This window comes from Winogradskyella sp. 4-2091 (genome assembly GCF_045765065.1).
Classification (GTDB): Bacteria; Bacteroidota; Bacteroidia; order Flavobacteriales; family Flavobacteriaceae; genus Winogradskyella.
Map to the genome: position 1 here is coordinate 1 of NZ_JBJKOD010000019.1, position 41852 is coordinate 41852.

General features: G+C 32.1%; 25 protein-coding genes. 17 read left to right on the top strand and 8 right to left on the bottom strand.

Annotated features, from left to right (window positions below; translation table 11 throughout):
- Window positions 1-144: 144 nt before the first annotated feature.
- The 4 genes from ACJBCC_RS16230 to ACJBCC_RS16245 all read left to right on the top strand — a co-directional run bounded on the left by ACJBCC_RS16230 (window position 145) and on the right by ACJBCC_RS16245 (window position 8068).
- Complete coding sequence (locus tag ACJBCC_RS16230; RefSeq protein ID WP_407557794.1) at window positions 145-1065, top strand: glutaminase; 921 nt, start codon at window positions 145-147, stop codon at window positions 1063-1065.
- A gap of 166 nt (window positions 1066-1231) precedes the next feature.
- Entirely contained in the window at window positions 1232-4564 is a 3333-nt protein-coding gene (locus ACJBCC_RS16235; protein WP_299099923.1) for a DUF2126 domain-containing protein, read from the top strand.
- Window positions 4565-4584: 20 nt separating this feature from the next.
- Entirely contained in the window at window positions 4585-7140 is a 2556-nt protein-coding gene (locus tag ACJBCC_RS16240) for a circularly permuted type 2 ATP-grasp protein (protein ID WP_407557795.1), read from the top strand.
- Between the two features lies 1 nt (window position 7141).
- Complete coding sequence (locus tag ACJBCC_RS16245; RefSeq protein WP_407557796.1) at window positions 7142-8068, top strand: transglutaminase N-terminal domain-containing protein; 927 nt, start codon at window positions 7142-7144, stop codon at window positions 8066-8068.
- Between the two features lie 16 nt (window positions 8069-8084).
- Here ACJBCC_RS16245 and ACJBCC_RS16250 read toward each other — a convergent pair whose 3' ends face one another.
- From ACJBCC_RS16250 to ACJBCC_RS16260, 3 genes are all read right to left on the bottom strand, one after another.
- Complete coding sequence (locus ACJBCC_RS16250) at window positions 8085-9134, bottom strand: putative zinc-binding metallopeptidase (protein WP_407557797.1); 1050 nt, start codon at window positions 9132-9134, stop codon at window positions 8085-8087.
- A gap of 114 nt (window positions 9135-9248) precedes the next feature.
- Window positions 9249-10205, bottom strand: a complete 957-nt coding sequence (locus ACJBCC_RS16255) for an alpha-E domain-containing protein (protein WP_407557798.1) — start codon at window positions 10203-10205, stop codon at window positions 9249-9251.
- Window positions 10206-10215: 10 nt separating this feature from the next.
- A complete protein-coding gene (locus ACJBCC_RS16260) occupies window positions 10216-11652 on the bottom strand; it encodes a circularly permuted type 2 ATP-grasp protein (protein WP_407557799.1) in 1437 nt (478 codons plus the stop codon).
- 459 nt (window positions 11653-12111) lie between these two features.
- Here ACJBCC_RS16260 and ACJBCC_RS16265 point away from each other — a divergent pair, with 459 nt between their 5' ends.
- Entirely contained in the window at window positions 12112-12693 is a 582-nt protein-coding gene (locus tag ACJBCC_RS16265; RefSeq protein WP_299099911.1) for a hypothetical protein, read from the top strand.
- A gap of 20 nt (window positions 12694-12713) precedes the next feature.
- Here ACJBCC_RS16265 and ACJBCC_RS16270 read toward each other — a convergent pair whose 3' ends face one another.
- Complete coding sequence (locus tag ACJBCC_RS16270) at window positions 12714-14870, bottom strand: T9SS type B sorting domain-containing protein (RefSeq protein ID WP_407557800.1); 2157 nt, start codon at window positions 14868-14870, stop codon at window positions 12714-12716.
- A gap of 277 nt (window positions 14871-15147) precedes the next feature.
- Between ACJBCC_RS16270 and ACJBCC_RS16275 the strand changes: the two genes are divergently transcribed.
- From ACJBCC_RS16275 to ACJBCC_RS16290, 4 genes are all read left to right on the top strand, one after another.
- Entirely contained in the window at window positions 15148-16047 is a 900-nt protein-coding gene (locus tag ACJBCC_RS16275) for a DMT family transporter (RefSeq protein ID WP_299099907.1), read from the top strand.
- A gap of 191 nt (window positions 16048-16238) precedes the next feature.
- On the top strand, window positions 16239-16550 hold the full coding sequence (locus ACJBCC_RS16280; protein WP_299099905.1) for an HPF/RaiA family ribosome-associated protein: 312 nt from the start codon (window positions 16239-16241) through the stop codon (window positions 16548-16550).
- 10 nt (window positions 16551-16560) lie between these two features.
- Window positions 16561-16938 (top strand): hypothetical protein, encoded by a 378-nt coding sequence (locus tag ACJBCC_RS16285; protein WP_299099903.1) that lies wholly within the window; start codon window positions 16561-16563, stop codon window positions 16936-16938.
- A 178-nt stretch (window positions 16939-17116) separates the two neighbouring features.
- Complete coding sequence (locus ACJBCC_RS16290) at window positions 17117-18454, top strand: exonuclease domain-containing protein (protein WP_299099901.1); 1338 nt, start codon at window positions 17117-17119, stop codon at window positions 18452-18454.
- Window positions 18455-18504: 50 nt separating this feature from the next.
- Here the strand turns inward: ACJBCC_RS16290 and ACJBCC_RS16295 are convergent, their stop codons facing one another.
- On the bottom strand, window positions 18505-18747 hold the full coding sequence (locus ACJBCC_RS16295) for a cold-shock protein (protein WP_299099899.1): 243 nt from the start codon (window positions 18745-18747) through the stop codon (window positions 18505-18507).
- A gap of 204 nt (window positions 18748-18951) precedes the next feature.
- Here ACJBCC_RS16295 and pta point away from each other — a divergent pair, with 204 nt between their 5' ends.
- Together pta and ACJBCC_RS16305 are read left to right on the top strand one after the other, a co-directional pair.
- Window positions 18952-21060, top strand: coding sequence for a phosphate acetyltransferase (pta, locus tag ACJBCC_RS16300; protein WP_299099896.1), 2109 nt, complete (start codon window positions 18952-18954; stop codon window positions 21058-21060).
- 10 nt (window positions 21061-21070) lie between these two features.
- A complete protein-coding gene (locus ACJBCC_RS16305; RefSeq protein WP_299099894.1) occupies window positions 21071-22261 on the top strand; it encodes an acetate/propionate family kinase in 1191 nt (396 codons plus the stop codon).
- 226 nt (window positions 22262-22487) lie between these two features.
- On the opposite strand, the gene ACJBCC_RS16310 is transcribed toward ACJBCC_RS16305, so the two are convergent.
- Both ACJBCC_RS16310 and ACJBCC_RS16315 read right to left on the bottom strand, forming a co-directional pair.
- Complete coding sequence (locus tag ACJBCC_RS16310) at window positions 22488-24191, bottom strand: patatin-like phospholipase family protein (RefSeq protein ID WP_299099892.1); 1704 nt, start codon at window positions 24189-24191, stop codon at window positions 22488-22490.
- A 162-nt stretch (window positions 24192-24353) separates the two neighbouring features.
- Entirely contained in the window at window positions 24354-24944 is a 591-nt protein-coding gene (locus tag ACJBCC_RS16315) for a hypothetical protein (RefSeq protein ID WP_299099890.1), read from the bottom strand.
- Window positions 24945-25532: 588 nt separating this feature from the next.
- Between ACJBCC_RS16315 and ACJBCC_RS16320 the strand changes: the two genes are divergently transcribed.
- From ACJBCC_RS16320 to ACJBCC_RS16345, 6 genes are all read left to right on the top strand, one after another.
- Window positions 25533-25985, top strand: a complete 453-nt coding sequence (locus ACJBCC_RS16320; protein ID WP_299099888.1) for a hypothetical protein — start codon at window positions 25533-25535, stop codon at window positions 25983-25985.
- Between the two features lie 262 nt (window positions 25986-26247).
- Window positions 26248-27555, top strand: coding sequence for a hypothetical protein (locus ACJBCC_RS16325; protein ID WP_299099886.1), 1308 nt, complete (start codon window positions 26248-26250; stop codon window positions 27553-27555).
- Between the two features lie 58 nt (window positions 27556-27613).
- Window positions 27614-29080, top strand: a complete 1467-nt coding sequence (locus ACJBCC_RS16330; RefSeq protein WP_407557801.1) for a gliding motility-associated C-terminal domain-containing protein — start codon at window positions 27614-27616, stop codon at window positions 29078-29080.
- Window positions 29081-29083: 3 nt separating this feature from the next.
- Window positions 29084-31543: a PorP/SprF family type IX secretion system membrane protein gene (locus ACJBCC_RS16335; protein ID WP_407557802.1), complete on the top strand. Its 2460-nt coding sequence runs from the start codon at window positions 29084-29086 to the stop codon at window positions 31541-31543.
- Window positions 31544-31612: 69 nt separating this feature from the next.
- Window positions 31613-39826, top strand: coding sequence for a T9SS type B sorting domain-containing protein (locus tag ACJBCC_RS16340; RefSeq protein WP_407557803.1), 8214 nt, complete (start codon window positions 31613-31615; stop codon window positions 39824-39826).
- Between the two features lie 27 nt (window positions 39827-39853).
- A complete protein-coding gene (locus tag ACJBCC_RS16345) occupies window positions 39854-40837 on the top strand; it encodes a type IX secretion system membrane protein PorP/SprF (protein WP_299099877.1) in 984 nt (327 codons plus the stop codon).
- 4 nt (window positions 40838-40841) lie between these two features.
- Here ACJBCC_RS16345 and ACJBCC_RS16350 read toward each other — a convergent pair whose 3' ends face one another.
- Entirely contained in the window at window positions 40842-41711 is an 870-nt protein-coding gene (locus ACJBCC_RS16350; protein WP_299099875.1) for a winged helix-turn-helix domain-containing protein, read from the bottom strand.
- Between the last annotated feature and the right edge of the window lie 141 nt (window positions 41712-41852).

Sequence of the window (41852 nt, forward strand, 5' to 3'; positions counted from 1 at the left end):
ATTTTTGGCTGATTACAAACACTAAATTATGTGGATAATAGTAAAATTAAAAAATTGCGTTTTTCAATATGATTTAATTATAACTTGCAATTAAAACAAGTATTTTTGATACTACATTTAATAATTTTTTAAAACAAAAAAGTAATGGATTCCAATTACAATGAAATCATAGAAAACGCTTATAACTTTACTAAACCAATTAAGGATAAAGGTAAATTAGCCACCTATATTCCAGAATTAGCAAATGTAAATCCTTCAAATTTTGGAGTTCATATGACTAAAGTTGATGGTACTAGTTTTGGTATTGGAGATCACTTAGAAAAGTTTTCAATTCAAAGTATTTCTAAAGTGCTTTCCCTTGCATTGGCTGTTAAGTTTTTAGGCGAAGATATTTGGACACGTATCGATGTAGAGCCATCTGGCACTAAATTCGACTCCTTACTTTTATTAGAAACCTATAACGGGATTCCACGAAATCCTTTTGTTAATTCTGGTGCCATTGTTATTTGTGATATTCTAATTTCTCATTTAGAAAATGCTCGCCAAGAGTTCCTAGAGTTTGTTAGAGACTTGAGTGGTATTCCAGACCTAAACTACTCAGATAAAATAGCCGATTCTGAAAAGGCAACTGGATTTAGAAATGTTGCACTATGCAATTTTATTAAATCCTTGGGTAACATAAAAAACGATCCTGCCGTTGTTTTAGATTTTTATTTTGATATGTGTTCTTTAGAAATGAACTGTCAACAATTATCACATACCTTTTCATTTTTAGCCAATGGTGGTTGTAAATTAAAAGATGGTAAAGAAATTATTACCAGTAGTCAAGCAAAACGAATAAATGCATTAATGCTTACTTGTGGATTTTATGATGAATCTGGAGAGTTTGCCTTTAAAGTAGGCTTACCAGGAAAAAGTGGTGTTGGTGGTGGCATTGTGGCATTATATCCAAATAATTTTACTGTTGCGGTATGGAGTCCTAAATTAAATGCTAACGGAAATTCTTATAAAGGCATGAAACTTTTGGAAACGGTTACTACACATTCTGAAATGAGTATTTTCTAACCATTATTTTACGATTCTAAAAACCTTTTTTGTTTTTTTTGAGATAAACCTAAAAAACAAAACAAAGTCTGGTCATCAATTCATTTTTTAGGTTAAATAGCTTATTTTGCATAGGAAGCAGGTGTTTCTTTATTCTAGCACTTAACTATAATCCTAATCTAAATTTATGGCATTAAAAATTGTAATTTCTCACAAGACTACTTATAAATACGATCGAAAAGTTTCATTGTCGCCTCATGTTTTTAGATTAAGACCTGCGCCACATTCTAGAACACCTATTGAGTCTTATTCCATTAAGATCACTCCAGAGAATCAATTTTTTAATTGGCAACAAGATCCATTTGGTAATTATGTCGCACGATTAGTTTTTCCAGACAAAACTGATGAGCTTTCTATCGATGTAGAAATAATTGCAGATTTAAAAACCATAAATCCTTTCGATTTTTTTATTGAAGAATATGCCGAAGAATTTCCGTTTGAATACACTGAAACGGTAAAAAAAGAATTACAGCCTTATCTAGAAATTACAGATAAAGGTCCATTATTAATGGAGTTTTTAGAAACTTTAGATTATTCACCTAGAAAAACCATTTATTTTCTGATTCATGTCAATCAAAAAATTTATGAATTCCTCAATTACAATATCAGAATGAATCCTGGTGTGCAATCTTGTGAAGAAACACTGAGCCTTAAAAAAGGGTCTTGTAGAGATTATGCATGGTTATTTGTGCAAACCTTACGTCATTTAGGTTTTGGAACACGTTTTGTGTCTGGCTATATCGTTCAATTAAAATCAGATGAAAAATCGTTAGATGGTCCTTCTGGTCCTGAAGAGGATTTTACGGATTTACATGCTTGGGCAGAAGTATACTTACCAGGTGCTGGTTGGATTGGTTTTGATGCAACATCTGGTTTACTTGCTGGCGAAGGTCATATTCCTTTAGCTTGTACGCCTTCTTTTGAAAGTGCCGCTCCAGTTTCTGGTATGACCGATAAATGTGAAACAGAATTCTTTTTTGAAAACTCAGTAACACGCATTTTTGAATCTCCACGAGTTACAAAACCCTACACAGAAGACCAATGGAAAGCCATTGATAAACTCGGTAATAAAGTTGAAAAACAGCTCCAAAAAAACGATGTTCGATTAACAATGGGAGGCGAACCAACGTTTATTTCTATTGACGATTTAGAATCTCCTGAATGGAATACGGCTGCTGATGGACCACACAAACGTGAATTAGCTAAAGACTTATCTAAGCGCTTACATAAAGAATTTGGAAAAGGTGGTGTACTGCATCATGCACAGGGTAAATGGTATCCTGGCGAACCTTTACCAAGATGGCAAATTGAAATTTGTTGGCGTAAAGATGGAAGACCAATTTGGTACAATAAAAAATTCTTAGCCACGTACTCAGATAATTTTACAGTACCACCAAATACAGATAAATTGTTTCTAGAAACGTTAACAAGGTATCTAGCCGTATCAACAAATCATATTATTCCTGGTTTTGAGGATGCTTTCTATTTTTTATGGGAACATGGCAATTTACCAATTGATGTTGATCCAACAAAGGATAGAGATAATGCATTAGTAAAGAACAAGCTAAAAGATATTCTAGAAAATGGGACATCTACTCCTGTTGGCTATTTATTACCTTTAAATACTACACGAGGGAAATGGTTTACAAGCGAATGGGCTTTTAGAAGACAACATCTTTTCTTAACTCCAGGAAACTCTCCTATGGGATTAAGACTGCCTTTAAATTCATTGATGGAAAAACCTGGTCATGAAGTATTTCCTTCCTATGAACCCGATTTATTTTCCAAAAAGAAGCGATTACCAAGTTATAGAGATATTGTAAAAAAACGACACAAAGCATTTTTAGAAAATGGAGTGGATACAAATACACCAAATTATTTTGTTAGAACCGCTATTTGTTCAGAAATAAGAGATGGGAAATTGTACCTGTTTTTACCACCTTTAGATTCGGCCGAAAGCTTTTTAGATTTAATTGCGGCTATTGAGTTTACTGCCAAAGAACTAAAAGTACCTGTTATAATGGAAGGTTATGATCCTCCAAAAGATAACAGACTAGATTCTCTTAAAATAACACCAGATCCAGGTGTTATAGAAGTTAATGTTCATCCGGTAACCAACTGGAAAGACTTAGTGCACAACACTATGACGTTCTATGAACAAGCAAAATTATCGAGATTAAGTACCGAAAAGTTTATGTTAGATGGTAAACATACCGGAACTGGTGGTGGAAATCATGTGACCTTAGGAGGCACAAGTCCTGCTGATAGTCCATTATTAAGAAAACCAAGTCTATTAAGAAGTTTACTTACGTTTTGGCAACATCATCCTGGTTTAAGTTATCTATTTTCGGGTTCTTTTGTTGGACCTACAAGTCAAGCGCCAAGAATAGACGAGGCACGCACAGATAGTTTATATGAATTAGAAATTGCTTTTAGTCAAATTCCTAAAGATGGCGAAGTTCCGTTTTGGTTAACCGATCGCTTATTCAGGCATTTATTAACTGATTTAACAGGAAATACGCATAGAGCAGAATTTTGTATCGATAAACTATATTCGCCAGATTCATCAACAGGACGTTTAGGGATTTTAGAATTAAGAGGTTTTGATATGCCGCCTCATCCAAAAATGAGTTTAGTGCAAATGTTGTTAGTAAGAACATTAGTCGCTTGGTTTTGGAAGAAACCTTACGAATATAACTTAGTACGTTGGGGAACTGAATTGCACGATAAGTTTTTAATAGAACACTATGTAAGAGAAGATATTAAAGATATTGTTGCACAATTAAATAAAGCTGGTTATCAGTTTGAAGAGGATTGGTTTAATCCATTCTTCGAGTTTAGATTTCCATTACATGGTATGCTAGAGATTAATAATATTCATTTAGAATTACGTGCTGGTATTGAACCTTGGAATGTATTAGGCGAAGAAATGACAGGTGGTGGAACGGCTCGTTACGTAGATTCTTCATTAGAAAGACTACAAGTGAAAGTTAATAATTTCATTGATGAACGTTATGTACTGACCTGTAATGGTGTTAAAGTTCAACTAAAAAGTACAGGTGTAAAAGGCGAATATGTTGCTGGTGTAAGATATAAAGCTTGGAATCCTTACTCAGCATTACACCCTACAATTCCTGCAGATACTCCACTAGTGTTTGATATAGTAGATACTTGGAATAAGCGTTCTATTGGTGGCTGTACATATTATGTCGCACATCCTGGTGGACGCTCTTATGATGTGCATCCTGTGAATAGTTTTGAAGCAGAATCTAGAAGAATTAATCGCTTTTGGGAGTTTGGACATACCCAAGGCGAGATTAATCCAGTGGAAAACATTAATTTAGACACAGAACCTATTAGCAGAAACGTCGCTAAGAAAAATAGCTCTAAACGTTTTTCATATAAAGAATTACCAGTTAATTTTGAATTTCCTTACACCTTAGATTTACGTAAGAAATAAAACATGTTCCTGTTTACAAAATGAAGACACTAACAAAGACCATATTTAAGAATTATTTTTCGGCATCATCTAAGTATGATGAATTACTCACGGCTAAAATGGGTATTAAAGACAACTGGAAAATATTGTCTCAAAATTTGCTAAAAATAGGTACAGAAAACCTGTCTTCAAAACAAACTGAACTTAATTGGCTTTTAGCAGAAAATGGTGTTACCTACAATGTTTATAATGATCCCAAAGGTCTTAACCGTCCATGGGAATTAAATGTTGTGCCGTACTTAATTCATCAAAATGAATGGAAAGGTGTAGAAAAAGGGATTCAACAACGAGCAGAATTATTAAATCTAATTCTAAAAGATTTATATGGTAAACGTGACCTACTAAAGAACGGTATAATTCCGCCAGAAGCTATCTATGCACATAGTGGATTTTTGCGTGCATGTGATCAAATTCAATATAAAAATTCAAAACAACTCTCTATTTACGCGGCGGATTTAGCAAGAGGTCCAGATGGTAGAATGTGGGTTGTAAATGATAGAACTCAGGCACCATCGGGAATGGGTTATGCTTTAGAAAATAGGTTTTCCACAAGTAAAATCATTCCAGAGTTATTTACAAATATCAATGTAACTCAACCTTCTAATTTCTTTAACGACTTTAATCAGTTATTAGTGAATTCTGCAACAACAAATGTAGAAAGCCCTATGGTTGTTATTTTAACACCAGGACCACATAATGAAACCTATTTTGAACATTCTTATCTATCCTCATTTTTAGGATATCCTTTGGTAAAAGGAAACGACTTAGTGGTAAGACATGGTAAAGTTTGGCTAAAATCTTTAAAAGGTCTTAAGCAAGTAGATGTTATTTTAAGACGCATTGATGATACCTTCATGGATCCTTTAGAATTACGAGAAGATTCTTATTTAGGTGTTGCGGGTTTACTAGAAGCTGTACGATTGCAAAACGTTGCTATTATTAATCCTATAGGAAGTGGAGTTTTAGAAAATCCGGCTTTGAATCCTTTCATGAAAAATATATGCAAGTATTTTTTAAATGAAGATTTAATATTGCCACAAATAGCATCTTGGTGGTGTGGACAAGAAAAGGAACGAAAACACGTATTGGCAGATCTACCTTCTTTTGTTTTAAAAAGAATTGATAGATCTAACAGAGAGCATATTTATTTTTGTGAATTTTTAGATAAAGCTGCTCTTGACGCTTTAAAAAAAGAAATTTTAGAATTCCCTTTTAATTTTATAGCACAAGAAAAAATTGCGTTCTCAACGGCTCCTAATTTTATAGAAAACCAATTAGAACCTCGTAAAATATTATGTAGAACGTTCGCCATAGCTAAGGAAAATAGTTATAGTGTAATGCCTGGCGGTTTAGTACGAGTTGCTCCTGAACGCGAAGAATTATTTGTTTCTAATCAACGCGGTGGAACGAGTAAGGATTTTTGGATTGTGACAGATACACCACAGCCCAATCTTCAAAATTATTCATGGAATAAAACAAACTCTAGTCCATCAACAGCAATTAATGATGTACCAAGTCATACCGCAGAAAACCTATTTTGGTCTGGTCGATATATTGGAAGAGCTTTAGTTACAGCGAGATATTTAAGAATGGTGTTAAACCAAATGACACATGCACAGTATAACGATCGTAAATCGGAATCTGAAAGTCTTAAAACACTGTTTCAATCTATCACAAAAATTACGTCTACTTTCCCTGGATTTATTGGAGAAAATGAAGATGACGCTTTACAAAATCCACTAAAAGAAATCAGTGATATTATTGTAGACGAACATAAAATTGGAAGCTTTGCTCAATCTATGCAAAGTTTTAGTAATTCTTATTACGCCCTAAGAAATCTGTGGTCTAGAGATATGTGGCGCGTTTTTGACGGCATTCAAAAACATGTAAAAAACTTAAAAGCTGATGATGATTATTCCGTTTTTAAGCTTACTAATTTCTTCGATAAAATAATCACTAGACTGATTGCATTTATGGCATTAACTGAAGAGAGTATATTAGTAAGGCAAGGGCTTCTACTCTACTTTATTGGTTTACAATTAGAAATTAGTGCAATGAACATTGAAAAATTTAGAGCTTTATTAATTGTAAATTATGATGAAGAACTTGAATATGAAATATTAGAATCCTTACTCAATAGTCACGAAAGTTTAAATATTTACAGATATAGTTACAATTCCTATCTAAGTCTAGAAAATGTACTTAACTTAATCATTTTAGATAAAGAATATTCCAGATCTTTAACTTACCAAATGCATAGATTAAAAAAAGATATTGACAAACTGCCATCGACAAATGAGCGAAAAAATTTGACCATCTGCCAAGAAAACATGAATCTTGTTATTTCTAAAATGGAAAGTTTAAACCTAAAGGACATGTTGGTTGTAAACTCAGAATCTAATATGCGCGAAAATCTCGATAATATATTATCAGAATTAAGCGATTTATTACATATTACATCGTTATCAATCTCTGACACCTATTTTAATCATTCTCAACCTCAAAAACAATTGGTTAATAGAACCATCACTAGTTAGTATGATTTTTGATCTTTGGCATAAAACAAAATATAAATACGAGCATGGTGCTTCGTTCTGTCATAATATTACAACCATAAAACCTAAAAGTTTTCCTGGGCAAACCTTAATAGATTATTCCTTAGAAATTACACCTACTCCAACTGATATTTCGCAACGTCTAGATTTTTTTGGAAATTCTGTTACGCGATTTTCAATACAGCAGCATCACAAAGATTTGGTGGTAATTGCTAGAAGCAAAGTAGAAAGAGATTATACCAAACAAGTTAATGAAACTGAACTTTCAAAAGCAAAGGATGTAACTATTGAAGAGACTAAAGCATACTTAAAAGGTACAGATTCAGAAATTATAGACGTAAGGCAATTTGTAATGCCATCGCCTTTAATTTCTAATAACAGTGAAGAAATAGCGGCTTATGCAGCACTTTCATTTAAACCAGAACGCTCTTTTTTTGATGCTACATTTGAATTAATGCAGCGTATATATACGGATTTTGATTTTGTACCTGGTTTTACAAATATTGCGACACCATTAAAGGATGTCATGTTAGCCAAAAAAGGCGTTTGTCAAGATTTTGCTCAGATTGCAATTGCCTGTATTCGTTCTATGGGTTTACCTGCTAAATATGTTAGTGGTTATATTGAAACGATTCCACCAGCTGGTAAAGAAAAATTAATTGGTACTGATGCTTCACATGCTTGGTTCTCTGTTTATTTGCCAACCTATGGTTGGGTAGATTTTGACCCTACAAATAATCAAATTCCAAAAAACCAACATATTGTTGTTGCACATGGTAGAGATTACTATGATGTACCTCCTCTAAAAGGTGTTATATATAGCATGGGAAATAATTCTATGGAAGTATCAGTAGACTTAAGACCTTCAAAAGACTATTTAACACAAATGCAAAGTCAATCTCAGCAGTAGAAAACAAATCATATCACTAGCGTTTCGGCAATAAAAGACGATGAACAAATTTTAGTTTCTCTATGATGTTAGGTGAAATAACAAAAGGATAAACGTCTGGTATTCCCATGGCTCTATTTATACTATTTACAGCTAGTGATAACGGTACACATTTTCTAACAATGACATCAAAATCTGTTTTGGTGTAAGGATCAAATGATACTTTAGTTTTTAAAGCTTTTGTTTTAAAGTTTGGTTTCACGTTTACTCTAAAAAAATAGGCTGTTTCTACCATATCCATAATATGCAAATAATGCGCCCACGTTTCTGCCCAATCTTCCCATGGATGTGAGGTGGCATATTTGCTAATGAATGAATTTTGCCAATCTTTCGGAGCTCCATTTTTATAGTAAATATCTAAAGATTCAGAGTAATCTAGTGTTTCGTTGCCAAAAAGAGTTCTGAATTCTGCTAGTATTTTTGGATGCTCACTTACCAATTTAATCCAGAAATAATGACCAACTTCATGTCTTAAATGCCCTACTAAAGTTCTGTATGGTTCTCGTAGATCTTTCCTTGCTTGTTCTCGTAATACAGAATTTCCTTCCTTAATTAATATGGTAACCACACCATTAGCATGACCTGTCATCAATTTTTTATTATCACGTCTTTCAACAAAATCAAAACATAAACCATCTTCTTGTTTTAATTTGCTAGGCAAGGATAAATTAAACTTTTGGAGTTGATAGATTAAACGATGCTTAGCAACTTCAACATTTTTCCAGTTATCGAGATTATCTGATGCAGGATTAGAAAGGTTTGGGATGGTTCTATTTAATTGACATGCGCTGCAATAATCTTCAGGATTATCTTTTTCAATAATCCAATTACAAGCATGGTACGCTTTATTTTTACAGTATTTATACTCAAGATGTTCTCTATCTGAAATAAGGGCATCAACGTTAGGATCAAAAGAAAGCATCATACGATCTTCTGCTCTGTAACCAGTTAAATGTCCGCAGTTATCACATGTGTAATTTTCAAAATACACAGAATAATTACAATTTCCACATTGAAATATTTTCATATATAAAAGGGTAAAATAAAACGCGGCAAATGTACTCTAATTACTGATATTTCATCCAATGAAATTTCAAGAAATAAAACGAACTATTAAATGCTAGTAATAATCTGACTGAAACTAGTTAATATGTTGCTCTACAGAGAAAAATGAATCATAAATAGCTGTAGAAATATCATTGAGTTTAAGTTGAATATTATCTAAATACTCATGTAACCCTTTCTCAATAATATCATTAATGTCTGTATACTCTAATTGCGATTTTAATGCTCCTAATTTTTTCTGTGCTGAATTACTATAACCAAATGAACTACCTGATAACCTTATAATACATTGTTCTGCACGTAATAAACAATTAAGAATAGATCTAGGAAATTCAGTATCTAAAATTAAGAACTCTGCAATACTCGCCGATTTTAATTTGCCATATTTTTTTCTATACATATCGTAAGCACTAACAGATTTTAAAAGTGCTGCCCATTGAATTAAATCTAAGGAAGAACCTACTTGTTTTACAGAACCTAAGAGTAGATGATATTTTACATCTAAAACTCTAGATGTTTTATCTGCTCGCTCTACAAGTTGCCCTAGTTTTCCAAAATTCCAACCGTCATTTCTAGAAATAGTAGCGTCGTACATACCGTACAATAACTGACAACCGTTTTTAATATTATTAAAAAACTGTCTTAAATCTTTATCATCGTGTCGTTTCTTGGCGCAATCTGCTTTAACTAAATAATATAGTGAGTTAATTTGTTCCCAAACTTCTTTTGTGATATCTGGTCTAATAGCACGTGCATTTTCTCTAGCATTAACTATGCAATTGTATATAGAATTTGGATTTTGCGCTTCAAAAGCCATAAAATAAATCACTTCATCTTTCTCTACGTCTTCATGCAGCTCTTCATATAATGGCCAATCACCTGTTATTGCAACAAGTGGTTTCCATTGTTGTGCTTTATTTGTAGGTAATTCTAAAAATAAATTAAAATTTACATCCATAAAACGTGCATAATTTTCAGCACGTTCTAAATATCTATTCATCCAATAAATGGTGTTTGCAACTCTACCTAACATACATTTAATTTTAACTGTTTAATACCCAAGTATCTTTACTTCCTCCGCCTTGTGACGAGTTTACAACTATAGATCCTTTCTCTAATGCAACACGCGTTAATGCGCCTGGAATAATTTTTATGTCATCACCAAATAAAGCATATGGTCGTAGATCTACATGACGACCTTCAATAGTATCATCCGTTAAGGTCGGTACTCTTGATAAATTTATCATAGGTTGAGCAATATAATTTCTTGGATTAGCCTTAATCTTAGCTATAAATACTTCTTGTTCCTTTTTAGTTGATTTAGGACCAATTAACATACCATATCCTCCAGAAGCATCTGTTTGTTTAACCACTAAATTATGGATGTTTTCTATCACATATTTGCAATCTGGTTCTTCATCACAGATATAAGTTTTTACATTAGGCAAAATCATATCTTCACCTAAATAATACTTTATAATTCTAGGTATATAAGCATAAACCGCCTTATCATCTACCACTCCTGTTCCCGGTGCATTAACTAACACAACATTTCCTTTCAAATAAGCTCTAAATAAACCAGGAGTTCCTAAAAGTGAATTTTTATTAAATACTTCTGGATCGATAAAATCATCATCTACACGTCTATAAATAACATCTACACGATGTAAACCATTGGTAGTTATCATATAAACGATATCATCCTTTACAATAAGATCGCGACCCTCTACCAACTCTGCTCCCATTTGTTGTGCCAAATACGAATGCTCAAAATAAGCCGAATTATATGTGCCAGGCGTTAACACGACAACGGTTGGTTGATCTTTATCCGTTAAGGATTCTAAAGTATCTCTCAAAATGTGCGTATAATTATAAACGGGTTTTACATCGAGTTTTTCAAATAGCTCAGGAAACGTTCGCTTTAAAATCTCTCTGTTTTCTAACATATATGAAACACCAGAAGGACATCTTAAATTATCTTCTAAAACGTAATATTGACCATCGCCTCCTCGTATTAAATCTGATCCCGTAATATGACACCATACATCTTTTGGCGGTTTAAAGCCTTCCAATTCCTTAAGGTATGATACACTAGAAAAAATCATTTCTTTCGGAATAATTTTATCCTTCAACACCTTTTGATCGTTATAAATGTCTTGAATAAATAAGTTTAATGCCTTAATGCGTTGCTGTAATCCTTTTTCTAAATTTTGCCATTCTTTATTTTTAATTATCCTTGGAATGATATCTAAATGTAGAATTCTTTCTACACCTTGATTATCATTATAAACATTAAAAGTCATCCCTAAAGAAAGCTGTGCACGATCTGTAGAATGTTGAAGTGCGTTTAGTTTCTTAACACTCATTTTTTGTAAACGATCTAAAAACAATTTGTAATTAGGTCTTACATTATTATTATCATCAAACATTTCATCGTAAAAACCTTTAGTGTCGTAAGCGGATAAATTGAGTTTTGGCATAAGCGTATAAAGTCAGTTTTGGTTTAAAGAGCGATCCTTTCTCACTTTTTTAAAATTATTAATTTTCAAATTAAAATGGATTCGAAATAAAAAAATGATAATCGATTAATAGCTGTTGTATTCTAACAAAGTACAAAAAAATAAAGGCATATACTAATGCCTCTGTAGAGTTTACGATTCTAATAATTAAAGAGTTTATTAATTTACCATTTAAAAATTTTGTAATCCCTTTATTACGAAATCTATATTCTAATTCAGAATATTTGTGAACGAATAACATTTCAATTGAAATTTTTCTAACAATGATGTTAATGTCTTAATAATAAGCAAACGTTTAATGTAATAAGTATCAATAACAAGAAATGCTGCTTAATATTCTAAATTTTACACTCATTTTACACTTTTTTGACACAATTTGCTATCCTCTACCGTAGTTTTACTTAAAACAAATCAAAACCAATGTTAAAACTATTATCAAAATCTGTAATTGTAATTCTATTATTAAGTCTATCATTTGTAGCACATTCTCAAGACAGCATACAAAAATCTATTGTAAAAGCTGATAGTACATGGAGTGCCGAAATTATTCCATTTCCAATAGAATGGTTACCAGAACTAACGTTTATAGGATTTGAAGAATTACGCTTTGCCCCTAATTGGAATAAACTAGAACATCAAGAATTTTGGACGCTAGCTATGGCTTGGCAAGTAGAAGCAACATCTGTAATTTCATTAGAAACTATTACCTTTAACTTCAATCACTATTTTACAGAACTGATGCATCCTAATCATTGGGCTCAAGAATTTCCTGATCCGAAACTTGTTCTAAACGATTTAGATATTTCTAAAAGTGGACATCAGTTTAAAGGACAAATGACTTTCTTTGATGGTTTTCATACAGGAAAAATAATAACCGTAAATATTCTAGGAAACCAAGTGTTTTCTGAAGAGACAAACACGTCTGCTATTTTGTTTAAACTGTCACCAAAAGAGTTTGATGAGCCTATTTGGGATGAATTGAATTCAATTATAATAGATTAAAAAGTAATGCATTTTAATACTTACCGCTTTAAAGTAAAATGACCATTTAATTCTTTACCATTCTTTAATTCAATTTTATACCAATAATCATTTGTAGGCATTAAATTATTTTTAAAATTCCCATTCCAGCCCAATGGTAAACTTTGAGCATATAATGTTTTAATTAATTTTCCGTAACGGTTAAAAATAGTAACTCTTTCAATTTCATTGAACGGATCTTCAACAATCCAAAAATTATTATGTTGATCATCATTTGGTGTAAAAAACTTAGGAATAACTAGCGATACTAACTCTGTTTTAAAACTTTCAGTTTCGCAATCCATGCTTTGACCATAACTATTATATGGAATTATAGTTACAAATATTTCTGTGTCAGATGGTAATGTTTCTAAAAAGTTATAACTTGTTACATTACCTACATCTAAGTTATTAATGATCTCTGTTCCTTCTTCTGTTAAACCAATATTTAATATATAACCAGTTGCTGAGTTAGATGTACTCCACGAAATACCTGTTGTAACTTCAACATTGTCTGCTCCATTAACAGGATTCAATAAATTTGAGCAATCTATGCGTGCCATTTGGGTTGTAAAACTTTCTTCAATACAGTTGGCACTATTTCCACCAGAACTGTAAGGTGTAATTGTTACATAAAGTACTTCGTTAATTGGGAAATCTACATCAGAGCTATAAGTTGTGGTATTACCTACATTATAATTATTGATTAGATCTGTACCACCAGATGAAGTACCAACAGAAACTAAATAACCTGTTGCATATTCTACTGAATTCCAGCTTATATCTGCAGTAACTGACACATTTTCTTCTCCGTTTATTGGACTTGATAAGGTTGTACATTCAGGAATAACAATTTCTGTAATGAAACTTTCCTCAACACAACATTTAGATTCTATAACGCCATTAAACGCTTTGATTTTTACAAATATTTCTGTGTTTTCAGGTAAATCATTAGGAAGATTGTAGGTTGTAATATTACCAACATCCAAATTATCAATAATTTGAGTGCCTTGCGATGATGTGCCAATTGTAACAATATAACTTGTAGCGTTATCAATAGGATTCCAAGAAATATCGGTGTCAATCGCCACATTTACTTGCTCAAACAATGGCATACTTAACATAGTACAACTTAAACCTTGAAATGCTTCACAATCTGTCGTATCAATTACTGACTCTGAATCACATCCTGTGGCATTAGCACTTATATTGGTGAGACCAATTATACCGTCTGAAGATAAAATATTACATAAGGAATCACAATCAGATAATTGTGAATTATTAAAGATTTGAAATACCACAGTGTTCTCGTAGCCTGTTGAAGACACTGTAGATAAATTTTGTAATCCGTTTAATGAAGCCAATGACGCATTATTTCTAATTGTAAAAAACTGACCTACACTTGATAAACTAGACAAGCCATAAATGTTTTCTAGGACAGGGTTATCTTGTATTAAAAAATCGAATGTAATGGTATCTAAACAATTAAAACCTGATACAGATATTAAATTCTGATTATTAGAGACTATAAATCCTGACGCAGCATCTACTCCACCAATTGCCGTTAAATTATCAAAATCTGCAATATCAGTTAAGCCTACATTATTAAACTGTATTCCCCAACTTACGTAGTTTAAATTATTAAAACTTGGAATACTGCTTAGCATTGGGCAATTGGTTATTCCAAAAAAACCATAGGCTGTTGTAAGGATATCAAACCCTGAAATTGTCTCTAATAATGGATTATAATTAATCCAAAAATCGCCAAATACGGCCGTTGCTTCGTTAAAACCTATTAACGCTTCAAGACTTGCATTGTTTTCAACTATAAATAAAGCGCCTAAATCTATTAGCCCATTAAATCCATCGATTTCAGTAATGAAATCATTATTAGTGATTTCTATACTATATAAAACATAAGCTAAATTGTTAAAATCTTCAACTGAAGTGAGTTGGGTATTATTAATTACAAATTTTCCATCAATACTTGTAATATTATCTAAACCACTTATATCAGTAACATTACCAGTAATTATTAAGTCTCCAGATATGGTGTCACAATTTGGATAATTAGTAATAAAATCAGTTACAGCGGCTTGAGAATTTAATGTAACATCGCTCGAAGGACATTGACCGTAAGCAAACGTTCCTAAAAACAAAAAACATATTAGCAGTATCGATTTCAACTAAATAAGAGATATTAATTACTAAAGATATGCATTTTAAACAGAAAAGTCTGATGATCTCATTGATTTAGGCTGATTTCCTAGTTAATTTATGATTTACAAAGCGTAATCCTAACACTCAAATCTCGCTGTAAAAACTCTTTTAAAATCGATATTATAAACCTGGTATAGATATGATTAAATCAATTCATGAAATTTACAAAATCAGGAATGAATTTTTATCAAATAAACCAATATCTTCGCGCGCATTATGTGGATGTATCTCGGACTTTTAGCGGCTTTATTTTTAGGTTTACACAACTTATGCAAAAAACATGCAGTACAAGGCAACGAAGTGTTCCCTGTACTATTTGGTACTATTTCTTCTGGTTTTCTCTTCTTATTACCACTTTATTTTGGTTCAGTATTCTATGAGGAATCACTTATAGAAATGGGTCTTTATATTTCTAAAATAGATTGGGAAACTCACGGTTTTATCGCTATCAAATCTGCGATTATGGCTAGTTCGTGGGTTTTAGCTTATCAAGCTTTAAAACATTTACCCATAACTATTGTAACACCTATTCGTTCTGCTGGACCATTTTTTACTTTTATTGGCGCCATTTTAATCTACCAAGAACAACCAAATTTTTTACAATGGATTGGCTTCTTTCTAATTATCTTTTCTGTGATATTATATTCTAGAATTGGTAAAAAAGAAGGTATTAATTTTAAGCGTAACAAATGGATTTTTGCCATTATTGCTGCCACATTTTTAGGTGCTTCTAGTGGATTATATGATAAGTTTTTAATTCAGAATTTAGAGCTAAACCCACAAACATTGCAATTTTGGTTTTGTTTCTATACTGTGTTAATCCTACTAATAATATTGTCTATCACTTGGTTTCCGTTTAAGGAAAAACGAAAAGCTTTCAAGTTTCGTTGGACCATAGTTGCCGTAGGTGTTTTATTGGTCGCAGCAGATTATTTCTATTTTAAAGCTTTACAAGATCCTGATGCGCTTATCATGCTATTATCAGCCATAAAACGTAGCCAAATTATAATTTCTGTTGTTGTTGGTGGTCTAATCTTTAAAGAACAAAACAAACGTAAGAAATTAGTGCCTTTAGTTGGCATAATGATTGGTGTTGGGCTTATCTTGTATTCGTAAAGATTTCAAATTTGCTCTTTAATTTTATTCACTTTTAGTTTATTTAGCCTTCTAAAAACACTCCAATTAGTGCATTTTTATCCCGGCAATTTAAATCAAGTCTTCATTATATAAGCGAACATTTCTAGTAAATCAGTTAAGGTATTCATAAGTATAGTCTTAGTTTTGAGTATAACTTAAAATATAACACTATGAATAATGATAAAATAATTTACGAATATCACGATGTCAACGCAAGTGATACATTAGAGAGTTTCACAAACGAAAAGTTGGATACCATTTTTACTTATTATGATTTTGTGCATCGTGCCGATGTTTTTTTTAAGACCGAAAACACATCGTCAGACGAAACAGGTAAAATGTGTGGTATTAGACTAAGTGCTCCTGGTCCTCGTCTATTTTCGGAATCATCACACAATACATTTCAAGATGCCGTTCAAGAGACCGTAAACGAACTTAAAAGGCAACTGAAGAAACGAAAAGAACAAATGAAAACATATTAAAATGGGAATTATGAGCGAGAATGAAAGAGAAATTACCTGCATATACAATGGTAATGACAATGAAGATAAGCAAACCTTAGGATACTTGAGTGCTACTGATAAAAAGGTTTTGAGTATTGATATTTCTAAACAAAAATTAACAGGTACGCAGTGGATAGATTTAGGCAAACGACTTAACCTAAATTTGAATCAATTAATTGACCCTAAAAAAATTGAAGGTAATATTGACAGTTTCAGTAACCATGATTGTACTAAGATTCTAAGGGAAAATCCAGATGCTTTAAATGGTGCCATTGTTTTTACAAAGGGGAAAGCGAAGCAGATTAAAAATCCTTCTAAAGTATTAACATTTATAGATAGTGATAGTGAAGGTATTCAAAAAACATAATGACTCTCTTTTAAGTCACTAGAATTAATGGCAACGTTTAGCACGTTGCTTTTTTTTATGAATATCTAAATGGACGTAGAATCGAAATCTAATAAATAGTAAAATTTCAAAAACTAACTAAAACTGATTATCTTTATTCTTTTAAAATAATTCTCAATCTAAATCTCAGATTCTATACATGATTTACACCATCATTGATGTTGAAACCACAGGAAAAACCAATCGTATGACCGAAATCTCGGTTTTTAGATATAATGGAGAAACCGTAGTAGATGAGTTCACATCATTAGTAAATCCAAATAGTTTTATTCCTCAGCACATTACTGCACTTACTGGTATTGATAATGCAATGGTGGCAGATTCACCATCGTTTGAAGATGTTGCACAAAATATACTAGATATTACGGAAGGTGCCATTTTTGTCGCCCATAACGTAAACTTTGATTACAACGTTATTCAAGGAGAGTTTAAACGTATTGGCAGAGAATTTACTAGAAAAAAACTATGCACAGTACGCTTATCGCGTCGTTTAATTCCTGGTCATCGCTCGTATAGTCTAGGAAAGATATGTAAAGCTTTAGACATTAATTTGGTAGACAGACACAGAGCGAGAGGCGATGCAGAAGCTACGGTTATTCTGTTTGAATTATTATTACAACAACCCAATGCCGCTGAAGTCTTTAAAGAATTTCTAAATAAGAATTCTAGAGAAGCGACCTTACCTCCTAACCTTCCTAAAGAAAAGTTTGAGGCCTTACCAAGTACACCAGGTATTTATTACTTTAAGGATAAAAAAGGAACTGTTATTTATGTCGGAAAAGCTAAAAACATAAAAAAACGTGTTTTAAGTCATTTCTATAGTAAAACAAAAAAATCATTAGAAATGGTTAGGGAAACCAGAGATCTTGATTTTGAAATTTCTGGTAGCGAGTTAATTGCCCTACTTATGGAAGATGCAGCGATAAAGCATCATTTTCCTATTTATAATAAAGTGGCAAAACGTACTATACAAACCTTCGCCATATTCTCTTACGAAGACCGAAAAGGTGTTCTACATTTAGCGAGTAATAAAGGACGTTTAGTTCCTAATCCTATACTTACGTTTTTTAATATTAGAGATCTTCGCTCTTATATGGAAAAGATATGTGCTAAATTTAACTTGTGCCCAAAATATTGTCATTTACAAGAATCCGTTTCAGAATGTTCACACTACAGCATTAAAAACTGTAACGGCATATGTAAAAATGAAGAATCTGTTGAAGACTATAATAATAGAGTCCTAGAAGCCATCCACGATATGTCTCATCAAAAAAATGATCTTATTTTTAAAGAGAAAGGTAGACACGGTAATGAAGAAGCCTTTGTAATGATTAAAGAAGGCCAATACTTAGGCTACGGATTTATAGATAAAGACGAGCAGATAAATCACATAGATGATTTAAATACCTTTTTAATTCCACAAAAAAACAGCGTAGATATTCAGAAAATTTTACGACCACTAATGTTGGGCTGTTAGCCATAACAAGCTTCGCCAATAAAACATACAATATAAAATAGGAAAATAGACTAAGCTAATTTAACATTAACAGCAGTTGGTCCTTTTTTTCCTTGCTCTACCTGAAATGTCACTTTATTATTCTGTTTTATTTTATCTACACAATTTGTAGTGTGAACAAATATTTCATCATCAGAGTCAGTAATACTTATAAAGCCAAAACCTTTTGTATAGTTGAAAAATTTCACTGTACCGTGTTTTACTTCGCTCGATGTTTTGCCTTTAAATAAGTTTTTAAAAAATTGTAATATCATTTTAAACTGCCATTAATTTGTAATTCATTTGGTACTACAAATTTACATTTTGTTTTTATCCTACCAAAGGTATCAACTAAGTATCACCATTCTGTTACGTTTTTTTCAATAACATGATAAATGTCACAAAATAAAGGCGTTTAATCGTTAATTTTGTAAACTAATATTAGTGATTTTACTGAAACTATAGTTTTATCTTAACATATGAACAAAAAATTAACGAATAAAGCCGTTTACATTTCTACAACAGAACCCAATAGTGGTAAATCAATAATTTCATTAGGTTTAATGCAATTATTGTTGGGTAAGGCTGCCAAAGTAGGCTATTTCAGACCTATAATAGACGATATAGAGCCTGGCGAAATAGACAACCATATAAATACTGTAATATCTTATTTTAATCTCGATTTAAAGTTTGAGGATGCTTACGCTTTTAAACGAAGTGAAGTTATTAAAAAGAAAAACGAAAATAAAGATGATGAGATAATTGGTACTATAATTGACAAATTTAAAGCGGTAGAAGATCGTTTTGACTTTGTTTTGGTAGAAGGCAGTAGTTTTATAGGTGAAGGTGCTATCATTGAGTTTGATATCAATGTACTAATCGCTAAAAACTTAGGCGTTCCGGCAATTATTTTAGCAAGCGGAATTGGCAAAACCTTAGACGAGCTCGTAGGTAATTTGCACATGGCATATGATTCCTTTAAAGACAAAGGTGTAGAAGTTTTATCTGTAATTGCGAACAAGGTAAATCCTAAAAATTTAAAATTAATCGTTGACAATTTAGAAAAGGATTTACCATCTTCAATCATTGCTAATGCCATTCCGTTGAATCCAAAATTATCTAATCCTTCTATTAAGGAAATTGTAGATGCCTTAGATGCTAAAGTTCTTTTTGGTGAAGCTTATATTAACAATCAAGCCGGAAATTTCAGTGTTGGTGCTATGCAGCTTCGTAATTATTTGACCCATTTAAAAGAGAATGCTTTAGTAATCACACCTGGCGACAGAGCAGATATTATATTAGGAGCTTTGCAAGCTAATCTATCGGATAATTATCCTTCACTATCTGGTATTGTATTAACTGGTGGATTAACGCCAGAGGAATCAATTATTAAACTAATTGAAGGACTCTCTGATATTGTCCCTATTATTTCTGCGCCTCGTGGTACTTATAATGTAACCAACCAAATTGGGGAAATTAAATCTCAGATTTACGCTGAGAATACAGAAAAGATTATTACCTCTATAAAAGAGTTTGAAAAGCACGTAAAAAGTGAAGAGTTGGTTGAACGATTAATCACGTTTGAAACCAAAGGTGTAACACCAAGAATGTTTCAGTATAATTTATTGAAAGAGGCGAAATCTAATAAAAAGCATATTGTTTTGCCAGAAGGATTAGACGAGCGTGTGTTAAGAGCTACAAAACAACTTATTGATCTAGATGCTGTAGAAATAACATTATTAGGTGATAAAAAATTAATTGAAGAAAAATTACTTAATTTAGACTTAAACTTAGATTTAAGTTCGGTTACCATAATCAACCCAATTGATTCTGCTAAGTTTAAAGAATATTCTGAAACCTTGTATGAGTTACGTAAACACAAAAACGTTAATCTAGCAATGGCACAAGATTTAATGGAAGACGTGTCTTATTATGGAACGATGATGGTACATAAAGGCGACGCAGATGGCATGGTATCTGGCGCAGTGCATACAACACAACATACAATAAGACCAGCTTTACAGTTTATTAAAACAAAACCTGAAACTTCAATTGTGTCGTCGGTATTTTTTATGTGCTTAGAGGATAGAGTTTCAGTATATGGTGATTGTGCTATTAATCCAAACCCAACTGCAGAACAACTTTCTGAAATTGCAATTTCTTCAGCTAAAACGAGTATTGCTTTTGGTATAGATCCAAAAATAGCAATGCTCTCTTACTCTTCTGGTACTTCTGGAGTTGGCGAGGATGTTGAAAAAGTTAGAGCAGCAACTGAATTAATAAAAGTAAAAAGCCCAGAATTAAAAGTTGAAGGCCCAATACAATATGATGCCGCTGTAGATATGCGAGTGGGTAAAACTAAACTACCAAACTCTGAAGTTGCTGGCCAAGCAAATGTGTTTATTTTTCCAGATTTAAATACTGGAAATAATACGTATAAAGCAGTTCAACGTGAAACTAAAGCATTAGCTATTGGTCCAATTATTCAAGGTTTAAACAAACCTGTAAATGATTTAAGTAGAGGCTGTACTACAGATGATATTTTTAATACTGTGATAGTTACTGTAATTCAAGCTCAAGATTTTTAAAATAAAATATATGAATATACTAGTTATTAATTCTGGAAGCTCATCCATTAAATTTCAATTAATACAAATGCCTTCCAAAACCCTAATTTGTAGTGGTTTGGTAGAACGCATTGGCGAAAAGGATGCTATACTCAATTATAAAACAGATATTGTAAATTTAAAGAAAACACATCCTATAAAAAACCATAATGACGGTTTAACACGTGTCGTAAATTTATTATTAGATGTAGATAAAGGTGTTATAAAAAACACAGATGAAATTGCAATTGTAGGCCATCGTGTTGTTCATGGCGGAAATTCATTTTCTAACACCACTTTAATTACAGAAGACGTTAAAGGGCAAATTGGGGAATTTGCTGCACTTGCTCCTCTTCACAATCCTAATAATCTGATTGGTATTGAAGTAGCAGAAGCACTTTTTCCTAATGCTAAGCAAGCTGCTATTTTTGATACTGCATTTTTTCAAACTTTACCAGAAAAAGCAAAAAAATATGCGATTCCTAATGAATTGTATAAAAAACATAAGATTCAAGTATATGGATTTCATGGAACTAGTCATAAGTTCGTTAGTGAAAAAGCGATTCAATATTTAAAATTAAAAACTTCAAAAATTATTACCATCCATTTAGGCAACGGTTGCAGTATGACTGCTGTTGTTGATGGGAAAAGTGTAGATCACAATTTAGGCTTTACACCTTCAAATGGTTTAATTATGGGTACCAGAAGTGGCGATATAGATCACGCAATTGTATTTTATTTAGTAAACAGTTTAGGCTACAGCTTAGAAAAAGTGAATACTTTGTTGAATAAAGAAAGTGGTATGTATGGATTAACTGGTTATAGTGATCTTAGAGATATCCAAGCCCAAGCCGAGAAAGGAAATGAAGATTGCCAGTTAGCTTTAGCTATGAATGCCTACAGAATTAAAAAATATATTGGCGCTTATGTAGCAGCTATGAATGGATTAGATGCTATTGTTTTTACAGCAGGCATTGGAGAAAATTCTAGTGTAATTAGAGCAATGGTTTGTGAAAACATGGACTATTTTGGAATTGAAATAGATAAATCAATTAATGAATTAAGATCTTCCGAAATAAGAGAAATTAATACTTCCTCTGCTAAAACTAAAGTGTTAGTAATTCCAACTAATGAAGAATTAGAAATTGCTAAACAAGCGTATAACCTTGTTAATAGTTTATAGTTCATTTATTTTAAGATAAATGCTACGGCTTAAAACCCATAAAAGCTCCAGAATATCTCTGGAGCTTTTATAATTATTGGCAGATAATTAAATGTTTCTTTTTAGCGATTTCGCAAAATCAATTACTTTATGTTTCATTTAATGGTGCACCATAAGGTAGAAAGCGTTGAGCAATTTTAAAACATCAATATTAACTGAAATTTATACTTTTTTAACCTTCTGTTTGTTATTTTAAATCATTAACCAACCATAATGGATTTTTATTAAATGCTTGCCATTGTGTTTTTAAAACAGACTCTAGCTTATTAATTTCCTTAAAATCAGAAATACCACTTTCCTTATCTGCTTTCAGCTCTAAAATGTACTCTAGTAGCTCATAACAAATAGTAAATTGTCCGCAGGCAATTAAGGATTCCATTCTGTTATTGTCAATATCATTTTGATCCCACCATAATGTTGTTGGTGTTTTAGATGCTATTAAGCTTATATTCTTTAACTCATCACTTGGAAATGGTTTAATGTCTTGATTATAGTCAGTATTTTTATTGTATGGTGTTTCAACACCATTCAATTTATATATTGTTGCCGTGATACGTTTGTTTTTATATTCAGATTTAGAATAGAAATAATCATAATTAATTCGTCTAATTTGTTTCAGAAAAACGTCATTTATCATGGTCATTGAAGACGAAATTCTATTAGAAATCATAACTTTTATCAAGCTAATATCTAAGTTTTTAAAGGACATAACATCGTCTACAATTGGTTCTGGTACGTTTTTGTTAAAAAGAGTATTGAGTTTAGATAACTGCAAAGCTTTTATTTTTGAAACTATATAACCTAAGACCGTTACAAGGACGCCAAAACCTGTAATAAAGCCACCTATTACGCTTATATTACTAGAAGCTTTTTCTCCAAAAACGTTCAAGAAATTTAATGTTATAATCAGTATACCTGTGAATAGTATAAGTACATAGATTAATTTAAAACTGAAATATTTTAATATTTTGTCAATGGCTTGCTGCAAAGTACTATTTGATTCAATTTTTCTGGTATCTGGTTCCCAAGGATTCATTTTATAACTACCAACATCATTCACAATAATGAGGTCTAAAGCACCATTGTCAGTATTTTTCATTCTATTATTAATCAAAACCATACTCCCTATACCTTGGTTATCTGTTATACCACCATCCATGATACCAACACCGTTTTTAAAAAGGTCTGATTTTTTTAATTCCTTATAAGCTTTATCATCTCTAATTTTTATATAATCATCAGGGAAAACCATCGGTTCAAATCCGACAGGAAAACAAGATGACGATGCAATGACATCACCTAATTGAATTTGGTTCTTTAAAGCGTTTATTGCACTCTGGTTGTATTTGAATAGAGGATTGTTGCCAAAATAACCTTTGTTTTGAAATCGGTATGTTAAGCCAAAGGAGAAATCTGTAGCATTAAAGCATACATTTTCTAACTGATGTATTGATTCTTCTCTAAAACTATCAAACGCCCCTTTAAACAAAGGCATTTCTGAATACGTTAATGCAAAAGCATTTATTAATGATCTATTTTTATGGGAGTTAGTTTTCCAAATATTGTCGTCACTCAACTTACGTACTGCAGACTTTAATAACACATCATTTGTTGGTGTAAAAGTGTTATAAAACGTTTTAAAAAATGTTTTAAAATCGAAATCTTTTTCCTGCAAAGCCTTGGCGAAGGCAACTCCTGTAAGTGTTCCTCCACTCACTGTACTCAATGCTTTTACGGATTTTAAAAGCGATTTGTTTTTATAGGAAATAGCATCCAGATAAGATAGAATGCCCAATGTAAAAAAAGTAGCACGATAACCTCCTCCACTAAAACACAATCCAATTTTATTGAATGGTTCAAACTGTATTTCTTTTACTTTATCATTTCCCATTTACTAGTCATTTAAATCTTTTTTAAAGTTAGGCAATAATTAGATTTTTACTAAAGTAAGATCTCTTAATTTCTAAAATGAGGGAATTGTTCTTAAAATATTGGCATAAAAAAAAGTCCTGAATAATTTATTCAGGACTTTCTACTATTTAATGATTGTCTATTAAATAGACGTTGTATTTTCTTTTAAAACAATATTACGTTGTGCAACTAAAATATCGCCTTCAGTACTTAATTTTAAGATTCTTGTTACATCACCTTTTTTCTCCATTCTTTTTCTACAAGTCTTTGTTAATAAAGGATCTTCATCAAAAAGAAATGTTTCTACTTCGTATGCATCTTTTGAAGGTTCTTTTACAATAGGATATAATTGTTGCATTTGATTATATCTTCTATCACCACCTGGTACAAATGTATAAAACGTATAGTGGCCATCTGCATCAGTTTTTACCCAACCTCTGTGATTTACATAACGAGCATCTTTTTCGCCGAGTAACTCAAAATCGCCATTTTCATTTGGTTGTTCTATATATAGAATAACATCCTTAGCTGGTGTTATGCCATCACTTTTATAAATTATTCCAGAAACTTTAAGCTTATTCACTTTAGATGCATAATCTGGAATTGTATCAACATTAGTTAAATTAGCAGTTGTTTGATTGTAAATAGGTAACTTTTTAGAGTCTTGAGCAGAAATTAAAGTAGTTGCTCCTAAAAAGCTAATAAAGAAAATTAAATAAATACGAGTTTTCATAGGTTAAGCATTAAAGATTGAATCAAAATTCATGCTTTTTCTCAGTAAAACAATATAAATCTTACCAATGTAATATTTATACGATAAAGAGAAATTGAAAACTTAAAACTCCGACAAAGTACAGGTTTTCTTTAATTATCAATTAAAAATGAGAGAGTTAGTCTTATTGTTTAAAAATAACATTCACTTAACTATATATGATACCCTTCATTTTCTTAAAACGTTATAAGTATATAAGCTATTATTTTTATCGAAAATAAAAGATTAACACAGCTTGATATTAACATATATATTTGAAAGTACAACTACCATCAATTTCAATTAAATTTTAGATGAATTTTTACCATTTAAAATGTTCAATTTTAGGTTCTGATTTAGAAAAAATTATGATTTATTTTCGATTCACAGCATTTTTTGCGAAAAAGTATTTCATCGATAAAAACTGCATTTTACCAAGTAAATACGCAGTTCAACTAGTATTTAATGTATTTAATCGGTAAAATAAATCAAAAAAAATCTAAAAAATAGTTGGTTTCTTTAAATAATTGTATAGATTTGCTCAACTAAGAATAACATAAAAGCATAATTATGAAACTAAAATTTACTTTATTTAGTGCCCTTTTTTTACTGATGATAACGATGGGTTTTGCACAAAAAGATAAAGAGTCTCAAAGCATCATTAGCGGCAAAGTAAATATTTCAAAATATCATAGTCGTGAAGACTTAAAAAATATGGATAAAGGCGAACTATTAGTTCTATACATAGAGCGTATAGAGGTTATCGTTAATATTCTACCAAATATTGCTTTTGCAACAAAACCAGGAGTTACAATGGAATCTTTAGGAATTCCAGAAACAAAAGATAATAAAAAGGCTTTAGAAGAAAACATTGAGGCCTCAGATAATTATTTTGAAAGCACCATCGAATTTCAAAAATCAATATTACCCTATTCTGATACGTCAGATCTAATTGCCGCAATTTTGTTTTACGAATCAACTTTAAAGGCATTACATACGTATGAGGATTTCAAAAAAGATTAGTTAGTTTTATTTATTATAGTGTTTAAAGCCTTGACTTCATTGAGTCAAGGTTTTTTTTTAATTCTGACTGGATGATTGATTTTACAAACTTTCCATAAAACATGTAAAAATTCAGTTATCCACCTATTATTTGTAAGAAATTATACTAAAACATAATTAAATTATGCATTTCGTCGATATTATTTGTGTTTCATAGAATAAAATCTTATGTTTGGACCTAATAGTGAAATCCCAATTAATCTATTTAAAATATTAACCTACTATGAAAAAAATTACGCTTACTACAGTTATACTAATTTTTTTGTATTGCGGACTAAATGCACAACAAGAAAAAGGAATTACAGGATACAATAATTGGCTAGATACTTGGACAGATTTTAAACCCAATAAAGCTAATTATGATGAACCTAACCAAATACTTTCTGGTGACATATTTGAAAATACAACCTTAACCAAAAGGAACACATATTTACTATTGGGTGAAGTGTTTGTTACAAACTGTGCTACCTTAACTATTGAACCAGGAACTGTAATACTAGGTGACTATTCTACTAACGGATCGCTTACTATTAGTAAAGGTTCAAAAATTCAGGCTGTAGGTACTGCTACAGACCCAATTATTTTTACATCAAACAAAATGGATAAGAAAGCTGGTGATTGGGGCGGAATTTTTATTTTAGGTAATGCGCCAATAAATACTTTTGGTAAAGTAATGTCACTAAATTATGGATTAAACCCTTCTTCTACTGAAAGTATTAGTTACGGTGGAGATGATGAAAATAGTGACTCTGGTATTCTAAAATATGTGAGAGTTGAATATGCAGGTAAAAAAACTAAAGAATTTGGAAATTATAGCGCTATTACTTTGGCAGGAGTTGGTTTAAAAACAACGATAAACAATGTTATGGTAAGTTATAGTGATGGGAACTCTTATAATGTATTAGGAGGAAATGTTACAATATCTCAATCTGTTTCTTACAGATCTAGTAAAAATGATTTCAACTTTAATTATGGAACTCAATGCAGTCTTCGTAATTCTCTGGCAGTAAGATCTCCTTATATCTCAAGTGCAGATGGATCTAGATGTTTAAATATTAATTCATACGATCTAAAAGAAAATGCAGATACAAGTAAAAAAGAGACAAACGTAATCGCAGAAAACTTAACGTTGCTTAATGTAAGTAACGATTTGGAATCAGATATTCAAGTTGGTCTAGTACAAGAAGCTATTTATTTAGGTACTGACGTATCATTTCAAATTAACAAAAGTGTTATTTCTGGTTTTAGTCCGGCTGTTTACTTAGATACTAATATGGCAATTAACAGTGAAAATTTAGATAAAATAAAATTTACTAGATCTTATTTTAATAATTGTAATGGAAACATTTTTAGAAAAGATTATATCAATAATGATGACTTAGAAAGTTGGTATGGTAGTAGAGCATTTGATAATGTTTATTCTAAAGGTCCAGACTCTGAAACTTTTATAAACTCTAATCATAGTAAATATCCTGATTTTAGATTAAGAATTAATAAAATTATAGCTTCTAACGATACAGAACAAGATTAAAACATATCTAATAAGAATTAATACATTTTAAACCTTATTAAAAAATCCCCTTAACCCAATGCTTAAACCTACTTACCTCAAAAGTCTTATTTATGGACTCTGCTTTTTTGCATTATTTACGCAAGAAGGATTATACGCGCAAATAGTTATAGGTACACCGAGTCTTGGTTTTACACAAGCATGTGCAAATGACGATTTTAATTCGTTTAGTACAACATTTATATTTTCACCAGAGACTGGTTTATATCCTACAAACCAATTTTCAGTAGAATTATCAGATTCTGAGGGCGATTTTACAAATCCTGAAGTTATATATTCATCAATACCAGGTTCAGTGACGACGTCTCCTGCAACATTAGATTTTTCAATTCCAGAAACAGCTTCTGGAGAAAATTATAGAATTAGAATAACGAGCAGTGCTCCTATAGCAACAAGTTCTAATTCCGTTTCATTTGCTGCCTATTTTAAGCCGCAAGATTCACCATTTAGTATTAATAATTTAGTTTCAACTGGTGCATTTTGTGCTGGTGGAAGTTATATATTGAGCATAGATAATCCTGGCACAAGTAATAACGATTCACCTTTACAATATCCAAGTCTGTCATATAAATGGTATAGAGAAACAAGTCCTACTACTTTTGAGTTTGTAGCAGAAGGAGAAACATTAGAGGTTACATCAAACGGTACATACTTTGCTAGAACAGACTATGGAAGCTGCACATCAGATTCATTCTCTAATCGTGTTACAATTACCGAAGTTGTTTCCGGTCAAGCAAATGCTACAATCGTTTCTAGTTTAGGAAATCCATATTGTCCAGGTGAAGGCACAACGACATTAAGTACATTTAACGGTATATCTTACCAATGGTTTAAAGATGGAGAGTTAATCACAGACGCAACATCTCAAATGTATGAAACTAATGATTCTGGAACATTTTCAGTTCAAGTAGATTTAGGAGATTGTTCAGCTTCTGGTTCAATAGACTTAGTTAGCGAATTATTTGAAAGCAGTATTGATGTTCCTGAATTTAATGAAACTTTAGAAGGCTATCCTATTGAAGTGAACCTTACAACTAATGCTAGTAATCCTGAATTTTCATGGTATTTAGACGGTATTTTAATTGAGGGAGAAACTGAATCGTATTTTGAAGCGACTGAATTTGGTGAATATACAGCTGTAATTACCTCAACTACAGGTTGTGAAGCCTCAGTAGAATATGTATTTACAGTTCAAGAAGCTGTAGATTTTTTCCCAGATGTAGAAGAAATACCTAACGTAATAAGTCCTAATGGAGATGGTATAAATGATACATGGATTATTCCACAAATCTATCATACAGACAATACAAATACTGAAGTTATCATAATGGATAATCGTGGTAAAGTAATATTAAAGACGGTCTCTTATCAAAATAATTGGCCTGAATACGACCTAAACCTATCTAGTGTAAATCATGTGTATTATTACGTTATTACAACAGAAGACAATAAAACAAAAAAAGGATCAATAACCGTAGTTAAATAAATCATGAAAAAACTTCTACTTTTAATATTATGTATCTGCTCAGCGCAGACGTTTTATTCGCAAGAAGATGATGACGGTGTGGTTTCACTTGATTTACCTGCGAGAAATTCATTAACCTTTAATAGATTTAATATCAACCCAACTTTTAGTTTTGTAAGAGAACAAACAACAACTATCAGTTTCAATAACAAAAGAGAATGGGTACAATTCGATGATGCACCTACAACCTATTTTGGCAGTTATTCTGGTAGAATTAGTGAAAATATTGGAGCAGGAATTGGTGTTTTCCAACAAAATTATGGTGTATTAACAACCTTTGGTGGTATACTTAACTTTGCCTACAATGCCAGAATTGGTAGTGTTAACAACCTTACATTTGGTTTAAATGTTGGCGCATATAAAAGTGGCATTAATACAGGACGTATAGTCTCTAATTTTGATGATCCTTCGTTACAAAACGTCCCAGAGAATACGTTATTAACTATTAATCCAGGTATTAATCTTGGTACTGAGTATTTAGATTTTGGATTATCTATTAACAATTTAGCATTATATAATTTTAGTACATCGTCTCTTGTAGATGTTAATCCTGAGCAAAGTATTGAAGCTCATATTATGTACACAGGCTACATGGATAGTAAGGGATTTTTTGATGAAAGTAAATTTACGGGTTTATTAAAATCTGATATTTATGAAAATAAAACTATTATATCAGCTTTAGCAATGATAACAGTGCCTAAAGGATTCTGGTTTCAAGGTGGTTACAATTCTGTATATGGTGCCACAGTTGGTGCTGGTTTAAATATTACAAAAAATATTGCATTAGAATACAATTATGAAAATGCTATAGGAAAACTAAGCAATTTTGGTAATTCTCACGATTTTACTATTGCATATAGATTTGAAAAGCAAGACTACTACGATTATAGTCCTCAAGATGAATTAACAAGTATTTTAGCTAAAGATAATAGAAGACGTGTCATTGCTAAATCAAAAGCAAAAGAGGAAAAATCTAAAAAAGAGGCCGAAAAAGCAGAACAAAAAGCTAAGAAAGAAGCGGAAGCTGAGGCTAAGGAAATAGCTGAACAGAAAGCTCAAGAGGAAGCTGATGCCAAAGCAAAACAAATAGCTGAACAAAAAGCGCAAGAAGAAGCTAATACAAAAGCTAAACTAATAGCTGAGCAAAAAGCACAAGAAGAAGCTGATGCTAAAGCTAAACAAATAGCTGAACAAAAAGCGCAAGAAGAAGCTGATGCCAAAGCTAAACTTATAGCTGAGCAAAAAGCGAAAGAAGAAGCTGATGCCAAAGCGAAACAAATAGCTGAGCAAAAAGCACAAGAAGAAGCTGATGCCAAAGCAAAACAAATAGCTGAGCAAAAAGCACAAGAAGAAGCTGATGCTAAAGCGAAACTAATAGCTGAGCAAAAAGCACAAGAAGAAGCTAATGCAAAAGCTAAACTAATTGCTGAGCAAAAAGCACAAGAAGAAGCTGCTGCTAAAGTAAAAGAGGAAGCAGATGCTAAAGCGAAACAAATTGCAGAACAAGAAGCTGAATTGCTGTCCTCAGAAGAAGATTTAATTGAGAATCCAAAAGATGAGCTTGCTAAATCGATGAAGGAGTTATCACAATCAACTGAAGATTCAAAAGAAACTCAAAATGACTTATTGAAGAAGTTTGATGAGATTGTTACAATTAAAAATAATGACCTAAAAGACCTTAAAGAAGAAAATGATTTAGGAGATCAGGGAATTACTGTAGCGCCTAAACCTTTTAAAAGTGTTACTGCAGAAAACAATAAGCTAAATGCAATTAAAACAGACTTAGAAAAAGTAATATTAAATAGAAATGATAAAATTGAAGAATTAACAGAACTATACAATGAACGTGCAGAAATTGATGAATTTGCAATGGATGAAGTTAACTTATTTTATAAAGGGGAAATAGATAAGTTAAAGTTAGAGCAAGAAAAAGCAACTGAAGTTAAAATAGCATTAGATTCTAGACTTGAGACTATTAATATAGCTACAGAGGTAGAAAAAAGAAGACGTATTAAGCGCGCTGCCTACACTAATGAAGAAGACAGATATAACCAAGATAGATCTTTACTTCAAAACATTAAAAAGACGACAGTATTAAATGAGACGGCTTACACGTCTGAAGATTTTGATTATGGCGAAGATTTAGGAAGTAGTATCATAATTCTAAAAAATATTGAAAATGTAGAAAGTGGTTACTACCTAATTATCGCTGTACATAATGATATAAAACGAAGAAATGATTTTGTGACTAAAGTTGTATCTGCAGGTAGAACTGATATTGATTTCTTCCACGACGTAAGTACAAGTAAATACTACATCTTCTACGAGAAATTTGATAATATTAAAGACGCGAATAACGCATTAAAAACTAAAGGAAACAGACCATACAATGGAAAAATGTCAATAGTAAAAATTGAAAATTAATAAGTGTTAAGCTGTTTTCATCTTTATCTCTGCCCTGAGGAAAAAGATGAAAACTAAAAATAAAATACCATGAAAAAACCTACTTTTTCTAGAATTGTCCTAATTGCTCTATTGTTAATTTTGGGAGAGCAATTATATTCTCAAAACTTAGTACCCTTCTCTCCTAGGTACGATGAAGCAATAAAAGGAGATATGTTATTAATTGGAAACAGTAATGTGGGATTACATGTGTCCAATCCATATAACGGAGATAATAGTAACGATTCCTTAAATGCTGCAGTCTATGTAGATATAGATGGTGATCCAACAACATTTAACTCTAGTAGTGCAGATTTAGATGTGCCTAGTGATGACAGTTGTTATCAAATCGTTTATGCTGGCTTATATTGGAGTGCAGTAGTTGATGGCAACGAACCAATTTCTGATGTAAAATTTAAAGTTCCAGGAGGAGATTATGTAGACATTACAGGGACGGAAATATACTATCAAAACGCCCCAAACGACAGTCAATCAAACACTTACGCATACTACCATGATGTAACTTCAATGCTCACAGCATTACCAAACCCAGAAGGAACATATGGCGTAGCAAACATATCAACAAGAGTTGGGTCTAAACCCAATAGTGAAGGACTATCTGCAGGATGGTCTTTATTCGTTATATATGAAGATCCATTATTACCAAGTAAATATATTACATCATTCGATGGTTTTACCAAAATTACGAGTGTTATAAACGAAACTTTTCCTGTAAGTGGTTTTAATACCATTCCAACAGGACCAGTAAGAGCAAAATTTGCATTCGCGACAATAGAAGGTGATAAAAAATGGACTGGAGATTACTTACAATTAAATGGAAGTACAATTAGTGTTACCAATAACGCAGGTGATGTAATTAGACCTGCAGATAATTTCTTTAATAGTTCAGTTTCAGATATTAATCCTACCACAAATACCTCTGAGTTATTTACTAATCGAATTCCGAATAGCTCAAACACCTTAGGGTTTGATGCTGGTATTGTAAATATACCGAACCCAGGGAATACATTAATTCCCAATAATGCTACCTCAGCAAATATTACTCTCGGTAGTAATTTAGATATATACTATTACTACTTCAGTGCCTTTGCAATCGAAATCATTGCACCAAACATTGTACTTACAAAGATCGTAGAAGATGACTTAGGAAATAATATTGGTGACGAACTTGTAGGATTAGGGTCTCCTGTTAACTATGTAATTGGTTTTCAAAATACAGGAAATGATGATGCCACTAACATGCAAATTAGAGATATTTTACCCGTAAATATTGTCTATAATCATCCTACTGATTTAGTATTACCTGCTGGAGTAACTGTTTCAAGTTATAACCCAGTTACAAGAGAATTAATATTTGATATAGATAATTCTATAGTTGAAGAAAATGATCCAGTATTAGAAATAAGAATTGAAGCGCAAGTTGTAGATTCTTGTTCAGAATTACTGGAAGCATGTTCTAATATTATACAGAATCAGGCTTTCTGTTCATACCAAGGAACCATAAATCCAGATTTTACTATAACTGATGATCCTAGTTTAAGTTCTAATACAGGTTGTTTAATTACACCACAAGCCACAAACTTTTTGGCAGATTTAGACTGTGGTTTTCAAGAAAGTGTGATATTATGTGGAGACAGTGTAGAATTAACTGCGGCTAATGGATATGATTCATATGCGTGGTCTACAAGTCCTACTGGTACACCTGTTATCGATACATCACAATCTATTACGGTTACAGAATCAGGTTCATATTATTCATATAATACAGCAGTTGCGCCTTGTCAATCAATTATTCAACGTTTTAATGTTGAATTATTTGGAAGTAATACGACTAACCCTGTCATTCCATACGCTGATGAAGTTGTAACCTGTCCTAATAATGGAAAAGAACTACCAAACATATTTTTATGTGGTGCTAATGATTCAAGACATATACAAACTAATATATCAAGCTCTACTTCTATTATTTGGGAAAAGTTAGATGAAACAAGTTGTTCCGCAGTTACAAATAATGATTGCGCCAATGAAGATACAGCTTGTACTTGGAACAGTGTTGGCAATGGTTCTGATTTTGTTGCAGACACATCAGGTCAATATAGAATAACAATAAATTATCCAGGTGGTTGTTTTGTACAATTTTATTTTAACGTCTATGAAAACTTATTAAATCCAACTGTAGATGCCTCTGATATTATTTGTACTACAGATGGTAGTATTACAGTAAACAATGTGCCTTCTGGATATGAGTATAGTTTAGATGGTATAACATTTCAAACTAATAATGTATTTCCAATTAATACAGCTGGAATATATACAGTTTATATCAGACAAATTGGAGCTACAACTAACCCTTGTGTATTTGAAGTTCCGGATGTTCTCATAAGAGATCGTGAATTCACAGCTTCTACAACTGTAACACAACCTTTATGTCATGGCGACAAAGGAAGTATTCAATTAGCGGCAAATGATGTAGATCCACAATACACATTTACACTACATCAAGGTGCTACTTTAGTAAATACTGTAGGACCAATAGTAGATAATAACTATACATTTCAAAATTTAAATACAGGAACTTATACAGCAACTATTGAATCTGAAAATGGTTGTACTGTTGTTGAAGAAATAACTATAACAGAACCAGATCTATTAACAGCTACTGTAGCTTTAACTACGCCTCTATCTTGTGAAGATGGTGTTATTACAGTTTATCCTGTTGGCGGAACATCGCCATATTACTATTTTGTAAATGGTAGTACAGATTTTCAGTCGACTCCAGAAATCACTGTATCAACAGCAGGAACTTATACTGTTGAAGTTATTGATGCAAACAATTGTAGCACAAGCGTCACTATTGATGTTGAAGCTATTGCTGAACCAGAATTTAATGTTACAAAAACAGATATTACTTGTGCAGATGAAGCTAATTCTGGAGCTATTATAGTAAATGTTACTAACGCAAATGGAAATAGTATTTTGTATAGTATTGATGGTGGTATTACTTATCAAAACTCTAATACATTTACTGGTTTAACAGCTGGTAGTTATAGTGTGATCTTACAATATACAACTGGCACTGCTGATTGTACTACTGATCCACAGACCGTTGATATTAATTCTGGAGCTTTAATTACAGGAACAGCAGAACTTACAACTCCTTTAACGTGTTTAGATAATGGAACAATAACAGTATCTAATGTTTCAGGAGGTGATGCACCATATACGTATAGTTTAGATGGTGTTAACTTTCAAACAAATAATGTTTTTGATGATTTATCTCAAGGTACTTATACAGTTATAATAAAAGATAATAGTGGCTGTTCAGTTGCATCAAACGAAATAGAAATTGATCAATTAAGTCCTCCAACAGATCTAACTTTTGATAATTCAGCAGTAACATGTCCTACAAATACATCTACTGTTTCAATTACAGGTTCTACAGGAGGAATTGGAACGCTAGAATATCAAATTACAGCACCATCTGCGAATGCAACATCATATCAAACTTCAACTAGTTTCTCTGATCTTGAACCAGGAACTTATACATTCCAAGTAAAAGATGAAAATGATTGTGTATACTCAGAAACTTATACTATTGATCCAATACCAGTACCAACTCTAGATATCGTTCTTACCAAAGATTTAGATTGTACAACATCTAGTGATGCTGTTATTACAGGTTCAATTACTGGTCCTGCGCCTTATACTTATGCAGTCTCTTTTAATGGTGGTGCATATTCTTCATTAGTATCAACTGGTACACCTTTTACCTATGCTACTGCTAACAATGGGACTTACCAGTTTCAAATTACTGATGCTAATGGTTGTATTGCAGAATCTTCAGAAATAACTGTAGATCCTATTTCAACGCCTGCACTAAGCTTAGTCGCTCAGACACAACCTATTTTATGTAATGGAGATACTAATGGTGCTATTGAAGTTACCATAGATACTTCTGTAGGAACAGCGCCTTTCACTGTAAATGTTAATAATGATACAACGGGAACTGATTTCGGTACCCAAACGTCGAGTTTACCAGCAGGAACATATACAGTAACTGTAACGGATTCAAAATCTTGTACAGCTACTGAAACAATAACAATAGATCAACCAGATGCTATAGTTTTAGATTATGACGCCATCGATATTACGTGTACTACTGGTGGTGTATCTCAAGGATCTGTGATAATAAATTCTGTTTCTGGAGGAACATCTCCTTATAATTATTTTGTAACAGGAACAAACGGTTATTCTAATTCTGAATTAAATAATACAGGTTCTACATCAGTTAATTTTGATGTTGTAGATTTCGGTTTATATCAAATTAATGTAGTCGATGCAAATGGATGTTCTATCTTAGTACAAGATGTACTTGTAGCCTCTCCTCCAACAGATTTAGATATTAACATTGTATCTACAGTAGATTGCTTAACAGGTGGCGAAGCTGAGGTAAGCGTTGGTTCTTCTTTAAGTAGTTCTGGTCCTTTTTTCTTTAGTATTTATGAAGGCCCTTCTACTGTTTATCCAACAGGAACATGGTTAGCAGAGGATACTCCTGGCAGTCAATCGGCAACGTTTACGGGTTTAATGCCTGGTGTGCTTTATACGTTTATTGTATTCGATCAATCGACTAATTGTAGTTATTATGAACCATCAACAGTTGCAATACCGACGAGTTCTACATTAACTACGTCTGCTTTTAGTTCAAATAATATTACGTGTACTGGAAGTGCAGATGGTAATGCTTCTTTCACAGTAAACAGTGTTTATGGTACTTCTGTAAATGTTAATTACGAAATATTTGATTCAATGTCATTAAATTCTACTGGAATTACTGGCACAGGAACTATTCCTGCAAATGGATCACTTGATGTTACCAATCTTGGACCATTACCTTTTGGGAATTATTTTGTTTCAATAAGTGAAACTTCTGGTCCAAATACAGGCTGTGGAATAGTGACTGCTCCTTTTAATATTACTGAATCTGCTATTGCTTTAGAATTAGCTGTTTCTATAGATAACAATGCAAATTGTAACGCTAACTCAGGTGTTATAAGTGCAATTGCTTCAAACGGAACATCGCCTTATAAATATCAGATTACAACATCAGCTTCAGCACCTTTAGCTTCAGATTCTGGTTGGAATTCTACTAGTACTTTTAACCAAGATGCTGGTAGTTATTACGTACATACTATCGATGCTAATAACTGTATTGTGACGAGCCCAGTTCAAATATTGAATATGGATCCTACTCCTGTTATTTCTGCAGTGAATACAAATCAATGTACAGTAGCCGAAGGTGAATATGAAATAGAAGTTACTTTAGATACTGTTGGTATGCCACCTTACACTGTAAGTATTAATGGAGGTGCATTTCAAACTCAAACATTCCCATTCACACTTACCAACTTATATTCTGGTGCTCACTCTATCTCAATAAAAGATGTCAACGGTTGTGGTAATACTGTGAATTTAAATGTTGTTTCTCCAATTACTTTAACTCCAGAAGTAACAGCATTACCTACATGTGCTAATGATGATGGAGAAATCACTATTACTGGTAATGGAGGTTCAGGTTCTTATACTTATAGTATAGCACCAAATACAGCTTCAATTGCTTTAACAGGAAACATATTTTCTGGTGTACCATCTGGCACTTATACTATAACAATAACTGATACGGTTACCTCTTGTACAGAAGAAGTTTCTGTTACATTAGCAGAAGCCATTCTTCCTATTTTTACTTTAGAACCAACATCTGTTGTTTGTTTTGGCGACAATGCTGGATCATTTGAAATAAACATAGAAAACTATACAGGTTCTTATACGTATGAAGTACTTGATGATTCAAACACATCGGTAACAGGTGTTGTAAACGCTAATACTTCAGTTAATCCAGAAACTGTTTCTGGTATGGAAGCAGGAATCTTTACAGTGATAATTACTGAAACAGAATTTCCATTCTGTTCTGCAGAAAATGATGTAATAATAACATCACCAACAGCACCTTTAACTTTAAGTGTTTCTGAAACATCTGATGTTACGTGTAACAATAACGAAGGTACTATAACGGCTACTGCAACAGGTGGTTGGGGAGATTTAGAATATGAATTAACAGGAGATGCTACTATTGCTTATTCTTCAAATAATTCATTTACAGATCTTTCGGCTGGTTCTTATATTGTTAATGTAAGAGATTCTGGAGGTTGTATTGTATCTGAATCTATTACTTTAGAAACACCAACGCCAATTACTGCAACGTTTACACCAAGTACAGCAATATTGTCTTGTTTTGGAGATCAAGATGCGAGCATTAGTATTACTAATGTATCGGGTGGACAAGGATCTAACTATTCTTATACGCTTAATACAGTATTACCAACAGCAAGTACATCTGGCCCACAAACATCTAATGTGTTTGAAAACTTAGGTCCAGGTACCTATTTTGTAAGAATTACAGATGGATATGATTGTGAATTAACTTCCATTGATATTGTTATCAATGAACCGACTCCTGTTGAAGCAAGTTTAGTAAGAACTACTACTCAAACATGTTTAACAGAATCGACTTTAACATTAAGTGCAACAGGCGGAACAGGTATATATTCATATAGTGCAAACCCTTCTTTTAGTCCAATTCTAGGAACTTTCGCTTCGTCGACAACATTCTCTGTTCCAGATGGTACTTATTCATATTATGTGCAAGATGCGAATGGTTGTGTTACAAATGTTTCAAATGAAATTACAGTAGACCCATTACCTACTCTTACGGTTACTTTAGAATCTACAAACCCAACTATTAATTGTGCTGGTGATAATAATGGAACTATTTCGGCAACAGCTTTAGGAGGACTAGGAAATTACACATACACATTACAAGATTCGTCAGGTAACCCATTAACAGCAACTCAAAATAGTCCTGGTTATTTTACTGAGCTTTATGCAGGGAATTATATTGTATTTGTTGAAAGTGGTGATTGTGTAGCTACTTCAGCACCAATATCTATTACTGAACCAGATGCACCATTAGATGCGACTATTGATGTTAACAATGTTTCGTGTGCAGGAAATAACAATGGATCAGTTGAAATTACAGCAACTGGTGGCACTGGTGTTGTTAAATTTGCTATATCGCCTCAATTAAATCAGTTTTTTGAGACGACTTCTATTGACAATCTATCTCCAGGTGATTATGAATTAATTGTTCAAGATGAATTAGGTTGTTATATAAACTTTAGTTTTTCAATCTCAGAACCAAATCCTGTTATTTTAAATATCGTAGCGGATTCATTTTTTCCAGAAGTATGTTCTGGAGACGAAGATGGCGAGTTCAGTATTTCAATTTCTGGCGGAACATTACCTTACAGCGTAAGTCTCGATAACTATGACGGACCTTATACATTAGGAAGTATTTCACAGAATGAATTCGATTTTACAGATCTTGAAGGTGGTGATCACATTGTCTATGTAAGAGATGCTGAAGGTTGTGAATCTGAGTGGAATATTACGTTCCCTCCTTCTGTAAGTATTCTACCAGAGGTAATTATTGAAAATATATGTGAAGATAATACGCAAGGTAATATTGTTACCGTAACAGTAGATGACTCAATTGTTGATCTGACACAATTAGATTATTCTTTAAATGGTGGACCATACCAACAAAGTGAAAAGTTTACTAATGTACCTGTAGGAACAGATCATTATATAGATGTTAGACATTCTAACGGTTGTATACAAACTACGGAATTCTTTGATATTGAAGCTACTACTCCTATTACTTTAACCTTAGTTGAAGGTGAGTTAAATCAGTTCATTGCTAATGCATCTGGTGGTGAAGGTGGATATGAATTTACTATGAATGGCGAAGATTATGGAACTGAAAATTCATTCATTATCACGGAATCTGGAATTTATGAAGTTACTGTAACGGACAGCACAGGTTGTTTTGCCAAAGCACAAATTGTATTAGAATTTGAAGATATCTGTATTCCAAATTGGTTTACTCCAGATGGTGATGGTGAATTTGACACTTGGGCTCCTGGTTGTACAGAAAATTATCCAAATCTAACCTTTGATATTTTTGATCGCTACGGTCGTAAAATAGCTGAATATCATGTCGGAGAAGTGTGGGATGGACGTTATAATGGTAGAGAATTACCAACAGGTGATTACTGGTTTGTAGTTAAAACAAACGACTCATCTCATGATAAAGAATTTGTAGGACATTTTACCTTATATAGATAATAGTAAAGAACATTAAAAGAAAGCATTATGAAAAAAATCACACTATATTTTCTCTTTTTGATCTTTGCTCAAGGCTATGGTCAAGAATTAAATTTACCTGTATTTACACAGTATTTATCTGAAAACAATTTTGTTATTTCACCCACCTATGCAGGTATAGGCGATAATTTAAAAATTAGAGCAAATGGACTAACACAATGGGTTGGAATTAAAAACGCACCAGATAACCAATCAATTTATGCAGATTTTAGAATTGCAAATACTACAGGTATAGGTATCTCTGCATACACTGATAAAAATGGAAACACTAGGCAAAAAGGTGTTAAATTCTCTTTCGCCCATCATTTAATTTTAGATTATAAGTCAAAACAATATTTATCCTTTGGGTTATCGTATAACATCAATAGCTTTAGAATTGATATTGAAAATTTTAATACAACTTATGATATTCCAATATTAGATCCTAGTATTACAGATGATAGATCAGTCTCTAATAATAACTTTGATGCAGGTTTTCTTTACCGTTGGAAAGCATTTTATTTAAGTTTTAATGCCAACAATTTCATGAAGAAAGATACTGATCCTTATGTTGGTTTAGAACCTAGTCGATTATTAAATTATCAGTTATATTCTGGTTTAGTTTTAAAGACAAAAAACAACAAAGATGTGGAGTATGAACCTTCTGTATTTTTTCAATTCTTTGATAGCGATAAAAGATCTAGTACAGATCTCAATTTTAAATACCGAAAATTTAACAGAAAAGGCGATTACTATTGGTTAGGTGCGTCATATCGCTTTCTAAATGATCAGTTTTTTCAACCGCTCAATTTAGGACCTATGGCAGGAATAACATTTAACAAATTCTATTTTGGTTATGCATATCAATTCACATTTAATGATTTATCTGGTTACAATACTGGTACACATATGATCACTATTGGACTAGATTTATTTCAAGGTGCTAGTAATTGTGCATGTACAAAAGGAACGAGTAAGAGTTATTATAGATAGTGTATTATATATCTGTTTCTAATTTATAACCTACACCATGGATATTAGTTATCCTTATAGTGCTATCCGCTTTTAATTTTTTTCGTAGTTTGGAGATGTATGTATCAAGGCTTCTGCCAACAAATACACCGTTATCCTCCCAAACACGCTTAGTAAGCTCATCTCTTTTAATGATTTGATTCGGGTTGGCCACTAATAGTGCAAGTAATTCGCATTCTTTTTTAGATAATGCTATTTCCTCGCGCTCTTTAACTAATTTATTTTGTTCAGGATAAAAGTAGAAAATTCCTAATTTTTCACTTGTCTCATTATTATGCTTGTCATTACTAATATATTTTTTAACACCAAAATACAGAATACAAACAAGGACTAAGCCTAATATCAAAATTATTCCACTATTACTATAACTGAATTTAGTAGTGTTTTCAACATCGATAAATTGGAGTTGAATAATATAACAAGCTTTAGGTAAATTGCGACCTAAACAAGGAATAATTGTCCTTTCCTTTTCATCATTAACTTGAAAACTATATGATACTATTTCAGTTTTGCAGTCTTTTACCTCTACTCTATATTGATTTGATAAATCTGCTTTTTGTAAACTTTCTTCAATAATTTTGGTTAAGGTGCTTGGTTCAATAGACAATGGATCATTAAACGATAACTGATATTTATGAGAATTTAAGGGAATTACAGGTAAAACTAAGGATGTAGAATCTTTGTTTTCTAATAAAACTTTGTTACCAATATCTCGAATGGCAATTTTGGTAATTTCATTTAATTCTGTGTTTTGATCCGATGAGCAACATATAAGACTTAAGATTCCTATTACTACGATTATTTTATAAAAGAAAAAACGTTTTATTAATTTCATAATTACAGTAAAGAACCAATAATTCTTCGAGAAATAAACTAGTTTGACATTTATTTCACAGTTTTTTTACATTTTTAGAGTTACTAATATTTAATGAACGTTAAAAAATATATTGAAATAATTACATTAATTAATATTTCA

Excerpts from the sequence above, each read along its gene's own strand:
- ACJBCC_RS16295 (WP_299099899.1), bottom strand. The coding sequence starts at position 18,747 with ATGATATTACAATTTTTTAAAAACTTATTTAAAGGCAAAACATCGAGC.
- ACJBCC_RS16315 (WP_299099890.1), bottom strand. The coding sequence starts at position 24,944 with ATGAAAACTCGTATTTATTTAATTTTCTTTATTAGCTTTTTAGGAGCA.
- ACJBCC_RS16335 (WP_407557802.1), top strand. The coding sequence starts at position 29,084 with ATGAAAAAACTTCTACTTTTAATATTATGTATCTGCTCAGCGCAGACG.
- ACJBCC_RS16265 (WP_299099911.1), top strand. The coding sequence starts at position 12,112 with ATGTTAAAACTATTATCAAAATCTGTAATTGTAATTCTATTATTAAGT.
- ACJBCC_RS16305 (WP_299099894.1), top strand. The coding sequence starts at position 21,071 with ATGAATATACTAGTTATTAATTCTGGAAGCTCATCCATTAAATTTCAA.
- ACJBCC_RS16345 (WP_299099877.1), top strand. The coding sequence starts at position 39,854 with ATGAAAAAAATCACACTATATTTTCTCTTTTTGATCTTTGCTCAAGGC.
- pta (WP_299099896.1), top strand. The coding sequence starts at position 18,952 with ATGAACAAAAAATTAACGAATAAAGCCGTTTACATTTCTACAACAGAA.
- ACJBCC_RS16320 (WP_299099888.1), top strand. The coding sequence starts at position 25,533 with ATGAAACTAAAATTTACTTTATTTAGTGCCCTTTTTTTACTGATGATA.
- ACJBCC_RS16285 (WP_299099903.1), top strand. The coding sequence starts at position 16,561 with ATGAGCGAGAATGAAAGAGAAATTACCTGCATATACAATGGTAATGAC.
- ACJBCC_RS16330 (WP_407557801.1), top strand. The coding sequence starts at position 27,614 with ATGCTTAAACCTACTTACCTCAAAAGTCTTATTTATGGACTCTGCTTT.
- ACJBCC_RS16340 (WP_407557803.1), top strand. The coding sequence starts at position 31,613 with ATGAAAAAACCTACTTTTTCTAGAATTGTCCTAATTGCTCTATTGTTA.
- ACJBCC_RS16280 (WP_299099905.1), top strand. The coding sequence starts at position 16,239 with ATGAATAATGATAAAATAATTTACGAATATCACGATGTCAACGCAAGT.
- ACJBCC_RS16275 (WP_299099907.1), top strand. The coding sequence starts at position 15,148 with ATGTGGATGTATCTCGGACTTTTAGCGGCTTTATTTTTAGGTTTACAC.
- ACJBCC_RS16255 (WP_407557798.1), bottom strand. The coding sequence starts at position 10,205 with ATGTTAGGTAGAGTTGCAAACACCATTTATTGGATGAATAGATATTTA.
- ACJBCC_RS16260 (WP_407557799.1), bottom strand. The coding sequence starts at position 11,652 with ATGCCAAAACTCAATTTATCCGCTTACGACACTAAAGGTTTTTACGAT.
- ACJBCC_RS16240 (WP_407557795.1), top strand. The coding sequence starts at position 4,585 with ATGAAGACACTAACAAAGACCATATTTAAGAATTATTTTTCGGCATCA.
- ACJBCC_RS16310 (WP_299099892.1), bottom strand. The coding sequence starts at position 24,191 with ATGGGAAATGATAAAGTAAAAGAAATACAGTTTGAACCATTCAATAAA.
- ACJBCC_RS16250 (WP_407557797.1), bottom strand. The coding sequence starts at position 9,134 with ATGAAAATATTTCAATGTGGAAATTGTAATTATTCTGTGTATTTTGAA.
- ACJBCC_RS16245 (WP_407557796.1), top strand. The coding sequence starts at position 7,142 with ATGATTTTTGATCTTTGGCATAAAACAAAATATAAATACGAGCATGGT.
- ACJBCC_RS16230 (WP_407557794.1), top strand. The coding sequence starts at position 145 with ATGGATTCCAATTACAATGAAATCATAGAAAACGCTTATAACTTTACT.
- ACJBCC_RS16325 (WP_299099886.1), top strand. The coding sequence starts at position 26,248 with ATGAAAAAAATTACGCTTACTACAGTTATACTAATTTTTTTGTATTGC.
- ACJBCC_RS16235 (WP_299099923.1), top strand. The coding sequence starts at position 1,232 with ATGGCATTAAAAATTGTAATTTCTCACAAGACTACTTATAAATACGAT.
- ACJBCC_RS16290 (WP_299099901.1), top strand. The coding sequence starts at position 17,117 with ATGATTTACACCATCATTGATGTTGAAACCACAGGAAAAACCAATCGT.
- ACJBCC_RS16350 (WP_299099875.1), bottom strand. The coding sequence starts at position 41,711 with ATGAAATTAATAAAACGTTTTTTCTTTTATAAAATAATCGTAGTAATA.